The following is a 49,890-nucleotide window of genomic DNA, read 5'->3' on the forward strand; positions in this document are numbered from 1 at the left end:
AAAACCAACCGCAGAGGAATGTCTGATACACCGCATTCGTCTTCATTGGGGGCGCTTCGCACCCCAACGCGGGGCAAGCCCGCTCGCCACAAGAATGCAGTTGTCTGAAATACTTATGCAAGATTCAAGATTTCAGAATGAAATTTTAACCCCTGAAAAATCAATAGGTTATTTTGAGTTTGATAAGAGCTGTCGAGCCCCAGCGAGGCTGCGAAGGGATCGACTCGGTTTCCCGTCGACCCCAAACCCGTATCGCCTTCATACGGGTCGTTAGCGTTTTCAGCGAAAAAGTGGATCCATTAACAAAATTGAGCGTGCGTTAGCATTTTCGCGAACACCCAATTAACGTTTTCGCCTACTATCCCCCAATAATTATCGTTTTTCATCGCTCGTTAGGGGATTCGACAATGCAAGTAGGTTTCAAGGTACTAGCTGACCGCTACCGTATCGCGCTAGCGCAGCCCCTACGCGTCGAATCGGTCATTGGCACCACCCGCATGAGCCAAGAGAGCAATGGACGGGTTGAACGCAAGTATCCTGTCAGCTACCAACCGTCAGACGACTTTGCAGGGCATTTCGAGTTTGGGCTCAAGTACGAAGAGATCCACCTCGAATTCTTTGCACGTCTGTTTGCCGCCGCTGGCCCTGAGCCAGTCGAAGCCTGGTGCCGGAAAACGCCCTTTGGTCAATACGCCCGCCGTACCGGATTCCTGTACGAGTGGTTGACGGGACGGCATCTTGATGTGCCAGATGTGGTTAATGGCGGCTATGTCGATGCTGTTTCGGCCCAGCATTACCTGACGCGCATTGAGCCACTGCGGATACGGCGCTGGCGCATTAACAATAACCTTCCCGGTGTGCCAGCGTTCTGCCCTCTGGTCCGTCGTACTGAAGCCGTGCAAGAAGCGCTGCAGTTCGATCTGAGCGCGGCACTGCGCGAGCTGAACCAAACCTTTGGCCCCGATATTTTGATGCGTACGGCCAGTTGGCTGACGTTCAAAGAGTCGCGTGCCAGCTTTCTGATCGAGAGAGAGGCCGACAAAGCCGACAGGATCCAACGGTTTGCCCACGTGATCGCCAAGTACTGTGGTCATATCGAGGATCCGTTGAGCAACGAAACCCTGCACAGGTTGCAAGCTGGAATCCTGGGTGAGGAAGCACTCGGGTTGGGCTTGCGGCGTTCGCCGGTCTTCGTGGGGCAGGCGACGATGTGCGAAGACATCGTGCACTACATTGCGCCGCCATTTGAGGGGCTGGCGGAACTGCTCGACGGCCTGAAAGCATTCGAGCTGGCCACACGGGGAGCCGAGCCGTTGGCCCGGGCAGCGGTAATCGCTTTCGCGTTTGTGTATATCCACCCCATGCGGGACGGCAATGGCCGGATCCATCGCTTTCTGATCAACGATACCTTGATCAGAGATAAGGCGGTGCCTGATGGCGTGATCCTGCCGGTCTCAGCCACGATCACCAGTTCGATTGATTTCCGGGCGCGTTATGATCGAACGCTCGAGGTGTTTTCGCGGCCATTCATGCAACGCTACGCCGCGTCCTATCGGTTTGGCGAACTTGCGGTCTACGAGGATGGCACTCGCAGCAACCTGGTCTTCGACGACTACGAGGACGCGCAATTCGCGTGGCGCTATCCCGACTTGACCGAGCATGTCCTTTATACGGCAGAGGTTGTAGCGCATACGGTGCGTACAGAAATGGCTGATGAAGCGCGTGTGTTGGTCATTTTTCAGCGCGCCCAGCAGCGGCTCAAGGAAGTGCTGGAAATGCCGGACCAGGACGCAAACCGCGTCATTCGCTCTCTAAAGGACAATGGCTGGCAGGTATCGGGAAAATTGAAGAAAGCCTATCCGCAGTTGGACGCAGCGCCCTTGGCCGAACGGGTTGTGGAAGCAGTGCGATCTGCGTTTGAAGAACGAGAGTCGGATAGCGGCGACGAGTGATCGGGCCCAGGTCCATGTGGCGATTCAACCCAGCCTCACACCGATCAAATGTGGGAGCTGTCGAGCCCCAGCGAGGCAGCGATGGGATCGACTCGGTGTCCCCGCCGATCCCCATGCCCCGCATCACCGCTGCAACCGGGCCCGCTTTTTCTTCTTCGCATGAAAATGCCGAAAGTGCGCATCCTGCGCCGCCGCCAGCAACTCCCGATCCCCGCGCGTATCGCCCCAGGCCCTGAGTCGATACTCCCCCAGGTCCCCATACACCGCCTCAAGCCGCAGCACCTTGTTCTCACAGCGGCAATTATTCCCGGTGAGCTTGCCGGTCAACACCCCGTCGATGACCTCAAGCTCAGTCCCGATCAAGCGGATCCCCAGCCGATCGGCAAACGGCTGCAACACCAACGCCGGCGACGCCGAACACAGCGTCACCACCGCCCCCGAGCCCAACTCCTGCTCCACCGACAACACGCCCGCCGGGCGCATCAACCGCGCCCAATTGCGCTGGCAATACTCCTCGGCCTTCTGCTGCACCCACGCCTTCTCCACCCCGGTCATAAAGGTGCGGATCAACTGCGCCTTCAACTCATCCCGGCTGATCTGCCGCACCAAAAAACGCAGCCCAGGCACCGCCAGCTTCACCATCCGGCCATAAAACGCGCCAGTGCCAAAGGCAAACTTGAGGAAGGGCACGAAACTGTCGTGGTGGGTGAGGGTGCCGTCGAAGTCAAAGACGGAAAGTACTTTGGCGTCAACGGGGCCGGCTTCGAGCATGTCTGGGTTCACGGGTTGGCCTCGGTCCTATCTAGTATTTTTTGAATATGCATCAGGTGTGACAGCGGGAGTCTACTCCCGTGCCAATCTTCCGATCTTGGCGTAAAGCCCCTCGGTGAAAGCCTCCCGATCACTCGACCGGTGACAACGCTGATGGCAATTGGGGCACAAGGCTACAGCATTGCTGATGCGATCCGAACCCTTCTGGGCCAGGTGCTTGACGTGATGTACTTCAAGAAATGGCAAACCGTCGACCTCGAAAGGCGCGTTTGAACCGCAGCCTTCACAGATGCCGTTGGCTTCTTTCAACACCCAGGCGCGTACTTTTGGGTCGCGGACGAAGGCCGTACTGAACGTGGATACTTTCTGCGGTTGGGCAATGCCGTCCGGTAGTTTTGGGAAGGCTTGCTGCTGGAGTTTGGAGGCGCGGCGGATGAGCGTTTGCTCATCGGCGGTTTGGGCGGCGTCTTCGGATTCGAATACGCCTTGTGCGGCGAGGGCGTAGCTGATGCGTTTTTCTACGCCGGAGCCCACGTTCTTGGCGGGCTTATAGCCCTCGATGCGGTCCCAGCCCATACGGACCAGCACGGTGGAAATATTTTGCATGCGGAATTCAATGGAGCCCTTCGCACGGCCCGCCACCGGGCCTTCGCGCAGAAGTCGGTTTTCGAGGGCTTTGTTGAAAGGTTGGCCACTCTTTTCCCAGGCCAGCATCTTTAGGTAAGCCTCGACCGCCGCTGCCAGCTCCGCGTCGCTCCAGTCCGTTTTGTCTTTCGTAATGTCCATGCAGCCGCCGAGGGTGGAAAACCCTCGGACGATACTGAGTGGTCGTTATTGCGTCTACGAAATTTCCTACAAGTTGGTCGGAATTGGCGGTTGCCATCGTCAGTAAGTTCGCTGCTTCATTCGGAACGGTTGTATGAGCTTCCGCCACCATGGCACCTTTGCTGAATCTCCCCGGTAGGTTCTATTCACCAGCAAATACGGCATGTCTCGAAGACGTATCCAGCCCTCATCCTGCCAATGCAGCAGGTTCAATGACATCTCTGGCCAATCCAACATGCTCAATAGTGGTCGTTCCATCGTTCGGGCCTGACGATCGTCCCGCAACGTCGGAACGACTTCGTGAGTTAGCCAGCTACGTAATAGGCGGTTTCCGGGTACGTAGTGATAGATCAGCAACGCATAGGCGCCGGATTCACTGATCATCAACATTTCTTCCGGTTGACCGTGGAACAGCAGTTTTACGGTTCTCTTTTGATCTTCATCGAGCTTGCGAGTCGTTCGTTCATCCAAATGCCATCCCATTAAGCGCCCAAGATCGCGAGCGCAGAACCAGGGTTGGTTTTCCAGAAGAAGGGTATGTAAAGGAAGACTGTGACGGTTGAAGACGACGGCGATCAACGGTTCAGATGCCGCTAATTCTTTAGTCGACGGCGAGTTGAATAAATGTTGGTTGGGCATTCCTATGACCTCTACGTGATTTTCTGAAGGGCCACGACCCAACGTAGAGAATGTGGTTCTAAGAAACTCCAACCGACAAAGCCACATTACAGCGTCAATTCCGCATGACTGAGGTCAAGCAGGATTTTAACTGTGTGATTGCGGCTTGCTTCTACGTTGGGCGTTTCTTAGGCACCGGCGGACGAGCCTAGGTGACATCGATATTCGTATCAACCGTTCCAAGGATGGTCTCCTTGTAGGAAGGGTCCTGTTCATCTAGCGAGCATAAAAAAGCCCTGAGCAGTCAGGGCTTTTTAATGTTACTTGGCTTAAGAGTTAGTCCCAGCTCAGCGCACCGCCGGTCTGGTACTCGATGACACGGGTCTCGAAGAAGTTTTTCTCTTTCTTCAAGTCCATGATCTCGCTCATCCACGGAAACGGGTTAGTGGTGCCTGGATACTCTTCTTTAAGACCAATCTGCGACAACCGACGGTTGGCGATGAACTTGAGGTAATCCTCCATCATCGCCGCATTCATGCCCAGCACCCCTCGCGGCATGGTATCGCGCGCATATTCAATCTCCAGCTGCGTCCCCTGCAAAATCATCTGGGTCGCTTCTTCCTTCATCTCGGCATCCCACAAATGTGGGTTTTCGATTTTGATCTGGTTGATCACATCGATCCCGAAGTTCAGGTGCATCGACTCATCGCGCAGGATGTACTGGAACTGCTCGGCCACGCCGGTCATTTTGTTACGACGGCCCATGGACAATATCTGGGTGAAGCCGCAATAGAAGAAAATGCCTTCCAGCACGCAGTAGTAGGCGACCAGGTTGCGCAGCAGCTCTTTGTCGGTGTCGACGGTGCCGGTTTCGAACTTCGGATCGGAGATCGAGCGGGTGTACTTCAGGCCCCAGGCGGCCTTTTTGGCGACCGATGGAATCTCGTGGTACATGTTGAAGATCTCGCCTTCATCCATGGCCAGGGATTCGATGCAGTACTGGTAGGCGTGGGTGTGGATCGCTTCTTCGAAGGCCTGGCGCAGGATGTACTGGCGGCACTCCGGGTTGGTGATCAGGCGGTACACGGCCAGCACCAGGTTGTTGGCGACCAGGGAGTCGGCGGTGGAGAAGAAGCCGAGGTTGCGCATGACGATGCGGCGTTCGTCGTCGGTCAGGCCTTCGGGGTCTTTCCACAGGGCGATGTCGGCGGTCATGTTGACCTCTTGCGGCATCCAGTGGTTGGCGCAGCCGTCGAGGTATTTCTGCCAGGCCCAGTCGTACTTGAAGGGCACGAGCTGGTTGAGGTCGGCGCGGCAGTTGATCATGCGCTTTTCGTCGACGGCGACGCGGGCGGAGGCGCCTTCGAGTTCGGCGAGGCCTTCGGCGACGTCGAGTTTGTCCAGCTCTGCCTTGGCGCGCGCGATGGCGGCGGAGTCATTGGCGGTGACGGCGCGCGCTTCGATGGCGGCGGCGGCGCCGGCTCCGTCGAGGCGGTCCATGTTGGCTTCGGTGGCATGGCCGGCGTTGGCGCCTTTGGCGGCTACTTCGCCTTCTTCTTCTTTGTCGAATTCGTCCCAGCTCAGCATGACGTGTCGTCTCCTGCGTGAGGGCTCAAGGTGCCCGTGTGAAACCGGATGGTTGTGTTCACACGGCCCCAGGGCCGCGGTGGATCTTAAGGAATCGTTTGTTGCAGCAGCTCGCGCAGGCAAATAAACGTAATGGGGTAACGGGTACTGCATGAGGCTTGAGGGGCGGAGCGGGTAGTGCAGGCTCCGGCGGTGGCCTCAGGTCTGGCTCTTCGTCCCTGTGTAAAGGGATATTGCAGGCCCGATTTACCCGCGCATTATAGGGAAAAAATTGGCTTTGTGTTGGGGCGGATTGTCTCGGTGGGCGGACAAAAAGGTGGGTATTTGGGCCGGGGTGAGGGATTACGGGGGGTTGGTGGGTAGGAAATTTTTGACGGGAGGTGTCGGTATTTTACCGAGGTGGGAAGAGGTGATCAGGTTGTGGGCATTTGCGTTGCTCTGCCACGAGGTGCTCCCTTAAATTGCAAGAGTCAGCTACGTTGGAGAGGCAACTTTTTATGCGCACTGTTTCGATCATTGAGAGTGGAGAGGGTCGGACGATCCATTTGCCAGCGGATATGGCTTACGACGGGGTGGATGAGCTGGAAATTCTCAAGGAGGGGGACACAATTATCCTGCGGCCAGTCAGGCCCAGTTGGCTGTCGCTGGTCGATTTGCCCAAGATGGATGAGGATTTCTTGCAAGAGCGGGAAGATGTCATTGAGTGTGTGAGGCCCGATTCGGGCGCTTAGAGCGGATTGCAGTGGTGCCGCATCTATTGTCTTCGCGAGCAAGCCCGCTCTCACATTTGGATTGGGGTGTGTCAGCGCCAGGTGACGGCTGAAGCCGCCTTCGCAGGCAAGCCAGCTCCCACATTTGATGTGTGGTGCATCCAAATAGGTTCTTGGCCGCAAGAACGATTTCCTGCGGCGACCAAGATCCGGGATTTATCTAAATAACGAAGTTATTACCCGTTAGAACAACCATTCCCCATCACATGATAATTAAGAATATGACGCTGACCTTGCGAGTCTTCATATTCCATCTTCACCGGTACAACTTCGCACACTTGCGGAATATCACTCATGGACACTACTTTGGCGACGTCCAGGTGGGTGCTGTAGGTATAGTCCTCGACAATCGGCGCGTTGCGGCCGGCCAGCTCGGTGGCGGCCTCGTCGGCCATGGCGGCGGCGGCGCACAGGCTGCTGAGGGCCAAAACTGCTAAAGCTTTCATTTCTCTATTTACCTTCTTCAGGGCGAAAGGGGGCACGGGGCCCTTGTGAGGCCACGTGTGTAACTTGAGAGTTGGGAAGTTCGGATTAACGTTGCCTTCGTGGGGGCTGTTACGGTGTTAATCACAGTGCCTTGGTGGGCGGAGTTGATTTTAGGCGCCTGGGTTCTATTCATATACCCGTGGTTTTGATAAACACTTTTGGCGGTTTTTGTAACAATCGGCCGATGAAGGTTTTTTCACCTGGCCGCAATGCGCCACAGGCCGCGGGCCAGAGCGGTGGTCGGGCATGGCAGGGTAATTTGTAGGGTCTTGTTACTACCATCGTCGAATGGTTCTATAGGCCCACCCCGGCTACAACAGGGGCCATACAACAACAACTATTGTCACCGAGGTAAGAAAGATGAGTGCGGCTTCCCTGTACCCCGTCCGCCCCGAAGTAGCAGCCAACACGCTGACCGACGAGGCGACCTACAAGGCGATGTACCAGCAATCGGTGGTCAACCCCGATGGTTTCTGGCGCGAGCAAGCCAAGCGTCTCGACTGGATCAAGCCTTTCACCACGGTGAAGCAGACCTCGTTCGACGATCACCATGTCGACATCAAGTGGTTCGCCGATGGCACCCTGAACGTTTCCTACAACTGCCTGGACCGTCACCTCGCCGAGCGTGGCGACCAGATTGCGATCATCTGGGAGGGCGATGACCCTGCCGAGAGCCGCAACATCACCTATCGCGAGCTGCATGAACAGGTCTGCAAGTTCGCCAACGCCCTGCGTGGCCAGGATGTGCACCGCGGCGACGTGGTGACTATCTATATGCCGATGATCCCCGAAGCCGTGGTCGCCATGCTGGCCTGTACCCGCATCGGTGCGATTCACTCGGTGGTGTTCGGTGGTTTCTCGCCGGAAGCCCTGGCCGGTCGCATCATCGACTGTAAGTCGAAGGTCGTGATCACCGCTGACGAAGGCATTCGCGCCGGTAAGAAGATTCCGCTCAAGGCCAACGTCGACGACGCACTGACCAACCCGGAAACCAGCAGCATCCAGAAGGTCATCGTGTGCAAGCGCACCAATGGCACGATCAAGTGGAACCAGCATCGCGACATCTGGTACGAAGACCTGATGAAAGTGGCGGGCACCGTGTGCGCGCCCAAAGAGATGGGCGCCGAAGAAGCGCTGTTCATCCTCTATACCTCCGGCTCCACTGGCAAGCCTAAAGGCGTGCAGCACACCACCGGCGGTTACCTGCTGTATGCGGCCCTGACCCATGAGCGCGTGTTCGACTACCGCCCGGGCGAAATCTACTGGTGCACCGCCGACGTCGGCTGGGTCACCGGCCACACTTATATCGTCTATGGCCCGCTGGCGAATGGCGCGACCACCTTGCTGTTCGAAGGCGTGCCGAACTACCCGGATATCACGCGGGTGGCGAAGATCGTCGACAAGCACAAGGTCAACGTCCTCTACACCGCGCCGACGGCGATCCGCGCGATGATGGCGTCGGGCACCGCCGCCTGCGAAGGCGCCGATGGCAGCAGCCTGCGCCTGCTGGGTTCGGTGGGCGAGCCGATCAACCCGGAAGCCTGGGACTGGTACTACAAGAACGTCGGCCAATCCCGTTGCCCGATTGTCGACACCTGGTGGCAGACCGAAACCGGCGGCAACATGATGAGCCCGTTGCCGGGCGCCCACGCGCTCAAGCCAGGGTCGGCGGCACGCCCGTTCTTTGGCGTGGTGCCGGCGTTGGTGGACAACCTGGGCAACCTGATCGAAGGCGCGGCCGAAGGCAACCTGGTGATCCTCGATTCGTGGCCGGGCCAGGCGCGTACGCTGTTTGGCGACCATGACCGCTTCGTCGACACCTACTTCAAGACCTTCCGTGGCATGTATTTCACCGGTGACGGTGCGCGCCGCGACGAAGACGGTTACTACTGGATCACCGGGCGCGTGGATGACGTGCTCAACGTGTCCGGCCACCGCATGGGTACCGCCGAGATCGAAAGCGCCATGGTCGCCCACCCGAAAGTCGCGGAAGCGGCGGTGGTGGGTGTGCCGCACGACATCAAGGGGCAGGGCATTTATGTCTACGTCACCTTGATCGGCGGCGAAGAGCCCAGCGAGCAGTTGCGCCTGGAGTTGAAGAACTGGGTGCGTAAAGAGATTGGGCCGATTGCTTCGCCGGACGTGATCCAGTGGGCGCCGGGCTTGCCGAAGACGCGCTCGGGGAAAATCATGCGGCGAATTCTGCGCAAGATTGCCACGGCGGAATATGACGGGTTGGGGGATATCTCCACCTTGGCCGATCCGGGGGTGGTGGCGCATTTGATTGAGACGCACAAGACCATGAACGTCGCGTAAGGCGGGGTAGGTGGGAAAAAGCCCCATTCGGTGTGAGCCGGGTGGGGCTTTTTTGATTGCTTGCAGGCAATGAAGATCCCCTGTGGGAGCGGGCTTGCTCGCGAATGCGGTGAGTCAGTTAGCAGATATGTTGCTGACCCACCGCATTCGCGAGCAAGCCCGCTCCCACATTTGGATTGCATTTCAGGGTGGGCTTTGAGTGTGCCCGTGCAGCCACCAGCCGAATAAATATCGATTTTTCTCGCTGGAAGTTTCTGAATGTTACCGCCTTGGCCAAATGTGTAACCCCGCGCCCAAACATGAGGCAATGTGCTACGCCTGCGCCGCTAAAAGCTACGTTTCAGACATTCCCGGAAATAAGATTAAACGCCCCACTTGCCGTCCCAGAAGGGTTTGCGAATAATAGGCCCGCAATTTGCAGCATCTACAGGTTGAATGTCTTTTGTCTCTGCATAAAATCCAGAGGCTGTCAATGAGCTGGAACCGCTTTCTCGGTGCATCTGTAAATTGTTGTCGCATTGAGGAAATATCGGCTTCCGGCCTGTCGTTAGAATGCCGATCACTCGCTCGTCGTCTCCAGGCTGATCTGGTGTGGGACGCAGCACTGCTATTCGGTTTCACCTTCGCCGCATCGTGGGCCATGGCTCATACTGCTGTTTTGCCCTATACCGATGGAGTCCCAAGATGAAGAAACTTGTGCTGTTGGGCGCCCTGGCGCTGTCCATGCTGTCCATGCAGGCTTTTGCCGAAGGCAAGCCGCTGAAAATTGGTATCGAAGCGGCCTACCCTCCGTTTGCCTCGAAGGCGCCGGATGGCAGCATCGTCGGTTTTGACTACGACATCGGCAATGCACTGTGCGAAGAGATGCAGGTCAAGTGCACCTGGGTCGAGCAGGAATTCGACGGCCTGATCCCGGCGCTCAAAGTGCGCAAGATCGACGCAATCCTTTCGTCGATGTCCATCACCGACGACCGCAAGAAGTCCGTGGACTTCACCAACCGCTACTACCTGACCCCGGCGCGCCTGGTGATGAAGGACGGCACGGCGGTCAGCGACAGCCTGGATGAGTTGAAAGGCAAGAAAATCGGCGTGCAGCGCGGTTCGATCCACGACCGTTTCGCCAAGGAAGTCCTGGCCCCTAAAGGCGCCACCGTCGTGCCTTACAGCTCGCAGAACGAAATCTACCTGGACGTGGAAGCCGGTCGCCTCGACGGCACCGTGGCTGACGCCACCCTGTTGCAGGAAGGTTTCCTCGACACCCCGGCCGGCAAAGGTTACGCGTTCACCGGCCCGGCCTTCACCGACGCCAAATACTTCGGCGACGGCATCGGCATCGCCGTACGCAAAGGCGACAAGGAAAACCTGGAGCGCATCAACGCGGCCATCGCGGCGATCCGTGCCAACGGCAAGTACAAAACGATCCAGGACAAGTACTTCAACTTCGATATTTACGGCGCTGACGCCAAGTAAACCGTCGCAGCTGTCTGTCCGAAATGGCGCAAGCAACAGAACACTCTGAAGTTTGCGCCATTTTTTCATCCCCCCTTTTCGAGGACCTGAATCATGTTGAAAGGCTACGGGGCCGTCATCCTCGATGGCGCATGGTTGACGCTTCAGCTCGCCTTGTCGTCCATGGCCTTGGCCATTGTTCTGGGTCTGATCGGGGTCGCGTTGCGCCTGTCGCCGGTGCGCTGGTTGGCCTGGCTGGGTGACTTGTACTCCACGGTGATCCGCGGGATCCCCGACCTGGTGCTGATCCTGCTGATTTTCTACGGCGGTCAGGACCTGCTCAACCGCGTCGCGCCGATGCTCGGCTACGACGACTATATTGACTTGAATCCCTTGGCCGCCGGTATCGGCACCCTGGGTTTCATCTTTGGCGCCTACCTGTCGGAAACCTTCCGCGGCGCCTTCATGGCCATCCCCAAGGGCCAGGCCGAAGCCGGCCTTGCGTATGGCATGAGCGGTTTCCAGGTGTTTTTCCGGGTGATGGTGCCGCAGATGATCCGGCTGGCGATCCCCGGTTTTACCAACAACTGGCTGGTGCTGACCAAGGCCACCGCGCTGATTTCGGTGGTGGGCCTGCAAGACATGATGTTCAAGGCCAAGCAGGCGGCCGACGCCACCCGCGAGCCTTTTACCTTCTTCCTCGCAGTGGCGGCGATGTACCTGGTGATCACCAGCGTGTCGTTGCTGGCGCTGCGCTACCTCGAGAAGCGCTACTCGGTAGGCGTAAGGGCGGCTGATCTATGATCTTCGACTACAACGTCATCTGGGAGGCCATGCCGCTGTACCTCGGCGGTTTGCTGACCACCCTGAAACTGCTCGCCATCTCGTTGTTCTTCGGCCTGCTCGCCGCCTTGCCCCTGGGCTTGATGCGCGTGTCCAAGCAGCCGATCGTCAATGGTGTGGCCTGGCTCTATACCTACGTGATCCGCGGCACGCCGATGCTGGTGCAGCTGTTCCTGATCTACTACGGCTTGGCGCAGTTCGAAACCGTGCGCGAAAGCTTCATGTGGCCGCTGCTGTCCAGCGCCACCTTCTGCGCATGCCTGGCGTTTGCGATCAACACCAGCGCCTACACCGCCGAGATCATCGCCGGCAGCCTCAAGGCCACGCCCAATGGCGAGATCGAAGCGGCCAAGGCCATGGGCATGTCGCGCTACAAGCTGTACCGCCGTATTCTGCTGCCGTCGGCCCTGCGCCGCGCGCTGCCGCAGTACAGCAACGAAGTGATCATGATGCTGCAGACCACCAGCCTGGCCTCCATCGTCACTTTGATCGACATCACCGGTGCCGCGCGCACGGTGAACGCGCAGTTCTACCTGCCCTTCGAAGCCTATATCACCGCCGGCGCGTTCTACCTGTGCCTGACCTTTATCCTGGTGCGCCTGTTCAAGTTGGCCGAGCGCCGCTGGCTGAGCTACCTGGCGCCAAGGAAGCACTGATATGCAACGTATCGATCACCTGTTGCCCTGGGGCCACCTGGGCTGCGAGCGCCAACTGAGCGTGTTCCGTTTCGGCAAGGGCGAGCGCAAGGCGTATATCCAGGCCAGCCTGCATGCCGATGAATTGCCCGGCATGCGCGCGGCGTGGGAGCTGAAAAAGCGTCTCGCCGAGCTGGAGCAGCAAGGCGCCCTTAACGGCGTGATCGAGTTGGTGCCGGTAGCCAACCCTATGGGCCTGGGCCAGTTGCTGCAAGGCAGCCACCAGGGACGTTTCGAGGTCGGTAGCGGCAAGAACTTCAACCGCGATTTCGTGGAGTTGAGCGAGCCGGTCGCCGAGTTGCTCAAAGGCAAGCTGGGCGATGATCCCCATGCCAACGTGCGCATGATCCGCCAGGCGATGAGCGATGTGCTCAGCGCATTGCCCGCGCCGAGCAGCCAGCTGCAAGGCATGCAGCGCATCTTGCTGAGCCACGCCTGCACGGCCGATATCGTCTTGGACCTGCACTGCGACGCCGAAGCCGCGCTGCACATGTATGCGCTGCCCCAGCACTGGCCGCAGTGGCGTTCGCTGTCGGCGCACTTGAATGTGAAGGTCGGCCTGCTGGCGGAAGACTCCGGCGGCAGCTCGTTCGATGAAGCCTGCTCCTTGCCGTGGCTGCGTTTGTCGCGCACGTTCCCAGAGGCGCAGGTACCGCTGGCCTGCCTGGCGACGACGCTGGAGTTGGGTGGCCAGGCCGACACCGGCCGTGACGAGGCGATCTTCCACGCCGAAGGCATCCTGGCGTTTCTTGCCGAGCAAGGCCTGATCAAGGGCGAATGGCCTGCGCCCCAGCACGAGCCGTGTGAAGGCCTGCCCTTTGAAGGCACCGAATTGTTGTTCGCGCCCCATGCCGGGGTGATCAGTTACCTGCGTAAAGCCGGTGACCGGGTCGAGAAGGGCGAGCCGATTTTTGAAGTGATTGACCCCCTGGAAGACCGCGTAAGCACGATTTGCACGGGCACCTCGGGGGTGTTGTTTGCCGTTGAACGGCTACGTTATGCCCAAGCGGGTTTCTGGCTGGCCAAGGTGGCGGGGCGCGAAGCGCTGCGTCACGGGCGCTTGCTCAACGACTGACCACCTGTTTTTGTGAGAACCGACCGCATGTACAAGCTTGAAGTCCAAGACCTGCATAAACGCTATGGCAGTCATGAAGTGCTCAAAGGCGTGTCCCTGGCCGCCGCGGCCGGTGATGTGATCAGCATCATCGGTTCCAGCGGTTCGGGCAAAAGTACCTTTTTGCGCTGCATCAACCTGCTGGAGCAGCCCCACGCCGGCAAGATCCTGCTCAACAACGAAGAGCTGAAGCTGGTGGCCAACAAGGACGGCGCCATGAAGGCCGCCGACCCCAAGCAGCTGCAGCGCATGCGTTCGCGCCTGTCCATGGTGTTCCAGCATTTCAACCTGTGGTCGCACATGACCGCGTTGGAAAACGTGATGGAAGCCCCGGTGCACGTGCTGGGCATGCCGAAAAAAGAAGCCCGTGACAAGGCCGAGCACTACCTGGCCAAGGTTGGCGTGGGCCATCGTAAGGATGCGTTCCCCGGCCACATGTCCGGCGGTGAGCAGCAGCGCGTGGCGATTGCCCGTGCCCTGGCGATGGAACCTGAGGTGATGCTGTTCGACGAGCCAACCTCGGCACTCGACCCGGAATTGGTCGGCGAAGTGCTCAAGGTGATGCAGGACCTGGCCCAGGAAGGCCGCACCATGGTGGTGGTGACCCACGAAATGGGTTTTGCCCGTGAAGTGTCGAACCAGTTGGTGTTCTTGCACAAAGGCATCGTCGAAGAGCGCGGCAACCCGCGTGAAGTGCTGGTGAACCCGCAGTCCGAGCGTTTGCAGCAGTTCTTGTCGGGCAGCTTGAAATAATCAGGGCTGCTGTTGTGCACTGATATAGGGCATGCTGCGTGGTCTTAAGGCTGACCCCAATCCCCTGTGGGAGCGGGCTTGCTCGCGAAGGCGGCGTGTCAGTCCGCACATTTGTTACTGATAAACCGCATTCGCGAGCAAGCCCGCTCCCACAGTTGATCTCCATCTGTTTTGAGATTTGTGTGGGTTTACCGGCTAGCATTGGCCTTTGTCTTCATTACCGTTCCTCGCTTCGGATAGCACTCCATGACCGCCCACAAAATTGGTTTCCTGATCTGGCCCAGCACAAAGGCACTGACGCTTGCGCTGGCTGAGGAGGCCTTGCGCGTTGCCCAGCGGGTGCATCCGGACGTGATCTACGAGTTGTCGTTCCTGCAAGCCGAGCCTGTGATTGAAGGCGCCTGGCGACTGCCGGGTGAGCCGTGGGCCGGCAAACTCGAAGGTTTCCAGAAGCTGTTCCTGCTGGCGGACGAACCGCCGACCGTCATCGCTTCCCAATTAAGCTCCGCCCTCAAGCAGCTGGTGCGCGCAGGCTGTGTGATCGGCGGCTTGTCGGCCGGTGTCTACCCGCTGGCCCAGCTCGGCCTGCTCGACGGCTACCGCGCCGCCGTGCACTGGCGCTGGCAGGACGATTTCGCCGAGCGCTTCCCCAAGGTCATCGCCACCAGCCACCTGTTCGACTGGGACCGCGACCGTCTCACCGCGTGTGGCGGCATGTCGGTGCTCGATTTGCTGCTGGCGGTGCTGGCCCGTGATCACGGCGCCGAACTGGCCGGGGCTGTCTCCGAAGAGCTGGTGGTGGAGCGCATCCGCGAAGGCGGCGAACGCCAACGCATACCGCTGCAAAACCGCCTGGGCTCCAGCCATCCCAAGCTGACCCAGGCGGTGTTGCTGATGGAAGCCAATATCGAAGAACCGCTGACCACCGACGAAATCGCCCAGCACGTCTGCGTGTCTCGACGACAACTCGAGCGCATCTTCAAGCAATACCTCAACCGGGTTCCCAGCCAGTACTACCTGGAGCTGCGCCTGAACAAGGCGCGCCAGATGCTCATGCAAACCAGCAAGTCGATCATCCAGATCGGCCTGTCGTGCGGCTTCTCCTCGGGGCCGCACTTCTCCAGCGCCTACCGCAACTTCTTCGGCGCCACGCCCCGTGAAGACCGCAACCAGCGCCGCAGCAGCAGCCCGTTCGAATTGTCTTCGGTGCCGTCCGAGCGCGGCTGAGCTTACTCCTCCATCGGCTCCGGCAACGGCGGCTGCAACGCTTCGCCCTCGGCATCCACCGTCGCTTCGGGCACCTGGAAATCCACGCCGGTGCGCAGGTAGTACTGGCGCAGATAACCCAGGCTGCGCGCGGACCACGGGTTGCCGCTCAGGTCTGAATCGTCCTGGTAGGTCGTGGGTCGGTCCAGCAGGTCGGCGGGTATCTCGCGGATCTGGTTGTTGCTCAGGTCCAGTGTGTACAGCTCCGGCAGCCGGAATACCGCGTTCGGCGGGTCGCGCAGCTCACAGTTGTGCAGGTGCAGCGACGCCAGCAGGTTCAGGCCACTGACGTCGGGCGCGTTGCCCAGCGGGTTATGGCTCAATTCCAGGAACTCCAGCGCCGACAAGTCGCTGAAGCTGCGCGCGCTGGCGGCTGTGAGGCGGATGTCGCACTGCGACAAATCCAGGTTCGCCAGTTTCGGCATGCTGAAGATCGCTTGGGGCAGGTCGCGTAGCGCGCACTGATTGACGATCAGGGTTTGCAGCTTGGGAAAACATTGCAGGGTGCCGTCGACCGCCGTCACCGTGCCGCCGCCGCGCAGTTCGAACGAGGTCACGTGGTCCAGCCTTGCGCTCAGTTCGGGCAGTGCGCCCAGGATCGGCACGTCAAGGGTCAGCGCATGGGTAAATTGGTCGTCGAGGCTTTCCTCGTCCTCGGGGCTTTCGCGGCGCCAGGCTTGTTCCAGCAGGCTTTTGAACTGATCGCGCGCCAGTTGTTCGCGGGCCCGCATGGGTTCGTCCAATGGCACGTCGAGTACCGGATGGCGCTCGGGAACATTGAGTGCCCACTGCTGCAGGTCGGTGCTCAGTTGCCGATACTCCGCCTCCAGGCGTGCCAGGGTCGGGGCAACATCATCCAGGCCGCCGGGCAGACTGAACACAAAACGGTCGGCTTCGTGGTCCAGCAGGTTGGGGTACAAAGCCTGTGCGCGGAGGCGGTCGGGCTGCGGGGCCTGGACGTTGAAGTGCTGGAGCGTCTGGCCGTAGTGGCTTTTGATCTGTTCCAGGCTGGCCCGCGACAAGGGGTTGCCGGCCAGATTCAGCGCATGGGTATTCGCTGCCGGCAGGCTGAAGAGCGCCGGGGGCAGGGTTTGCAGCGCGTTGTCGCTCAGGTCTACTTCGCGCCGTGGGAAGTCGCCGAGCAGGCCTGCGGGCAGTTCGTTCAGGCTGGTGTTCTTGAGCAGCACGCTGGCCAGGCCCGGCACCTGGCTGAAGTCAGGCAGTTGGCCGAGCGGGTTGTGGTTGAGGTCCAGGTATTGCAGGTGGCCCATGCGCTCCAGGCCACGGCTGCTGGCGGCGCTCAGGGTGATCGAACAGCGCGGCAGGACCAGGACGGTCAACCTCGGCATGTTCAGCACGCTCGGCGGGATGTCGCCGAGCGCGGTGTGGCTCATTTCCAGAGTCTCCAGCGCCGGGAAACTGCGCAGGAACCCGTCCAGGTCCACGGCTGTTCCGTCACCCTCCACGAGCAACGAGGTGATGTGATTGAACCGTGCACTCAGTGTCGGCAGTTCACCGATCAGCGAGCGGGGGACGGTGAGCGCGTGGAAGTAATGGGTGTTCGGCTGTGGGTAGCGCCGCCAGCTGGTCTCCAGCAAGCGCCGCAGGGCGAGCCTGCGCCCGCGCTCGTTGCCGGTCAGGGATTCGCCCTGCGCCCATTGGTCCAGTTCTTGTTGCAGGGTGTCCAGTTCCATCGCCAGGCGCGCCAGTTCGCGACGGCCCGCCTCCAGGTCACCGGGCAGGGCGTAGACCTGACGATTCAGTTCATCGCGGTCCAGGGCCGGGAACAGCAGGTTGGCGTCGCGCACGTCAGCGGTCGGGGCGTCGATTTCCCAGTAGGTATCATGCCGCTGGAAGTAGCGTTTGACTTGCTCAAGGGTCGCCGGCGACAGCGGGTTGCCACTGAGGTCGAACTGTTTACTGGTCTCGGCGGGCTGTTCGAACAGTGCTTCGGGCAGCTCGGTAATCTGGTTGTCCCCCAACAATGCCGCCAGCAGTTCCGGTCGGTCGAGGATGCCGGCGGGCAATTGGCTGATGCCGGTTTCCGACAGGTCCAGGGCGTTCAAATGCGGCATGCCTCGCACACTGGGCGCACGGCCCAACGGGTTGCGATGCAGCACCAGCGTCTGCAGTCGGCTCATGGCGGCCAGCCGGGCGTGGCTCGCCTCGGTGAGGCGGATCTGGCAGTTGCTCAAGATCAGATGGGTCAAGGCGCTCTGGCTGTTGATAGACGGGGGGATGTCGTCCAGGGGAACACCTTTGACTTCCAGATGGCGCAACCGCGTGAACTGCGCGAGGAACGCCTGTGCGCCGTGGGTATCGACGCTGCCGGTAAGGGACAGGAAGGTCACATGGTCGAAATTCGCCGCCAAGGGAGGCAGCGCACCGGTGATCGGATAATCCAGCCGCAGCCTGTGGCCGTCGCGATTGGGGTCCTCGTAATAGTCGTCGATGTCGGTTTCGCGACGCCAGCAGCGCTTGAGCTGATCGCTGACCAGGCGACGGTTCTGCTGCTCGTAACGGCGCTGGCGAATGGTCAGCAGCGCGCCGGTGTGCGGGTGGTGGGTCTGCACTTCGTTCTGCCAGGTGCTGAGCTGGCTCTCCAGTTGTTGGTATTCCCCGGCCAGTGCGGCCAGTTGGTTTGCGGCGCCGCCTGGCTGGGCGTGCAGGTGTGACAGCAGGTCGTTGAGTTGCGGTTCGCCGAGGCCGGGAAACAGCTGCTGCGCCCGTTCCAATAGGACATGGCCGGGCGACTGAGCGTGAAACCCCGCATCCATGCCCAGCAGGCGCAAGGTTTTGCGCGCAGGTTCGGAAGGCGTACCGGCATCGAGCAGTTGGCGCAGTTCGGCGCGCGGCAGCGCCTGTTGGCGCAAACGCCGCCGCAGCTCGAGGCCCTGGTGAATCTGGATGTTCAGCGCTTCGCGCTGGGCATCGGGCAGCGCGCCGAGAATGGCGCTGTACAAGTCGGTCTCGCCGGACAGCGCGCCCTTGGCGTCGTAGGGCACATAGCGGCCGGTTTCGGTGCGCACCAGGCTACGCTGCAGCGGCGCGTCCTCGGGGCCGATGCGGTGCCAGGTCGGGCCGTCGGGCGAGTGATGGTTGAGTTCCAGCCGGATCTGGTCCGACCAGCCCGGCTGGACGCTCAGGCTGTTGAGCGCCAGGCGGTCGCTGTCCAGGCTCTGTACCGCGTCCATATGCAGGCCTTCATAGGCGCGATTGAGGCGCAGCGCATCCAGCGCGGCTTCGGCTTGTTCGGCCAGACGTTGGGGGGTGCGACGTTCTTCCAGGGCTTGCAGTTCTTCGCCGCTGGCGTGGTCGATCAGGCGCTCGGCGCAGCGCGCCGGCAAGGTGGGAACGCTGGCCAGCAGTTGCCGCACGGCCGGCGCTTCGCTCTGTTGCAGCAGGCCATAGCGGGAATCGAACAGCGGGGCGCGATTGCGCTCGGCGATCCGTGCCAGGCGCTTGCGCAGGTGTTTGACGCGGGTGGTCAGGCTGAGCTGCGGGTCGCTGGCGCGTTCGCCGAAGTGGCTGCGAATTTCCTCTTCACTGAGGCTTTCAAGCACGGTCTTGAGCAGCTCGCCGCTGGTCAATTGGGCTTCATGAATCTGCACGACCGGGGCGTCCTGGTCGCCAAAGGCCCAGGTGGTGTCACCGGCGGCATTCAAAAACCGCAGGCCACGGGCGTGGGGCCAGTCGCCAAAGGCGGTGAGCAATTGCAGTTGGTCCTGAGGGTCGACCTGACCGTAGTGCGCCGGGTCATCGCTGTTAAGGCGATCGACCAGGGTCTGGATCGAGCGATCGATGCGCAGGCGCCCCAGGCTGTCGTCCAGCAGCGGCGGCAGCGGCTCGCTGTTGAAGTGCATCTTGCGCAGCGCGCCTTCGGGCACGTCGCTGAGGCTCAGGGCCAGTTCGCGGTCGGCCGCGCCGAGGCCCTCGGCACGATGGCCGATGCGCTGCAACAGTGTGCGGCGATCCCACTGCAGCGGATGCTCCAGTTCTGTGTGCCAATTGCCCGCGCCGTTATGCCGCAACCTGGGCCTGTAGGCGTCGCTACGGGTGGGGTGCTTGATCGCGTAGCCAGCGCCGTCAACTTGACGTTGCACTGCGTAGAAATGCCCGTCCAGTGGCAGGATCGATTCGCCGCGAACCTGGTGCAGGCCCAGGTGATCGATGCCCAGGTTCGCCGGCAGGTCGAGGTTCTGCCGGTAAGGCGCAAGGTCCGGTTTCCAGTAGCGCGTGGCGCCATCAGCGAGCGCTACGGGTTTATGGCGGTCGATGAAATCCAGCACTGGCTGTGGCAAAACCTTGCGCAGTTCGGCCGCGCCAATCGTGCCGCCCGCCGCGAATGCGCCCACCTGCACCAGCGCCTGCAGCACACTCATCAAGTGGCCGAATGCTTCCTGGGGCAAGCCTTCAGCCCAGTCGACAATGCCCTCGAACACGTCGTCCAGCAGTTGGTAGGCCATGTAGCCCAGCATCAGCTCGCCCAGGCCGGGGATGAACGGCGCCACCACAAACAGCGCCGCATTGAGAATGGATGACGCCACATTGACGAAGGAATCCCACAGCGCCCAGCGGGCTTTAAGGTCCACGTCGGCGGTGGGCACGGCGGTGGTGCGGGCGTCGTTGAGGATCTTGTTCATTTGCTGTTGATAGAGCGCCTGCCACACATCGCCCGACAGCGGCGTGGCCGCAAATTGCAGCTTGGGATCGTCGGTCGGCGTTTTGCGCCAAGGCGCCAGGCCGCTGCCGCGCTGTGGTGGGTGCCATTTGATGCGCGCCAGGCGCTGGCTCAGACCGGAAAAAAATAAACCACGGTGTTCATGGGCGACAAAGCGGCTGAAGAACGCCTGATAGTCAGCGTCTCGCAACCGTTGCGTCAGGGCCTGCTTGAAGGCCAGGGGCGAGGAATATTCCTTGAGCGGTGCGTGCGGGTCGTCGGGGATATAGGCGACCAGGCGCGGGATGGCGCGCGCCTGTTCCAGGTCGGCGGCGAATAACAGGATGCCGGTCAATGGGGCTTGCATCACGCTCAGGGTCTGCAGGCGTATTGTTTGGTCGCCGAGCCGCGGCTTGGAGCGGCCGTCCATCAGCGCGGTGACGACCTGGGCGAAGTCGGGCTGGATGTCGCCACGCAACTGCGCCAGCTGCAAGGCGCTGCGCAAGGCGGCCTTTTGGCTGGCCTCGACTTTCAACTGCAAGGCCGCGCCGGCCACCGGCTCGTTCAAGCCCAGCGCGTCCTTCAGGTAGCGTTGGTAGCGCGCGCCGATATCCAGTTCGCGGCACAGCCTGGCGAAGCGCGCGACACTGATTTTGTCGCGGACCGCCGGCAGGGTGACGAACTGGTCGTTGGCATCCGGCTCGGTGATAAAGGTCGAGGCGGGCTCGAACGCATCGTCCAGGGTCTGTTCATGGTCGAAGTTGACCAGTGCCGCGTCCAGCAGCGAAAGGGTCAAGGTGCGCGCCGCACCGGAGGCAATCGGCAGCCAGGGCAGGTTTTGCGGGATGTACAGGCGCAGGCAGGTACGCTGGGCGTCGAGGTCCACGCCAAACTGATTGATTAACGCGTCTTCCAGAATCGTTCGGGCGAAGGTCCTGGCGTCCCGCACCTGCTTGAGCGCGTTGTCCACGGCGTTCTGCGCGGTCCAGTGCATGCTGCTCAAGCGCTTGAATTCGGCGCGTTGGGCGGCCGACGCGGGGGGCAGCGGCGTAGGCGTGGCGGCGGCCAAGGCCTGGCGTTTGGCGGCGGTGGCCTTGCCCAGCCAGGCCGGAATGGCGTTTGTAAGAGGCAGGTAATGGCTGTCGGGTTGGTGGGTGCTCATGCTGAAACTCTTCAATGGCATAAAGCACAGAAGTAGATCAGCGCGTTTCACGTGTGCGGCTCTAGATAGTTAGGGCGTGTGCCGGGCGTATTGGCCCTGCCGTAAAAACCTCGGGCAGTTTAAACTGCGCCATTGCGACGCTATTTGTCGCATTGGCGTAAACCCGCGTAAAACGGGGGTTGGCGCTATAAGAAGTTGTCGCTTGGCGGCAAGGCCGCGCTGAAAACTGTCCTTACAATCCCTGCATCGTCCGCCAGTTCCAGGCGGGCGTTCCTCTTCAGGAGACTCCGATGTCCGTTGAGCAAGCCCCGGTGCAACGTGCCGATTTCGACCAGGTCATGGTGCCTAACTACGCCCCTGCCGCGTTCATCCCTGTGCGTGGCGCAGGTTCCCGCGTATGGGACCAGGCCGGTCGCGAGCTGATCGACTTTGCCGGCGGCATCGCGGTCAACGTATTGGGCCACGCTCACCCGGCGCTGGTCGGTGCATTGACCGAGCAGGCCAACAAGCTGTGGCACGTCTCCAACGTCTTCACCAATGAGCCGGCCCTGCGCCTGGCCCATAAGCTGATCGACGCTACCTTTGCCGAGCGCGTGTTCTTCTGCAACTCCGGCGCCGAGGCCAACGAGGCCGCGTTCAAGCTGGCCCGTCGCGTGGCGTTCGACCGTTTCGGCACCGAGAAGTACGAGATCATCGCCGCGCTGAACAGCTTCCACGGCCGTACCCTGTTCACCGTCAACGTCGGTGGCCAGTCCAAGTACTCCGACGGTTTCGGCCCTAAAATCACCGGCATTACCCACGTTCCTTATAACGACCTGGCGGCGCTGAAAGCCGCCGTGTCGGACAAGACCTGCGCCGTGGTGCTCGAGCCGATCCAGGGGGAGGGCGGCGTGCTGCCCGCCGAGCTGGCTTACCTGCAAGGTGCCCGCGAACTGTGTGACGCGAACGACGCGCTGCTGGTGTTCGACGAAGTGCAGACCGGCATGGGCCGCAGCGGCCATCTGTTTGCCTATCAGCATTACGGCGTGACGCCGGACATCCTCACCAGCGCCAAGAGCCTGGGCGGCGGTTTCCCGATCGCGGCGATGCTCACCACCGAAGCGTTGGCCAAGCACCTGGTGGTCGGCACCCACGGCACCACTTATGGAGGCAACCCGCTGGCATGCGCGGTGGCCGAGGCGGTGATCGACGTGGTCAACACCCCTGAAGTCCTGGCCGGCGTGAACGCCAAGCACGACCTGTTCAAGGCGCGCCTGGAGCAGATCGGCAAGCAATACGGCATTTTCACCGAAGTGCGTGGCCTGGGCCTGTTGATCGGCTGCGTGCTGAGCGATGCATTCAAAGGCAAGGCCAAGGATGTATTCAACGCGGCCGAGAAAGAAAACCTGATGATCCTGCAAGCCGGCCCGGACGTGGTGCGTTTCGCCCCGAGCCTGGTGGTGGAAGAGGCGGACATCAACGAAGGCCTGGATCGTTTTGAACGGGCTGTGAAGACGTTGACGCAGGCCTGATAGCAACACCTTTTATTTGCCGGACCGGATCCAATGTGGGAGCGGGCTTGCTCGCGAAAGCGGTGGTTCAGTCGCCAGATGCATTGACTGACAGATTGCATTCGCGAGCAAGCCCGCTCCCACATTGGGGCCTGTGTTGATTCAGGAGCAGTCCGGTATTTTCCCTCTGTGAGTTTTTCGAGTTAAGGAGTGACACCATGCTGGTGATGCGCCCCGCGCAAATGGCTGATCTGGGCGAGGTACAGCGTCTGGCTGCGGACAGCCCGATTGGTGTCACCTCCTTGCCGGACGACGTGGAACGCCTGAGCGACAAGATCGCCGCCAGCGAAGCGTCGTTTGCGGCCGAGGTCAGTTTCAACGGCGAAGAAAGCTATTTCTTCGTGCTCGAAGACACCGACACCGGCAAACTCGCCGGCTGCTCGGCCATCGTCGCGTCGGCCGGTTACTCGGAGCCGTTCTACAGTTTTCGTAACGAGACCTTCGTGCACGCCTCCCGCGAGCTGAAGATCCACAACAAGATCCACGTGCTTTCCCAGTGCCACGACCTCACCGGCAACAGCCTGCTCACCAGTTTCTACGTGAAGCCGGCGCTGGTCGGTTCGCCGTGGTCGGAACTCAATTCCCGTGGCCGCCTGCTCTTCGTCGCCAGCCACCCCGAGCGCTTTGCCGATTCGGTGGTGACCGAGATCGTCGGCTACAGCGACGAGAACGGTGATTCGCCGTTCTGGGACGCCATTGGCCGCAACTTCTTCGATCTCAACTATGCCGCCGCCGAGCGCCTGTGCGGGTTGAAAAGCCGTACCTTCCTCGCCGAGCTGATGCCGCATTATCCGATCTACGTGCCGCTGCTGCCGGACGCCGCCCAAGAGGCGATGGGCCAGGTGCACCCGCGTGCGCAGATCACCTTCGACATCCTGATGCGCGAGGGCTTCGAGACCGACCATTACATCGACATCTTCGACGGTGGCCCGACGCTGCACGCACGGGTCTCGGGCATTCGCTCGATTGCCCAGAGCCGCGTGGTGCCGGTGAAGATCGGCGAGATGGTCAAGGGTGTCGGCCGCCAGTACCTGGTGAGCAACGGCCAGTTGCAGGATTACCGGGCGGTGATGCTGGAGTTGGATTATGCGCCCGGCAAACCGGTGACCCTGGACCTGGACGCGGCCGAAGCGCTGGGCGTCGGCGAAGGTGCCAGCGTGCGCCTGGTTGCGGTTTAAGCAGAGTTTTGCGGGTGGCCTGGAGCAGGCGGCCCGTTTGAGGAGATAGCATGATTGTTCGTCCCGTACGCAGCAGCGATTTACCGGCCCTGATCGACCTGGCGCGCAGCACCGGCACCGGCCTCACCACCTTGCCGGCCAACGAGGAACGCCTGACCCACCGCGTGGGCTGGGCCGAAAAAACCTTTCGCGGCGACGCCGGGCGGGGCGATGCCGACTACCTGTTCGTGCTGGAAAACGACGAAGGCCGGGTGGTGGGCATTTCCGCGATTGCCGGCGCGGTCGGCCTGCGTGAGCCGTGGTACAACTTCCGGGTCGGCCTGACCGTCAGCGCCTCCCAGGAGCTGAACATCTACCGCGAGATCCCGACGCTGTTCCTGGCCAACGACCTCACCGGCAACTCCGAACTGTGCTCGTTGTTCCTGCACGCCGATTACCGCACCGGCCTCAATGGCCGCATGCTGGCCAAGGCGCGGATGCTGTTCATCGCCGAATTCCCGCAACTGTTCGGCAACAAGATCATCGCCGAGATGCGCGGTGTGTCCAACGACGCCGGGCGTTCGCCGTTCTGGGAAAGCCTGGGCCGGCACTTCTTCAAGATGGAATTCAGCCAGGCCGACTACCTCACCGGCGTGGGCAACAAGGCGTTTATCGCTGAGCTGATGCCGAAGTTTCCGCTGTACAGCTGCTTTCTTTCCGAAGACGCGCGCAACGTGATCGGCAAGGTGCATCCGGATACCGAACCGGCGCTGAGCATGCTCAAGAGCGAAGGCTTCAGCTACCAGGGCTATGTCGATATTTTCGATGCGGGCCCTGCGGTGGAATGCGAAACCAGCAAGATCCGTGCGGTGCGCGACAGCCAGTCGCTGGTGCTCGCCATCGGCACGCCGGGGGACGATGCCACGCCGTTCCTGATCCATAACCGCAAGCGCGAAGACTGCCGCATCACGGCCGCACCGGCCCGCCTGGCCGCAGGTACGCTGGTGGTCGATCCTCAGACGGCCAAGCGTCTTCAGTTGGTCGTCGGTGATCAAGTGCGCGCCGTACCGTTGTCTGCAGCCCGGGAGTCGAAATAATGAATTCGTTGTATATCGCAGGTAGCTGGCTGGCCGGCCAGGGTGAACTGTTTGAATCACGTAACCCGGTGACCCAGCAAGTGCTGTGGGCCGGCAACAGCGCCACGGCCGAGCAGGTCGAATCCGCCGTGCAGGCCGCGCGCCAAGCGTTCCCCGCCTGGGCGCGACGGTCGTTGGAAGATCGCATCGGCGTGCTGGAAACCTTCGCCGCTGTTCTGAAAAAACGCGCCGATGAAATCGCCCGTTGCATCGGTGAGGAAACCGGCAAGCCGCTGTGGGAATCGGCCACCGAAGTCACCAGCATGGCCAACAAGATCGCCATCTCGGTGCAAAGCTACCGTGAGCGCACCGGCGAGAAGAGCGGCCCCTTGGGCGATGCCACCGCTGTATTGCGCCACAAACCCCACGGTGTGGTGGCGGTGTTCGGCCCTTACAACTTTCCTGGCCATTTGCCAAACGGGCATATCGTCCCGGCGCTGCTCGCGGGTAATACCGTGCTGTTCAAGCCGAGCGAGCTCACGCCGAAAGTCGCCGAGCTGACCGTGCAGTGCTGGATCGAAGCCGGTTTACCGGCAGGCGTGCTGAACCTGCTGCAAGGCGCGCGGGAAACCGGCATCGCCCTGGCGGCCAACCCAGGCATCGACGGTTTGTTTTTCACCGGTTCCAGCCGCACCGGCAATCATCTGCACCAGCAGTTTTCCGGGCGTCCGGACAAGATCCTGGCCCTGGAAATGGGCGGCAACAACCCGCTGGTAATCGACGAAGTCGCCGATGTGGATGCGGCGGTGTACACCATTATCCAGTCGGCGTTTATCTCCGCCGGTCAGCGCTGCACCTGCGCACGCCGCCTGCTAGTGCCCGAAGGCGCCTGGGGCGATGCCTTGCTGGCACGCCTGGTGGCGGTGAGCGCGACGATTGAAGTGGGCGCGTTCGACCAGCAACCGCCGCCGTTCATGGGCTCGGTGATTTCCCTCGGCGCCGCCAAAGCCTTGATGGATGCCCAGGAACTGATGTTGGCCAATGGCGCCGTCGCGCTGCTGGAAATGACTCAACCCCAGCACCAGGCCGCGTTGCTGACCCCAGGCATCATCGACGTGACCGCCGTGACCGAGCGCGAAGACGAAGAGTTGTTCGGCCCGCTGTTGCAGGTGATCCGCTACGCGGATTTTGCAGCGGCGATTGCCGAGGCCAACAACACTCAATACGGCTTGGCGGCGGGGTTGCTGTCGGATTCCGAAGCGCGCTACCAGCAGTTCTGGCTGGAAAGCCGCGCTGGTATCGTCAACTGGAACAAACAGCTGACCGGCGCCGCCAGCACCGCGCCGTTTGGTGGAGTAGGGGCCTCGGGCAACCACCGCGCCAGTGCTTATTACGCGGCGGATTATTGTGCGTATCCGGTGGCGTCGCTGGAAACCCCGAGTTTGGTGGTGCCAGCCACACTGACCCCGGGTATTACGCTGATCTAAGGCAGGAGGGGATCTAAATGTGGGAGCGGGCTTGCTCGCGAAGGCGGTGTGTCAGTCAATACATCTGGCGACTGAACCACCGCCTTCGCGAGCAAGCCCGCTCCCACATTAGATCCCATCCACATTCGATCTATGGTGTGTTGAAGATTGCTTATAAAAACAGATGTTCGTGGAGCCTCGCCGATGAAATCCTATGAAGTCAATTTTGACGGTCTAGTGGGGCCGACCCATAACTACGGCGGGTTGTCCTTTGGCAACGTCGCCTCCCAGAGCAACAGCCAGCAGCATTCCAACCCCAGGGAAGCGGCGTTGCAGGGCCTGCAGAAAATGAAGGCCCTGATGGACATGGGCTATGTGCAAGGAGTTCTGGCGCCCCAGGAACGTCCGGATGTGGCTGCCTTGCGCACCCTTGGTTTCAGCGGCACCGACGCCCAGGTGATCGAGCAAGCGGCCAGGCACGCCATGCCGTTGCTGGTTGCCAGCTGCTCCGCCTCAAGCATGTGGGTCGCCAATGCCGCCACCGTCAGCCCCAGCGCCGACACGGCAGATGGCCGCGTGCATTTCACCGCCGCCAACCTCAACTGCAAATACCACCGCAGCATCGAACACCCGACCACCAGCCGCGTGCTCGGGGCGATGTTTGCCGACGCCAAGCACTTCGCCCATCACGCCGCCTTGCCGGCGGTGGCGCAGTTCGGCGACGAAGGCGCGGCCAACCACACGCGTTTTTGCCGTGAGTACGGCGAGGCGGGCGTTGAATTTTTCGTGTTCGGCCGCAGCGCATTCGACCCCCGTTACCCTGCGCCGCAGAAGTACCCGGCGCGCCAGACCCTCGAAGCGTCCCAGGCCGTTGCGCGCCTGCACGGCTTGAAGGACGACGGCGTGGTCTATGCCCAGCAAAACCCGGCAGTGATCGATGCCGGTGTGTTCCACAACGACGTGATCGCGGTGGGCAACGGTGAAGTTCTGTTCTATCACGAGGACGCGTTCCTCAATACCGAACAGATGCTCGCCGAGTTGCAGGGCAAACTGGGCACGCTGGGCGGCAACTTCCAGGCGGTCTGCGTGCCGCGCGCCTTGGTCAGCGTCGAGGACGCGGTGCGTTCCTACCTGTTCAACAGCCAGTTGCTGACGCGCCCCGATGGCACGATGCTGCTGATCGTGCCGCAAGAGTGCCGCGCCAACCAGCGCGTGTGGGATTACCTGCAAGGCTTGACCGCTGCCGGTGGGCTGATCCGCGACGTCAAGGTGTTCGATCTCAAGCAAAGCATGCAGAACGGCGGTGGCCCGGCGTGCCTGCGCTTGCGCGTGGCGCTGAACGAAACGGAGCTGGCGGCGGTGAACCCAGGCGTTATCATGACCGCGCCGCTGTACGACACCCTGACCCAGTGGGTCGACAAGCATTACCGCGACAGCCTGCGCGAAACCGACCTGGCTGACCCGCAATTGCTGCTTGAGTGCCGCACGGCATTGGATGAACTGACGCAAATCCTTAAACTGGGCTCGGTTTATCCTTTCCAGATCAATTAACGCCACGTGGCTGAGATATTTTATTTATGACCGACACCCTGAAACTGATCCTTGAAGACACCGACGGCACCCAGCTGGAAACCTCCTGCACCCGCGTCGCCGTGGTCTGGCAGGGCAAGGAGATCTGGATCCAGCACGACGGCCGTGGCCAACTGCTGATCGGTGTGGACGTGGAAGAAGGCGACGCCGAGTACGCCAACCTGCTGATGCGCCCGCTGGCCACCAACCTGATGAGCCTGCAACTGGAAATGGAACCGGCCGAGGTTGAAGGTGATGACGACGATCACGTCCACGGCCCAGGCTGCAACCACTAAGGAAGCTGCGTATGCTCGCCCTCGGCAAATTGCTTGAACTGACCCTCGCCGGTCGCGAACCGGCGCAAAAAATTCAACTGACTGTCGACGGCGTGCAGATGCGCTGGCTCAGCGAGGGCGCGCTTGAAGTGCGTCCGCCGCAGGCCCGGGACAATGGCAGCGACCTGCTGCTGTCGTGCGGCATCCATGGCAACGAAACGGCGCCGATCGAACTGCTCGACCGCCTGTTGCATAGCATCGCCCGTGGGGAGATCAAGCCTCGCGCCCGTATTCTGTTCCTGTTCGGCAACCCCGAGGCCATGCGCCGCGGCGAGCGTTACCTCGAACTGGACGTCAATCGGTTGTTCAACGGCCGTCACGAAAAAAACATCGGCCCCGAAGCCATGCGCGCCGCCGAGCTTGAGCAATTGGCCCGCAGTTTCTTCAGTCTGCCTGATCGTTCGCGCCTGCATTACGACCTGCACACGGCCATTCGCGGCTCGAAGATCGAGCAGTTTGCGCTGTACCCGTGGAAGGAAGGCCGCCAGCACTCACGTCGTGAACTGGCGCGCCTGCACGCCGCCGGCATGCAAGCGGTGCTGTTGCAGAACAAAGCGTCGATCACGTTCACCGCGTTTACCTACGAACAGCTGGAGGCTGAGGCCTTCACCCTGGAACTGGGCAAGGCGCGGCCGTTCGGGCACAACGAGGGGGTGGATGTTTCACGCCTGGAGCTGCGCCTCAAGCAGATCATCGAAGGCACCGAGCCCGAGACCGACAGCCTTGACGGTATGCAGCTGTTCGCCGTGGCGCGCGAAGTGATCAAGCACAGTGACGCCTTCCTGCTGCACCTGCCGGCGGACGTCGAGAACTTTTCGGAATTGGAAAAGGGTTATCTGTTGGCCGAAGACGTGGCCAAGACCCGCTGGGTCATCGAAGAAGAGGGCGCACGTATCATCTTCCCCAACCCGAAGGTGAAGAACGGTTTGCGCGCGGGGATATTGATCGTGCCGACCACGGATGCGGGCTTGGCCTAGATCTTAAGGCTTGTCGGGATTCAAATGTGGGAGCGGGCTTGCTCGCGAAGGCAGTGTATCAGTCACTTATGTATTGACTGACACTCCGCTTTCGCGAGCAAGCCCGCTCCCACACAAGCTCGCTCCTACAGTGTTTTGCAGTGTTGCTTAAACCGCTACAGCACGCGGCTCGCTGCGACGGATCGCACGGACCTTGTGCAGCGTATCGGCGCAGGTGCGCGCCGCTTCCTGGCCCTTGTGCACGAAGTGCTCGTAGAAAAAGGTGTGATGCTCGGTGCCGGCATGGAAGTGATGCGGCGTCAGCGATACCGAGAACACCGGCACTTCAGTCTCCAGCTGCACCTGCATCAGGCCGCTGACCACCGACTGGGCGACGAACTCGTGACGGTAGATCCCGCCATCCACCACCAGCGCGGCGGCGACGATACCGGCGTAACGGCCGGTCTTGGCCAGCAGTTTGGCGTGCAGGGGCATTTCAAAGGCACCGCCGACTTCGAAGAAATCGATGTCCGATTCCTGGTAGCCCTGGGCGATCATTTCGGCGAGGAAGCCTTTACGGGATTGGTCGACAATATCCTTGTGCCAGCAGGCCTGGATAAACGCGACGCGCTCGCCGTGGTGGTTTTTGCTTTTGCTGTCGATTGCGGTGGGTTGCATGTTCTGACTCCTGTTTAAGAAAAAAACAGGGCGTTATGAATCGAATGGGATTTAAGGGTACGCAAGCACACGAGGTGCGCGGCCCTTAGGTGCCAATCCCGTTCTCTCTTCATCCGGACTATGACCGTCGGCCCCGGGATCACACCGGGTCTGCTGACCTTGTCGCCGTCCTGCGTGAGCAGTTCGAGGCGCCAAGCGCTCGCGGGCTATACACATTGCGTGTAATTACCGCCGGTGGGGAATTGCACCCCGCCCTGAGAACGTTGCCGCCAGAACCCTGGTGGCGAAGCGTTTTTAACACGGTTTTTCGAAAACTGCACGGCCGCTCTATCGATAAGCTATATCGGTTTGTTTGGTTGGTATTCGATTGAATGCATCCGGGGCTTGATATTCCGTGGTTTTGCCCGCAGTAATCATCTCCATGAGGCACTTACCCAAATCGTCAGAGGCTTGATTCATGTCCGTGATTGACCTGCGCAGCGACACCGTGACCCAACCCACGCCCGGCATGCGCGACGCGATGGCCACGGCCGCCACCGGCGATGACGTGTATGGCGAGGACCCCAGCGTCAATCGCCTGGAAGCCGAACTGGCCAGGCGCCTGGGCTTTGCCGCCGCGCTGTTCGTGCCCACCGGTACCATGAGCAACCTGCTGGCGTTGATGGCTCATTGTGAGCGCGGCGAGGAATACATCGTCGGCCAGCAGGCCCACACCTACAAATACGAAGGCGGTGGTGCAGCGGTGCTGGGTTCGATCCAGCCGCAGCCGCTGGAGGTGCAGGCGGACGGGTCCCTGGACCTGGACCAGGTACTGGCGGCGATCAAACCGGACGATTTCCATTTTGCCCGCAGCCGTTTGCTGGCGCTGGAAAACACCATGCAAGGCAAGGTATTGCCGCTGGATTACCTGGCCCAGGTGCGGGCGTTTACCCGTGAACATGGCCTGGCCCTGCATCTGGATGGCGCGCGGCTCTACAACGCAGCGGTCAAGCTGGGCGTGGATGCACATGAGATTGCCCGGCACTTTGATTCGGTGTCGGTGTGCCTGTCCAAAGGCCTCGGCGCGCCGATTGGCTCGGTGTTGTGCGGTTCCACGGCGTTGATCGCCAAGGCCCGGCGCCTGCGCAAGATGGTCGGTGGTGGCATGCGCCAGGCCGGTTCGCTCGCGGCGGCGGGGCTGTACGCCTTGGATCACCAGGTCCGGCGCCTGGCCGACGACCATGCCAATGCGCAATGGCTGGGCGATGAGCTGCGCCAGGCCGGCTATAAAGTCGAGCCGGTGCAGACCAACATGGTCTATGTGCAGATCGGTGATCGGGCCGACGCCTTGAAGGCCTTCGCCGCCGAGCGCGCGATCAAGTTGAGCGTTGCGCCACGCCTGCGCATGGTTACGCACATGGATGTGAGCCGGGCGCAGATCGAGCAAGTGGTGCAGGCATTCGTCGAGTTTTCGCGTAAATGACCGTGCAGACCGTCCAATTGAACGTTTCAATCGTATAAACACGCTGTACCACCGGCAAAGGGCCGATATAATGCGGCCCTTTGCCGTCGCTCCGTCTGATGATGTTGCGCACTGGCCTTTGGCCGCAGCCTCCGTGGAAGAACCTAATGAAAAGCGCAGAAATCCGTGAAGCCTTCCTTCGCTTCTTCGAAGAGCAAGGTCACACCCGTGTCGCCTCCAGCTCCTTGATCCCAGGCAATGACCCTACCCTGCTGTTCACTAACGCGGGGATGAACCAGTTCAAGGACTGCTTCCTGGGCCAGGAAAAGCGCGCCTACACCCGCGCCACCAGCAGCCAGAAGTGCGTACGCGCCGGCGGCAAGAACAGTGACCTGGAAAACGTCGGCTACACCGCCCGCCACCACACATTTTTCGAAATGCTGGGCAACTTCAGCTTCGGTGACTATTTCAAGAAAGACGCGATCACGTTCGCCTGGACCTTCCTCACCGGCGTGCTGAAGCTGCCCAAGGAAAAACTCTGGGTCACCGTGTACGCCACGGACGACGAAGCGTATGACATCTGGACCCAGCAAATCGGTGTACCTGCCGAGCGCATGATCCGTATCGGCGACAACAAAGGTGCGCCCTACGCGTCGGATAACTTCTGGACCATGGGCGATACCGGCCCGTGCGGCCCGTGCACCGAGATTTTCTATGATCACGGCGACGATATCTGGGGTGGCCCGCCAGGCTCGCCGGAAGAAGACGGCGATCGTTACATCGAGATCTGGAACAACGTGTTCATGCAGTTCAACCGCACCGCCGACGGTGTGTTGCATCCGCTGCCGGCGCCGTCGGTCGACACCGGCATGGGCCTGGAGCGGATCAGTGCGGTGATGCAGCACGTTCACTCCAACTACGAAATCGACCTGTTCACCAACCTGTTGAGCGCCTCGGCGGCGGCCATTGGCTGCGCCAACGAAAGCCAGTCTTCGCTCAAGGTGGTGTCGGACCACATCCGCTCCTGCGGCTTCCTGATCGCCGACGGCGTGCTGCCGTCCAATGAAGGCCGTGGTTATGTGCTGCGCCGCATCATCCGTCGCGCCTGCCGTCACGGTAACAAGCTGGGCGCCACCGGCAGCTTCTTTTACAAAATCGTGGCCGCGCTGGTGGCCGAGATGGGCGACGCCTTCCCGGAGCTCAAGCAGCAGCAGGGCAACATCGAGCGCGTGCTCAAGGCCGAGGAGGAGCAGTTCTCCAAGACTCTGGAACACGGCCTGAAAATTCTGGAGCAGGACCTGGCCGAGCTCAAAGGCACCGTGGTGCCGGGTGACGTCGTGTTCAAGCTCTACGACACCTACGGTTTCCCGATGGACCTGACCGCCGACATCGCCCGTGAGCGCGAACTGACCATCGATGAGGCCGGTTTCGAGCGCGAGATGGAAGCCCAGCGCGTGCGCGCACGTTCCGCCAGCGCTTTTGGCCTGGACTACAACACGCTGGTCAAGGTCGACGTGGCCACCGAATTCACCGGCTACAAGGCCACCGGCGGTTCGGCCAAAGTGGTTGCCCTTTATAAGGAAGGCCAGTCGGTCGACGTCTTGAATGAAGGCGATGACGGTGTGGTGGTCCTGGACCAGACCCCGTTCTATGCCGAATCCGGTGGCCAGATCGGCGACTGCGGTTTCCTCAATGCGGCTTCCGGTCGCTTTGATGTGCGTGACACCACCAAGACCGGCGGCGCGTTCCTGCACCACGGCGTGTTGGCGTCGGGCAGCCTCACCGTCGGTGCGCCGGTGGAGACCCAGGTGGACGCCGAGGTGCGCCACGCCACCGCGCTGAACCACTCGGCCACCCACTTGCTGCACGCTGCACTGCGCCAGGTACTGGGCGAGCACGTCCAGCAGAAGGGGTCGTTGGTCGACAGCCAGCGCCTGCGTTTCGACTTCAGCCACTTCGAAGCGATCAAGCCCGAGCAGATCAAGGCCCTGGAAGACATCGTCAACGCCGAGATTCGCAAGAACACCCCGGTGGAAACCGAAGAAACCGATATCGAGACTGCCAAGGCCAAGGGCGCCATGGCGCTGTTCGGCGAGAAATACGGCGACAACGTGCGCGTACTGAGCATGGGTGGCAGTTTCTCGGTGGAACTGTGCGGCGGTATCCACGCCAACCGTACCGGCGACATCGCCCTGCTGAAAATCATCAGCGAAGGCGGCGTGGCGTCCGGTGTGCGGCGTATCGAGGCAGTAACCGGCGCTGCGGCCCTGGCCTACCTCAATGCGGCCGAAGAACAACTCAAGGAGGCGGCCAGCCTGGTCAAGGGCAGCCGCGACAACCTGATCGACAAGCTGTCCGCCGTGCTGGAGCGCAACCGTGCCCTGGAGAAACAGCTGGAGCAGTTGCAAGCCAAGGCGGCCAGCGCCGCGGGCGACGATCTGTCGTCTGCCGCGGTGGACGTCAAGGATGTGAAGGTCTTGGCCGCACGCCTGGACGGTCAGGACGGCAAGGCGCTGTTGGCCTTGGTCGATCAGTTGAAGAACAAGCTCGGCCGCGCAGTGATCCTGCTCGGCAGTGTCCATGAGGATAAGGTCGTTCTGGTTGCCGGTGTAACCAAGGACCTGACTGGCCAACTCAAGGCTGGTGATTTGATGAAGCAAGCCGCCGCGGCAGTGGGCGGGAAGGGCGGTGGTCGTCCGGACATGGCGCAAGGCGGTGGTGTAGACGCCGGCGCCCTGGACGCAGCCCTGGCCCTGACCGTGCCGTTTGTCGAGGCAGGTATTTAAGGCACTGTTAACCGGCCCGTGGTTCAGTCGCGGGCAGGTTCGGTGCTGGTTGATTGGTTATCAGGCGCCCCTTTACGGGCTGAGGCGGCTTAGAAATGGCTTTGATCGTACAGAAATTTGGAGGTACCTCGGTCGGCTCTGTTGAAAGAATCGAGCAGGTGGCCGACAAGGTTAAGAAATTCCGCGATGCAGGCGACGACCTGGTGGTGGTGCTGTCGGCCATGAGCGGCGAGACCAATCGCCTGATCGACCTGGCCAAGGCGATCAGTGGTGATCAACAGCCGCTGCCGCGTGAGCTGGATGTGATCGTGTCCACCGGCGAACAGGTGACCATCGCCTTGCTGGCCATGGCGCTGAACAAGCGCGGTGTGCCGGCGGTGTCCTACACGGGCAGCCAGGTGCGCATCCTCACCGACAGCGCGCATACCAAGGCGCGTATCCTGCAGATCGATGATCAGAAAATCCGTACGGATCTCAAAGCAGGCCGCGTGGTAGTTGTAGCGGGCTTCCAGGGCGTGGACGAGCAAGGCAACATCACCACCCTCGGGCGTGGCGGTTCGGACACCACCGGCGTGGCGCTGGCAGCGGCGCTGAAAGCGGATGAATGCCAGATCTACACCGATGTGGATGGCGTCTACACTACCGATCCGCGTGTGGTGTCCGTGGCCCAGCGCCTGGACAAGATCACCTTTGAAGAGATGCTGGAAATGGCCAGCCTCGGTTCCAAGGTGTTGCAGATTCGCGCGGTGGAGTTCGCCGGCAAGTACAACGTTCCGCTGCGCGTATTGCACAGCTTCAAAGAGGGTCCGGGCACCCTCATTACTATTGATGAAGAGGAATCCATGGAACAGCCGATCATTTCCGGTATCGCTTTCAACCGTGATGAAGCCAAGCTGACTATCCGTGGCGTGCCAGACACCCCGGGCGTGGCATTCAAGATCCTGGGCCCTATCAGCGGCGCGAACATCGAAGTCGACATGATCGTGCAGAACGTGTCGCACGATAACACCACCGATTTTACCTTCACCGTGCACCGCAACGAGTACGATGCGGCAGAACGGATCCTGCAGAACACTGCCAAGGAAATCGGTGCGCGTGAAGTGGTGGGCGACACCAAGATTGCCAAGGTGTCGATCGTGGGCGTGGGCATGCGTTCCCATGCAGGCGTTGCCAGCCGCATGTTCGAGGCCCTGGCCAAGGAAAGCATCAATATCCAGATGATCTCCACGTCGGAAATCAAAGTATCGGTGGTGATTGAAGAGAAGTATCTGGAGCTGGCAGTGCGCGCGTTGCATACCGCTTTTGAGCTGGACGCTCCGGCCCGACAGGGCGAGTAAGGCAGTGCCAGGAAGGCGCGGTTTACCGCGCCTTTCCTTTTTTTGTAGGGCGCATGTTCTTTTACGCGCGCTCGACAATACTTGGGCGGGTAGGGCTATGGCCCTTTGGCTGTAGGTCGAAAGCCGTTTTTTTGCAGACTGTTGTTCCTGAACTGAAATGCGTGAGGAGAAAGGTATGCTGATTCTGACTCGTCGGTGCGCAGAAAGCCTGATTATCGGTGATGGCGAAATCACCGTGACCGTGCTCGGCGTCAAAGGCAATCAAGTACGTATCGGGGTTAACGCTCCGAAAGAGGTGGCGGTGCACCGCGAGGAAATTTACCTGCGGATCAAGAAAGAGAAGGACGAAGAACCAAGCCTTTAATTTTTATCGTTTTTTATGTTTGCAAACGGGGATGAACGTGGTTAATATACGCCCCGTGTTGCGGAGAGCTGGCCGAGTGGCCGAAGGCGCTCCCCTGCTAAGGGAGTACACCTCAAAAGGGTGTCGGGGGTTCGAATCCCCCGTTCTCCGCCATTATTTGCTTAGTACGTTGCAATCTGGTTTTTTCGGTAAGTTGTTGAAATTGCTCGAAAAAATAGCTTTACATAGAGATTGAACGGCCTATAATGCGCGGCAACAAATGCACTCGTAGCTCAGCTGGATAGAGTACTCGGCTACGAACCGAGCGGTCACAGGTTCGAATCCTGTCGAGTGCACCATTTAAGAGTCAGTTGCAGTGATGCGGTGATTCGGTTACAACCAGTTGTGATCTGGTCTAAAAACACAATCTGCACTCGTAGCTCAGCTGGATAGAGTACTCGGCTACGAACCGAGCGGTCACAGGTTCGAATCCTGTCGAGTGCACCATACAAACAAAAAGCCCGCCAAGTGCGGGCTTTTTGCCGTCTGGGGTTTGTGTAGGATTTTCTCTTTTACGCGCGCTCCCATGTGTTTTCCCTTCCCGCTGCGTCGTCGCAGTTCATGGATGCAGCCATTACTCAGCATTGGCTCGCAAGCGCTTGTTCTTTCCAGTTTTTTGACGTTTAAAGTGGCCGGGCGGTGTATCATTGCGCCCGTCAGCCCCGCCGGGGCTTGTGGAATACCTCCATGGACTTACCCAGTAGCTGCTCAGTACCCCGTTTTACCAATCATGAATTGACTGATTGATCCTTCCGGCGTGCCCCGCTGCTGGGAGTGGAGTTCGCCTATGACCGAAGTAGAAGTAAAGAAAACACAAGAAAGCCTGCAGGATCGCCTGGCTCAAGTTATCGAGTTGCTGCAGCGCCAGCGCGTGGTCGAAGACCTCACGCACCGCCAGGAAGGCCCGAATAACAACCTGGTCGAAAACCTGGTTCACCGGCAAAACCTCGTTGAGCTGCAACGCAAGCTCGATGACCTGCACTCCGCCGACGTCGCCTATATTCTCGAAGCCTTGCCGCTGGATGATCGACTGACCCTCTGGCAGTTGGTCAAGGCCGACCGCGACGGCGATATCCTGCTTGAAGTATCCGACTCGGTCCGAGAAACCCTGATCGCCGACATGGATGATCACGAGCTCCTGGCCGCCGCCAAGGAGATGGACGCCGACGAACTGGCTGACCTGGCGCCTGAACTGCCCCGTGATGTTGTCCATGAGCTGATGGAAGCGCTGGACACTCAGCAGCGTGAGCGCGTGCGCTCGGCGTTGTCGTACGACGACGATCAGGTCGGCGCGCTGATGGACTTCGAGATGGTCACCATCCGCGAAGATGTCAGCCTGGAAGTGGTCCTGCGTTACCTGCGTCGTCTCAAGGAGCTGCCCGGCCATACCGACAAGCTGTTCGTGGTCGATTACGAAGGCATCCTGAAGGGCGTCCTGCCGATCAAGCGCCTGCTGGTCAACGACCCGGACAAGAAAGTTGCGGACCTGATGGCCAGCGACACCGTGAGTTTCCATCCGGATGAAGACGCCTACGATGCCGCGCAGGCATTCGAGCGTTATGACTTGATCTCGGCGCCGGTGGTGGACAAGAACGGCAAATTGATTGGCCGTTTGACCATCGATGAAATCGTCGACCTGATTCGTGAAGAGAGTGAAACCGAAGTCCTCAACATGGCGGGTCTGCGTGAAGAGGAAGACATCTTTGCATCGGTCTGGCGTTCGCTGCGTAACCGCTGGGCCTGGCTCGCTGTCAACCTGATTACCGCGTTTATCGCTTCCCGGGTGATCGGCTTGTTTGAAGGCTCGATCGAGAAACTGGTCGCCCTGGCGGCGTTGATGCCGATCGTGGCCGGTATTGGCGGTAACTCCGGTAACCAGACCATCACCATGATTGTGCGCGCCATGGCGCTGGATCAGGTGAGTACCGCCAACTCCTCGCGGTTGCTGCGCAAAGAGCTGGCCGTGGGCCTTATCAATGGCCTGGTCTGGGGTGGGGTGATCGGCGTGGTGGCCTATTTGCTGTATGGCAGCTGGTCACTCGGCGTGGTCATGACGGCCGCCATGACCCTCAACCTGCTGCTGGCGGCGCTGATGGGCGTGTTGATCCCGATGACCCTGGCCCGCATTGGGCGCGACCCTGCCATGGGTGCCAGCGTGATGATCACCGCCATGACCGACAGTGGTGGCTTTTTCATCTTCCTGGGCCTGGCTACCATCTTCCTGCTCTAAACCCTGCACGCTGGCCGGCTCCCCTGTAGGAGCTGGCTTGCCAGCGAAGATCGTCAACGATAACGCGTAAACCCTGACTGCCTGCGGCGCGCTCAAGTTTTTCGCGAGCAAGCTCGCTCCTACGGCTGCCCCCTCAAATTCCACGCAAAAAAAAGCCAGCATTTAGCTGGCTTCGGCTTTCAGTCGCGAATCAATTGGCTTCTGCGGCCGCCTCGACGTCATGCGCGATAAGCGAGACGAGAGCATTTTGCTGACGGTGGGAGAGCTGACGAAAACGCTGCAGCAGTTCGCGTTCGTGCAGCGACAGCTCGGGACTGTCCAGGCGCATGCTCAACTCTTCGCCCAAGGCACCTTCCTGAATGAGGCTTTGTTCCAGGCGCGCGATGATTTCGGAGTTCATGCTGCGGTGATGATTGCGAGCCACCTCGGCAATGCGTTCCCGCATTCCGTCTGGCAGACGTACGACGAACTTGTCAGCCGTACGGCTGGAATAAATTGCCTGTTTCAATGGGCGCATATATTTAACCGGTTAGTTCAGGGGAGCGGTTTCTGGAATTGGCCGCAAGATGAGTGTTAAGACAAGACTCACGACCAAAGTTCAACCCGAATTGCAAAGAGGCCGCATCATGCCTCACATTTGCCAGTTCCTTGGCGTCAATTCTGTGACAAATATTGAACTGACTAAAGGCTTTATGCCAGCACTCATTTGCATTTTTGCGGACTGGTTGGAAAACCGGGCTACGCGCGCTTCCCCGAGGGAACTTCTCGCAAGTCCAGGCCACCACAGGGTTTGAGGCCGCACATCCTATCGCAAAGTGGCCTTTTGCCCCTAGCTTTAAGACTAGTGGCAATTTGCCGATTAGCGAGGGCGAGGCGACATAAGGTAGCGAAGGGGGTTCAGCGCAAGATGGGGTCGAACTTGAAGCGACGACCCATGATCAGGGTCAGCAGGAACAGGCTGGCGAAAACGCCGCTGGCGATAAATGCGGTGGTCTGGCCGTCTTGCGACCCAGCGCTCAAACCCAGAAGACCGGTGAATGCGGTCAGGCACATAAACAGCCAGGCAAATTTACTCATCGCCAACTTCCTCAGAAAACCCAGCGTTCGGATGCAGGCGCTTGCTGAGTGCCTTGGGCCACACGTACCGGCAGCTGTGCATTTGGCGCCATCACCGCCAGTTGCGGACGCTGCTGCAAGTGGTGTGGCACCGCCTGGCTGAGCTGCGCAGGATCGTTATTGCCGGACGATTGAAAGTGAAAGGTTACCAATGCAGCCAGGGCTACGGTGTTGAGGGCTAACAGAAAGGCACTGTTCATGGTCATGTTCTCCGCTTAACGTCGTGGCTGGTTGCATTTGTAGGAGAAGTATTGCAGTTGTCGTGCCAAGGCAATAAACCAATAAAATCAATGGCTTAATGGTGGTATGAATGACCGGAAGGTTGCAATTTGCAATGCGGGTGTCGTGCAGCAGTGCATTTTGCACGACGGGCTCAAGCGCCCGTATTTGCGGGGCCAAACCATGCTTGCTCGTGCAGGGAGCGGCCTACACTCAAAAAGCCTAAGGACGACATGACAAAACCCACCTTGGCCGTTAACATGCACGCCGTCCGTCGCCGCGCATTTGGCGCCGCGGCTATCACATGTCCCAGTAGCTCAATTGGATAGAGCATCCCCCTCCTAAGGGGAAGGTTGGCCGTTCGAACCGGCCCTGGGACACCAGATCCAAAAGCCCTGCCCAGACCTTCTGGCAGGGCTTTTTTGTGCGCGCTTTTCACACTCGGGTCGAACCTTGCCGATGTTCAGGGTTCACAGCACGTGCGCGGTGTATTTATCGCAATCCATGTACCTTGCAAGCAGCCGGGCAGCGTCTGAGCTGTAGGCAAAATAATCCCCGGAACGGCGCAAACCGCCTGTCCGGAACTGACTACCCCGGACTATCATGCCGATAGCCCTGATTCTTACCGCAAGGAGCCGCTCGGAACGCCGATGCGCCAGATCTGGAAATCTTTTCGAGCCCTTTATTTCGCCTCTTTGATGATGTTGATCGGCTCCGGCCTGCTCAGCACTTACCTGGCTTTGCGCCTGGCGGCCGACAATGTCGACAGCCTGTGGGTGGGTGCGCTGATGGCCGCCAACTACTTTGGTTTGGTGCTGGGTGGCAAGATCGGGCACCGCCTGATTGCTCGGGTCGGGCACATCCGGGCCTACGCCACTTGTGCCGGCATCGTCGGCGCTGCGGTGCTGGGCCACGGCCTGGTCGACTGGTTGCCGGCCTGGATCGTGTTGCGGGTGATCGTGGGCCTGGGGATGATGTGCCAGTACATGGTCATCGAAAGCTGGCTCAATGAGCAGGCGGACGCCAAGCAGCGTGGCGTGGTGTTCAGCCTGTACATGATCGCGTCCTACCTCGGCCTGGTGCTGGGGCAATTGATCCTGGTGTTGCATCCCCAGCTTGGCCTCGAGCTGTTGATGCTGGTAGCGCTGTGCTTTGCCCTGTGCCTTGTGCCGGTGGCAATGACCCGGCGCATTCACCCGGCGGCGCTGCATCCTGCGCCGATGGAACCGCGCTTCTTTATCAAGCGCGTGCCGCAGTCGCTGAGTACGGTGCTGGGGGCCGGGTTGATCGTCGGCTCATTCTACGGCCTGGCGCCGCTGTATGCGTCCCAGCAAGGGCTGACGACCGAGCAGGTCGGTTTGTTCATGGGTAGCTGCATTTTTGCCGGCCTGTTGGTGCAGTGGCCGTTGGGCTGGTTATCGGACCGGTATGACCGAGCGCTGTTGATCCGCTGCTTTGCCTTGTGCCTGGCCGTGGCGGCACTGCCCCTGGCGATCATGACCCATGTGCCGCTGGAAGTGCTGTTCGTGGCGGGCTTCCTGTGTTCGCTGGTGCAATTCTGCCTGTACCCGCTGGCCGTGGCGTTCTCCAACGACCATGTGGAAGGTGATCGCCGGGTATCGCTGACGGCCATGCTGTTGGTGACCTATGGCATCGGCGCCAGCATCGGGCCGCTGCTGGCCGGGGTAATCATGAAGCTCTTCGGCAACCAGATGCTGTATGCGTTTTTCAGCCTGTGCGCGCTGATCCTGGTGTGGCGAATCCGCCCCAAAGCCGTGACCAACCTGCATCAGGTGGAAGACGCGCCGCTGCATCATGTGGCAATGCCCGACAGCATGTCCAGTTCGCCATTGGTGGCTGCGCTCGATCCACGGGTAGACGAGCAGGTGGTGCAGGAGCAGATGCAGGTGAGCGTGCCCGACCCGGAGCCGCAAGACGATGCGCAGCCATCGACCGATGAGCCGCCCTTCGAAGGGCCGCCGGAGCCGCTGGGTCCCGAAGAGCATCCGCATGACTTGAGCAGGGCGCGCCCCTGAACGCAAAAACGGGCGGTTCCCATCAGGAACCGCCCGTTTTTTTATCGCGATTTCAGGTTAAAAATCGTCGTCTTTGTCGAAGCGCCGCGCTTCGCGTTGCAGCTGGTAGACAAAACGTTCGACTTGACGCTGCACCAGGCCGCTCATGTTGTGAAAGCGCACGCCGGCGAAGGTAATGTTGATCCGTTCTTCGAAGTGCAGGTGCCGCAGTTCGACCGAGGTGGTCATGCTGCCAAAGGGCAGGGCGGCCATGAAGCGCTCGTAGACCTGGCCCAGCTGCAGGCGCTCGGAAATGTCCCCTTCAAAGCGCAGTTTGCAACCGGTGGCGGAAATATCCAGGAGTTTGCCGCGCACAGGTGCCTGGAGCTTCTCGCCATCGAGTTCGATGTTGACCAGCTGCGCCAGCTTCAGGGCGGCGCGGAAGGCATTGCGACGCTGATGGTAGACCACCTCGTCAGGCATGCTGCCGGTGTAGACACGGTGGCCGTCTTTTTCGCTGACGGTGAGGGTGCCTTTGCTTTCCCAGGCGACACGCACGCCGTCGTGGAAACCTTCGATGCGAAAGGGTTCGCCGCTTTCGAGGTGGCGTTCACCGTCGCGGGGAATCATTTCATCCAGAATCATCTTGTGGCCGTCACGGTCCACGTCCACCAGGTAACTCTGGAAGCGCTGGCTGCGTTCGTGGAAGGAGATGATCAGCGGGTCGTGACTTTCTTGCAGCATCCGCAAGGTGCTGGCGATTTCCAGAGGCGTGGTGAGGACCTTGGGGGGCTGCGGGGCATCTTCCGCATTAAGGGCGTTGAACACGGTTCTTCCATCTCCAGACAAAATACGACTACACGCAAGAGCGGGCATTCTGCCAGTATGTGGCGCGCCTTGGATAGGCCACGCTGTAAAACCCGCGTCAGGCTTGGCTGCGGGTGCTTGGCTTGACCAGGCGCGAGGTGGAACCCTGCGCGTTGTAGAGCGCTGGAGGCTCGCCGCCGTGAAGTATGCGCAACTGGTTGGCGGTCGTAGCTTGTTGAAGCTGGATCGACTGGCCGTTGAGCAGGTTGGCTTCCTGGCACTGGCTGAGCAGTTGATTGAGTTCTTTACTCTGGGCGAGCAATTGATCGCCGACCGAGGAGTGGCTGGCCAGTTGCGCCAGGCCGTCATGGTCAGCCGGCAGGCCCAGGCTGATTAGGATCTGGCTGCGCTTTTTGCCGTGCTGTTCCAGCAGGACAATCAGCGACTGCTTGCGCGCCAGAATTTCTTCCAGCAGCGGCATGTCCCGGCCGTAGAGGGCCAGGGATTCTTCCTTGAGCAGCTCGAGCAGTTGTTGCGTCGGCTCAAGATCATCAAGGATCAGTTGAAGCAGATTTTCGTCGTGATGCATGGCTGGCCTTGGGGTTTAAGCGTCCAAAAGCCCGGCGCAGGCCTTTGCCTAGCGCTCGGCTTCGAAATTGAGCAGCTTGCTGGCTACACGGTTGCTGTCGACTTTATAGCTGCCATCGGCGATTGCCTGTTTCAATTCGGCCACACGGGCTTTATTGACCACCGGTTGATCGCGCAGCGAGTCAGTGACCTTCTGCAACTGTTGAGCCTCATTGCTCAGGTGTACGGACTCCCCGCTCTGGCTGGCGCTCGCCTGTTCTGCCTTAGCGGGCAGTGGCGGGGCCTTGGCTTCTACGTTTTCCTTGCCGGTAGTACGCGCAGTGCCTGACGTCGTCGGGGTGTTATTTAAACGGCTGAAATCGATGACCATGATCAAAAAACCTCTGGGTATTTGGACGCTTGCCATGTTTTCGGCCATACCCAAACAAACTTTAGGCGCGAATGACAATAAATCTCCACACGGGACTTCTCGTGCACAGTGTAGGAAATGCCGGCGTCCTGTACCAGTGATCTATAAAGCGACCTCCACTTGCCCTGGGGCTGTGACCCGCGCCTTGATCACGCGGTTGGAGTTGAGGTTCTTGACCCGGATCTGCTCGCTCATGCCACCGTTGGCCAGCGCTTCACCCGGCATTTTTACGTTCAACCCGCCACTGCTGGCGGAAATCACCACCTGGTCACCCTTGCGAATCACTTCGGCCTGCTCAAGATGTACCAGGGTGATCACTTGGTCGGTGACCACTGGTCGGGTCAATTTCTGCCCGACGGCCTGATCAACGGAAGTCAGGTAGCCCTGGCTGATCATGCTGATGTCCCGTTCGCGCAACACGACGTCCTCAAAACCGATGATGCCGGTGCGCTTGAGCGGGCGGGCAACCACCACCACATCGCGGAACAGCTTGACCTGGGCCGGCACGAACACGGTCCAGGGCGAGGCGCCTTCGCAGCGCACTTTGACCGTCACGCGGCCGATGGGCTGGGCCGGGCTTTCCAGAGTGGCTGTCAATTCCTTGTCGCACATTGGCATGCGCAGGCGCGGGTCCAACTGGCTGACCTGGATTTCATAACGCCCCGGCGTCTGTGTGGTCGCCAGATAATCTTCTACAGTGAACTCAAGAAAGCCCTGAGTGACGCCGATAAGTACATCAGGCAGTGTGACGTTATCAGCGCGGGCCTTGGTGCCCAGGCCCAAGGCAAGCAGCGCCAGCGGTACGCAGAGGCATCTGCAAAACCGTATCAGGGTGGGGCGTCGGGAAACCGTCGTTTTAATATCCATGATCTAGTAAATAGCAAAGCTCGTGCCGTTTCGTGTTGGGTGCGCGTCGCACCCCCAAAGGTTTTAGCGTAGGAGTCTGGGCATGGCAGGAGTAATGGATTCAGTAAACCAGCGCACACAGCTGGTAGGGCAGAATCGCCTGGAGTTGTTGCTTTTTCGCCTCGATGGCAAGCAGCTATATGGCATCAACGTGTTCAAGGTGCGGGAAGTGTTGCAATGCCCCAAGCTGACGATCATGCCCAAGTCCAGTCCGGTGGTATGTGGCGTTGCCAGTATCCGTGGCGCGACGATCCCGATTCTTGACCTGGCCCTGGCCACCGGTTCGGCGGGTTTGCAGGACCGCGAGAACCCGTTCGTGATCATTACCGAGTACAACACCAAGACCCAGGGTTTCCTGGTGCGCTCGGTGGAACGCATCGTCAACATGAACTGGGAAGAGATCCATCCGCCACCCAAGGGCACTGGCCGCGATCACTACCTCACGGCCGTGACGCGGGTTGATAACCAGTTGGTGGAAATCATCGACGTCGAGAAAATTCTGGCCGAAGTGGCGCCGACGTCGGAAACGATCTCGGTCGGTGTGGTCGATGCCGACACGGCGCACAAGGCAATCTCCCTGCGCGTACTGACGGTGGACGACTCCTCGGTGGCGCGTAAGCAGGTGACGCGTTGCCTGCAAACGGTCGGCGTGGAGGTGGTGGCCCTCAATGATGGCCGTCAGGCGCTGGATTACCTGCGCAAATTGGTCGATGAAGGCAAGAAGCCCGAAGAAGAATTCTTGATGATGATTTCCGACATCGAGATGCCGGAAATGGACGGCTACACCCTCACGGCCGAGATACGCAGCGACCCGCGCATGCAAAAATTGCATATCATCCTGCATACTTCATTGTCGGGTGTATTCAACCAGGCGATGGTCAAGAAGGTCGGTGCCGATGACTTCCTGGCCAAATTCCGTCCTGATGACCTGGCATCCCGGGTCGTCGATCGGATCAAGGCAGCAGATCACAGCTAGGGTTTTTTCCCCTGGCGGTCACACGTTTTTTTAGAGGCGGTATCAGTGTCTACAGGTAATTTGGATTTTGAACAGTTCCGGGTATTCCTGGAAAAAGCCTGTGGCATATTGCTCGGTGAAAACAAGCAATACCTGGTTTCCAGCCGTCTCAATAAACTGATGGAGCAGCAGGGCATCAAGTCCCTCAGCGAATTGGTTCAGCGGATCCAGGGCCAGCCACGCAGCGGTCTCAAGGAGATGGTGGTCGATGCCATGACCACCAACGAAACCTTGTGGTTTCGCGACACCTACCCCTTCGAGGTACTCAAGAGCAAAGTGCTGCCGGAAGCCATCAAGGCCAGCCCGGGCCAGCGCCTGCGCATCTGGTCGGCCGCGTGTTCCTCGGGGCAGGAGCCGTACTCGATTTCTATGTCGATCGACGAGTTCGAGCGGACCAACATGGGCCAGTTGAAGGCCGGGGCGCAAATCGTCGCCACCGACTTGTCCGGGACCATGCTCACCAATTGCAAGACCGGTGAGTACGACAGCCTGGCCTTGGGCCGCGGTTTGTCCCAGGAGCGCCTGCAGCGTTACTTCGATCCGAAAGGGGCGGGGCGCTGGGCGATCAAGGCGCCGATCAAGAGCCGTGTGGAGTTTCGTTCCTTCAACCTGCTCGACAGCTACGCCAGCCTGGGCAAGTTCGACATGGTGTTTTGCCGCAACGTGCTGATCTACTTTTCGGCCGAGGTGAAGAAAGACATCCTGCTGCGCATCCACGGCACGCTCAAGCGCGGCGGTTACCTGTTCCTCGGTGCTTCCGAAGCGCTGAACGGTTTGCCGGACCATTACCAGATGGTGCAGTGCAGCCCTGGGATCATTTACCAGGCCAAGTAATTCGCAGGTCAAAAAGTGTGGGAGCCAGGCTTTGTGTGGGAGCTGGCTCCCATTTTTTTTGCGGCAATCCTTCCAATAGCGGCAACACCCATTGCCGCTTTACTGGCGCCACGCGGAAACCCCTTGCCGCTTTTCTGGCATCGCCGCCGGCAACCTCCCCGCAAAGCCCCGGAATACGGGCTCTCTCAGAATTGGCATGCGCCTTGCTATAGCCCTGTTAACGAACAGCAGGTCAGCCTAAAGGTTTCCGCCATGAGCATCAGCTTCGATAAAGCGCTCGGTATCCACGAACAAGCCCTGGGCTTCCGCGCCCAGCGCGCCGAAGTCCTGGCCAACAACATTGCCAACGCCGACACCCCGAACTACAAGGCTCGGGACCTGGACTTCTCCGCCGTGCTCGCCGCACAGCAGGACAAGACCAAGAATGGCACCTTCGCCTTGAACATGACCAACAACCGTCATATCGAAGCGCAAGGCCTGAGCAATGGTGACGAGTCGCTGCTGTATCGCACGCCGATGCAGCCGTCGATCGACCAGAACACCGTCGACGCCCAACTGGAGCAATCGGCCTACGCCGAGAACTCGGTGAACTTCCAAGCCAGCTTTACCCTGCTCAACAGCAAATTCAAAGGGCTGATGTCAGCCCTGCGTGGAGAGTAAGCCATGTCCCTGTCCAGTGTTTTCAATATTGCCGGCAGTGGCATGAGCGCGCAGACCACGCGCTTGAACACCGTCGCCAGTAACATCGCCAACGCCGAGACCGTGTCTTCGAGCATTGACCAGACCTACCGCGCCCGTCACCCGGTGTTCGCCACCATGTTCCAGGGCGGCCAGAACGGCGGCAGCGATTCGCTGTTCCAGGACCAGGGCGCCGCAGGCTCCGGCGTGCAGGTACTCGGCGTGGTTGAAGACCAGAGCAACCTGGAAGCCCGCTACGAACCCAACCATCCCGCCGCGAACGAAAAGGGCTATGTCTACTACCCCAACGTCAACGTGGTCGAGGAAATGGCCGACATGATTTCCGCCAGCCGCTCGTTCCAGACCAACGCGGAAATGATGAATACCGCCAAAACCATGATGCAGAAGGTCCTGACCCTGGGTCAGTGATAAGGGGCGCCAAATAATGGCCATCGTTGATACTTCAAACAACACGGCAGTCCAGGACCTTTTCAACAACAAGGTCAAGACTGCCACGAATAACAGCGGCGTCGGCGACGCCACCAAGACGGCGACGGGTAGCCAGTCGCTGGGCAAGGACGCGTTCCTGCAATTGCTCGTGACTCAGCTGAAAAACCAGAACCCGCTGTCGCCGCAAGACAACGGCGCGTTCGTGGCCCAACTGGCGCAATTCAGCAGCCTGGAAGGCATCAATACCCTGAACGACTCGGTGAATAACATCTCGAGCAACTTCAGTTCTTCGCAAGCGCTGCAGGCGTCGTCGCTGGTCGGACGTTCGATCATCACCCAGACCGACAAGGCGCTGGTGGATACCAGCAAGAGCATGACCGGCTCGGTGGCCGTCACGGCGGCCACGGGCAACGTGTCCATCAAGATCACCGACAAAGACGGCAATGTGGTGCGCACCATCGACACGGGCGCCCAGAGTGCAGGCACCTCCGACTTTATCTGGGACGGCAAAAACGACAAGGGCGAGGTCGCCCCTGCGGGCACCTACACCTTCAATGCCACCACCAAGAACGATAAGGGCGACGCCGTTGCCCTGGCCACTTCGCTGCCGGCGACGGTAACGAGCGTGACCCTGAGCAAGACCGGCGGCGAAATGCTGTTGAACCTTGCAGGCGGCATGGGCAGCGTCAAGCTGTCGCAAATCCAGACTATCGGTACATAGAGCCGGCTAACGACGGCAGAGGGAGAGAAACATGTCTTTTAACATCGGCCTTAGCGGCCTCTATGCGGCCAACAAACAACTGGACGTGACCGGCAACAATATCGCCAACGTCGCGACCACTGGCTTCAAGTCGTCCCGTGCGGAATTCGCGGACATTTACGCCGCCTCCAAATTGGGCACCGGCCAGAACAGCATCGGCAACGGTGTGAACCTGGCGGCCGTGTCCCAGCAGTTCACCCAGGGTGACGTCAATGGCAGCGGCGGCGTGCTGGACATGGCGATCCAGGGCGGTGGTTTCTTCGTGCAGAAGGGCAGCGACGGTTCGCTGGAATACACCCGCAGCGGCGCTTTCCGTGCCGACAAGGACGGCTACATCACCAACAACACCGGGACCTCGCGCCTGCAAGGCTACGCGGCGGATGAGAACGGCAAGGTCACCAAGGGCGGCCTCGTCGACCTGCAACTGAATCTGTCGAACCTGCCGCCGAAGGCGTCCAGCAAGGTGGACTCCACCAGCAACCTGAACTCTTCGGAACCAGCGATCAACCAGACCACCAAGCCGTTCGATCCGTCCGACACCAGTACCTTTACCACGCAATACAGCACCACCTTGTACGATACCCAGGGCAACGCCCACTCGATGGTCCAGTACATGGTGAAGACCGACTCCAACAAGTGGATGTCCTACACCACGATCGACGGGCGCAACCCGGATGGTTCGACGCTGGCTGCCACGCCGCCTGTAGGAAAGCTGCTGACATTTGATACCGCAGGCACGCTTTCGACGATCACAACGCCGCCGGCTACCGTCTCCAACACTACGCTGACCATCGCGGACTGGAAGCCGGGTGCCATGGTCAATGGGGTTTGGGCAGACAACGGCGCTGCTGCCAACCCAGGTGGCATTGCCGTCAACATGGCCAATATCACCCAGTACAATTCGGCCAGCTACCGCAACCCACCGGTCACCGATGGCTACGCCACCGGCCAGATCACCGGCCTGAAAATCGACGGCAGCGGCGTACTGTTCGCAACGTTCAGCAATCAGCAGAGCAAGGCCATCGGCCAGATCTCCCTGGCCAGCTTCAACAACGAGCAAGGCCTGCAGCCATCGGGCGGCACCGCCTGGAGAGAGACCTTCGCCTCGGGCCAGCCGGGTTATGACACCCCGCAAGCCGGTACCCTGGGCTCGATCGTGGCCAACTCCCTGGAGAACTCCAACGTCAACCTGACCAACGAGTTGGTGGACCTGATCAAGGCCCAGAGCAACTACCAGGCGAACGCCAAGACCATCTCCACCCAGAGCACCATCATGCAGACCATCATTCAGATGACCTGATGCATCGGCGCTCCACAAGAAACCCCTCGTAAGAGGGGTTTTTTGTGCGCGTCAGAAAATATCCGGCGCCCCATAAGGTTACGCGTTGAATTGTTTGGCGAGGAACGCCCCGCACCTGTCTTGCCACTGATCGGACCAGAGCCCAGGAGGTTTACCCATCAAAGGAGGCAGGTATGCGGAGTTCAGCTGTTTACACAGCCGATACTGTTCGTGGGGGATTTGCGCCTCGCTTGGCGCGGGTTGAATCAACACCGATAGCGCCTGACGCGCAGAAGGCTGCAGTCAAAACCCTGCTCAACGAGCTTCTCGATGCGCAGCAAACGGGCAAGACCCAGACAGTTCAAGATACGCGTGACAAGCTCAATGCACTGCGTGAGAAGCTGGGGGACGAGAAATTCAAGGAGATCCTTGAGCAGCTCAAGAAAGACGCGGACCAGGCTTGGCTGGCATTGTTGAAGGCTCTGTTTCCGGAGTTGTTTCCAGATGAGGACCCACCTTCACCGCCTTTTTCGCCAGCGCCACCAGGGGGCGGGGGGGGAGGC

At 60.2% G+C, this 49,890-nt stretch carries 42 protein-coding genes, 4 tRNA genes, 1 pseudogene and 1 riboswitch; of the genes and pseudogenes, 33 read left to right on the forward strand and 14 right to left on the reverse strand.

Annotated features, from left to right (window positions below; all coding sequences use genetic code 11):
* Nucleotides 1–407: 407 nt before the first annotated feature.
* A complete protein-coding gene (locus H0Z09_RS24915) occupies nucleotides 408–1,952 on the forward strand; it encodes a Fic family protein (protein ID WP_186694266.1) in 1,545 nt (514 codons plus the stop codon).
* Between the two features lie 123 nt (nucleotides 1,953–2,075).
* Here H0Z09_RS24915 and H0Z09_RS24920 read toward each other — a convergent pair whose 3' ends face one another.
* The 4 genes from H0Z09_RS24920 to H0Z09_RS24935 form a co-directional block, all read right to left on the reverse strand.
* Nucleotides 2,076–2,723, reverse strand: a complete 648-nt coding sequence (locus tag H0Z09_RS24920; RefSeq protein WP_186694313.1) for an HAD-IB family hydrolase — start codon at nucleotides 2,721–2,723, stop codon at nucleotides 2,076–2,078.
* Nucleotides 2,724–2,795: 72 nt separating this feature from the next.
* Nucleotides 2,796–3,509, reverse strand: coding sequence for an HNH endonuclease (locus H0Z09_RS24925; RefSeq protein ID WP_186694268.1), 714 nt, complete (start codon nucleotides 3,507–3,509; stop codon nucleotides 2,796–2,798).
* Between the two features lie 99 nt (nucleotides 3,510–3,608).
* Entirely contained in the window at nucleotides 3,609–4,187 is a 579-nt protein-coding gene (locus H0Z09_RS24930) for a Bro-N domain-containing protein (protein ID WP_186694270.1), read from the reverse strand.
* A 315-nt stretch (nucleotides 4,188–4,502) separates the two neighbouring features.
* Entirely contained in the window at nucleotides 4,503–5,753 is a 1,251-nt protein-coding gene (locus tag H0Z09_RS24935) for a ribonucleotide-diphosphate reductase subunit beta (protein ID WP_186694273.1), read from the reverse strand.
* A 497-nt stretch (nucleotides 5,754–6,250) separates the two neighbouring features.
* On the opposite strand from H0Z09_RS24935, the gene vapB reads away from it, so the two are divergent.
* Complete coding sequence (vapB, locus tag H0Z09_RS27425) at nucleotides 6,251–6,484, forward strand: type II toxin-antitoxin system VapB family antitoxin (RefSeq protein WP_238340301.1); 234 nt, start codon at nucleotides 6,251–6,253, stop codon at nucleotides 6,482–6,484.
* A gap of 215 nt (nucleotides 6,485–6,699) precedes the next feature.
* On the opposite strand, the gene H0Z09_RS24940 is transcribed toward vapB, so the two are convergent.
* Nucleotides 6,700–6,969: a DUF2790 domain-containing protein gene (locus H0Z09_RS24940; protein ID WP_186694275.1), complete on the reverse strand. Its 270-nt coding sequence runs from the start codon at nucleotides 6,967–6,969 to the stop codon at nucleotides 6,700–6,702.
* Nucleotides 6,970–7,369: 400 nt separating this feature from the next.
* On the opposite strand from H0Z09_RS24940, the gene acs reads away from it, so the two are divergent.
* The 7 genes from acs to H0Z09_RS24975 all read left to right on the forward strand — a co-directional run bounded on the left by acs (nucleotide 7,370) and on the right by H0Z09_RS24975 (nucleotide 15,406).
* Nucleotides 7,370–9,325, forward strand: coding sequence for an acetate--CoA ligase (gene acs, locus H0Z09_RS24945; RefSeq protein ID WP_186694277.1), 1,956 nt, complete (start codon nucleotides 7,370–7,372; stop codon nucleotides 9,323–9,325).
* A 684-nt stretch (nucleotides 9,326–10,009) separates the two neighbouring features.
* Complete coding sequence (locus H0Z09_RS24950; protein WP_186694279.1) at nucleotides 10,010–10,795, forward strand: ABC transporter substrate-binding protein; 786 nt, start codon at nucleotides 10,010–10,012, stop codon at nucleotides 10,793–10,795.
* 93 nt (nucleotides 10,796–10,888) lie between these two features.
* Complete coding sequence (locus H0Z09_RS24955; protein WP_057723729.1) at nucleotides 10,889–11,578, forward strand: ABC transporter permease; 690 nt, start codon at nucleotides 10,889–10,891, stop codon at nucleotides 11,576–11,578.
* Complete coding sequence (locus H0Z09_RS24960; protein WP_186694281.1) at nucleotides 11,575–12,273, forward strand: ABC transporter permease; 699 nt, start codon at nucleotides 11,575–11,577, stop codon at nucleotides 12,271–12,273. Before H0Z09_RS24955 ends, H0Z09_RS24960 begins: the two co-directional genes overlap by 4 nt.
* A 1-nt stretch (nucleotide 12,274) precedes the next feature.
* Nucleotides 12,275–13,387, forward strand: coding sequence for a succinylglutamate desuccinylase/aspartoacylase family protein (locus H0Z09_RS24965; protein WP_186694283.1), 1,113 nt, complete (start codon nucleotides 12,275–12,277; stop codon nucleotides 13,385–13,387).
* Nucleotides 13,388–13,414: 27 nt separating this feature from the next.
* Entirely contained in the window at nucleotides 13,415–14,179 is a 765-nt protein-coding gene (locus tag H0Z09_RS24970; RefSeq protein WP_186694285.1) for an ATP-binding cassette domain-containing protein, read from the forward strand.
* A 246-nt stretch (nucleotides 14,180–14,425) separates the two neighbouring features.
* Nucleotides 14,426–15,406, forward strand: a complete 981-nt coding sequence (locus H0Z09_RS24975; protein ID WP_186694287.1) for a GlxA family transcriptional regulator — start codon at nucleotides 14,426–14,428, stop codon at nucleotides 15,404–15,406.
* Between the two features lie 2 nt (nucleotides 15,407–15,408).
* Here the strand turns inward: H0Z09_RS24975 and H0Z09_RS24980 are convergent, their stop codons facing one another.
* On the reverse strand, nucleotides 15,409–21,267 hold the full coding sequence (locus H0Z09_RS24980) for a DUF6543 domain-containing protein (RefSeq protein ID WP_186694289.1): 5,859 nt from the start codon (nucleotides 21,265–21,267) through the stop codon (nucleotides 15,409–15,411).
* A 290-nt stretch (nucleotides 21,268–21,557) separates the two neighbouring features.
* On the opposite strand from H0Z09_RS24980, the gene H0Z09_RS24985 reads away from it, so the two are divergent.
* From H0Z09_RS24985 to astE, 7 genes are all read left to right on the forward strand, one after another.
* On the forward strand, nucleotides 21,558–22,778 hold the full coding sequence (locus H0Z09_RS24985; RefSeq protein WP_076949622.1) for an aspartate aminotransferase family protein: 1,221 nt from the start codon (nucleotides 21,558–21,560) through the stop codon (nucleotides 22,776–22,778).
* Nucleotides 22,779–22,975: 197 nt separating this feature from the next.
* Complete coding sequence (aruF, locus tag H0Z09_RS24990; protein ID WP_186694291.1) at nucleotides 22,976–23,995, forward strand: arginine/ornithine succinyltransferase subunit alpha; 1,020 nt, start codon at nucleotides 22,976–22,978, stop codon at nucleotides 23,993–23,995.
* A 50-nt stretch (nucleotides 23,996–24,045) separates the two neighbouring features.
* On the forward strand, nucleotides 24,046–25,071 hold the full coding sequence (gene astA / locus H0Z09_RS24995) for an arginine N-succinyltransferase (RefSeq protein ID WP_076949620.1): 1,026 nt from the start codon (nucleotides 24,046–24,048) through the stop codon (nucleotides 25,069–25,071).
* Nucleotides 25,068–26,537: a succinylglutamate-semialdehyde dehydrogenase gene (gene astD / locus H0Z09_RS25000; protein WP_186694315.1), complete on the forward strand. Its 1,470-nt coding sequence runs from the start codon at nucleotides 25,068–25,070 to the stop codon at nucleotides 26,535–26,537. Before astA ends, astD begins: the two co-directional genes overlap by 4 nt.
* 183 nt (nucleotides 26,538–26,720) lie before the next feature.
* Complete coding sequence (gene astB, locus H0Z09_RS25005) at nucleotides 26,721–28,067, forward strand: N-succinylarginine dihydrolase (protein ID WP_186694293.1); 1,347 nt, start codon at nucleotides 26,721–26,723, stop codon at nucleotides 28,065–28,067.
* A gap of 26 nt (nucleotides 28,068–28,093) precedes the next feature.
* Nucleotides 28,094–28,381, forward strand: coding sequence for a topoisomerase II (locus tag H0Z09_RS25010; protein ID WP_076949617.1), 288 nt, complete (start codon nucleotides 28,094–28,096; stop codon nucleotides 28,379–28,381).
* A gap of 11 nt (nucleotides 28,382–28,392) precedes the next feature.
* The gene (gene astE / locus H0Z09_RS25015; RefSeq protein ID WP_186694295.1) at nucleotides 28,393–29,397 is read left to right on the forward strand and encodes a succinylglutamate desuccinylase; all 1,005 of its coding nucleotides are present in this window, start codon (nucleotides 28,393–28,395) and stop codon (nucleotides 29,395–29,397) included.
* Nucleotides 29,398–29,544: 147 nt separating this feature from the next.
* Here the strand turns inward: astE and H0Z09_RS25020 are convergent, their stop codons facing one another.
* Nucleotides 29,545–30,054, reverse strand: a complete 510-nt coding sequence (locus H0Z09_RS25020; RefSeq protein ID WP_065874001.1) for a 6,7-dimethyl-8-ribityllumazine synthase — start codon at nucleotides 30,052–30,054, stop codon at nucleotides 29,545–29,547.
* 96 nt (nucleotides 30,055–30,150) lie between these two features.
* Nucleotides 30,151–30,320, reverse strand: a riboswitch (FMN riboswitch).
* Nucleotides 30,321–30,511: 191 nt separating this feature from the next.
* Here H0Z09_RS25020 and ltaE point away from each other — a divergent pair.
* The 8 genes from ltaE (at nucleotide 30,512) to mgtE (ending at nucleotide 38,251) form a co-directional block, all read left to right on the forward strand.
* Nucleotides 30,512–31,516, forward strand: coding sequence for a low-specificity L-threonine aldolase (gene ltaE / locus H0Z09_RS25025; RefSeq protein WP_186694297.1), 1,005 nt, complete (start codon nucleotides 30,512–30,514; stop codon nucleotides 31,514–31,516).
* A 146-nt stretch (nucleotides 31,517–31,662) separates the two neighbouring features.
* On the forward strand, nucleotides 31,663–34,281 hold the full coding sequence (gene alaS, locus H0Z09_RS25030) for an alanine--tRNA ligase (protein ID WP_186694299.1): 2,619 nt from the start codon (nucleotides 31,663–31,665) through the stop codon (nucleotides 34,279–34,281).
* Nucleotides 34,282–34,376: 95 nt separating this feature from the next.
* On the forward strand, nucleotides 34,377–35,618 hold the full coding sequence (locus H0Z09_RS25035; protein WP_010208327.1) for an aspartate kinase: 1,242 nt from the start codon (nucleotides 34,377–34,379) through the stop codon (nucleotides 35,616–35,618).
* A gap of 175 nt (nucleotides 35,619–35,793) precedes the next feature.
* Nucleotides 35,794–35,982: a carbon storage regulator CsrA gene (gene csrA / locus H0Z09_RS25040; RefSeq protein ID WP_003175645.1), complete on the forward strand. Its 189-nt coding sequence runs from the start codon at nucleotides 35,794–35,796 to the stop codon at nucleotides 35,980–35,982.
* Nucleotides 35,983–36,044: 62 nt separating this feature from the next.
* A tRNA-Ser gene (locus tag H0Z09_RS25045) sits at nucleotides 36,045–36,135 on the forward strand.
* Nucleotides 36,136–36,243: 108 nt separating this feature from the next.
* Nucleotides 36,244–36,320, forward strand: a tRNA-Arg gene (locus tag H0Z09_RS25050).
* A gap of 71 nt (nucleotides 36,321–36,391) precedes the next feature.
* A tRNA-Arg gene (locus tag H0Z09_RS25055) sits at nucleotides 36,392–36,468 on the forward strand.
* 340 nt (nucleotides 36,469–36,808) lie between these two features.
* Nucleotides 36,809–38,251 (forward strand): magnesium transporter, encoded by a 1,443-nt coding sequence (gene mgtE / locus H0Z09_RS25060; RefSeq protein WP_169378104.1) that lies wholly within the window; start codon nucleotides 36,809–36,811, stop codon nucleotides 38,249–38,251.
* A gap of 190 nt (nucleotides 38,252–38,441) precedes the next feature.
* Here the strand turns inward: mgtE and H0Z09_RS25065 are convergent, their stop codons facing one another.
* The 3 genes from H0Z09_RS25065 to H0Z09_RS25075 form a co-directional block, all read right to left on the reverse strand.
* On the reverse strand, nucleotides 38,442–38,768 hold the full coding sequence (locus H0Z09_RS25065; protein ID WP_003193592.1) for an Arc family DNA-binding protein: 327 nt from the start codon (nucleotides 38,766–38,768) through the stop codon (nucleotides 38,442–38,444).
* 380 nt (nucleotides 38,769–39,148) lie between these two features.
* Nucleotides 39,149–39,328, reverse strand: coding sequence for a PA3371 family protein (locus H0Z09_RS25070; protein ID WP_186694301.1), 180 nt, complete (start codon nucleotides 39,326–39,328; stop codon nucleotides 39,149–39,151).
* A gap of 11 nt (nucleotides 39,329–39,339) precedes the next feature.
* Nucleotides 39,340–39,567, reverse strand: a complete 228-nt coding sequence (locus tag H0Z09_RS25075) for a hypothetical protein (RefSeq protein ID WP_186694303.1) — start codon at nucleotides 39,565–39,567, stop codon at nucleotides 39,340–39,342.
* A 325-nt stretch (nucleotides 39,568–39,892) separates the two neighbouring features.
* Between H0Z09_RS25075 and H0Z09_RS25080 the strand changes: the two genes are divergently transcribed.
* Nucleotides 39,893–39,969 (forward strand) — tRNA-Arg (locus H0Z09_RS25080).
* A gap of 267 nt (nucleotides 39,970–40,236) precedes the next feature.
* A complete protein-coding gene (locus H0Z09_RS25085; protein ID WP_076949610.1) occupies nucleotides 40,237–41,622 on the forward strand; it encodes an MFS transporter in 1,386 nt (461 codons plus the stop codon).
* A gap of 57 nt (nucleotides 41,623–41,679) precedes the next feature.
* Here the strand turns inward: H0Z09_RS25085 and H0Z09_RS25090 are convergent, their stop codons facing one another.
* The 4 genes from H0Z09_RS25090 to flgA all read right to left on the reverse strand — a co-directional run bounded on the left by H0Z09_RS25090 (nucleotide 41,680) and on the right by flgA (nucleotide 44,272).
* Complete coding sequence (locus H0Z09_RS25090; RefSeq protein ID WP_186694305.1) at nucleotides 41,680–42,429, reverse strand: flagellar brake protein; 750 nt, start codon at nucleotides 42,427–42,429, stop codon at nucleotides 41,680–41,682.
* Nucleotides 42,430–42,526: 97 nt separating this feature from the next.
* Nucleotides 42,527–42,997, reverse strand: coding sequence for a flagellar protein FlgN (locus H0Z09_RS25095; RefSeq protein WP_076949608.1), 471 nt, complete (start codon nucleotides 42,995–42,997; stop codon nucleotides 42,527–42,529).
* Between the two features lie 48 nt (nucleotides 42,998–43,045).
* The gene (gene flgM / locus H0Z09_RS25100; RefSeq protein WP_076949987.1) at nucleotides 43,046–43,366 is read right to left on the reverse strand and encodes a flagellar biosynthesis anti-sigma factor FlgM; all 321 of its coding nucleotides are present in this window, start codon (nucleotides 43,364–43,366) and stop codon (nucleotides 43,046–43,048) included.
* Between the two features lie 141 nt (nucleotides 43,367–43,507).
* Complete coding sequence (gene flgA / locus H0Z09_RS25105; protein ID WP_186694307.1) at nucleotides 43,508–44,272, reverse strand: flagellar basal body P-ring formation chaperone FlgA; 765 nt, start codon at nucleotides 44,270–44,272, stop codon at nucleotides 43,508–43,510.
* An 82-nt stretch (nucleotides 44,273–44,354) separates the two neighbouring features.
* Here flgA and H0Z09_RS25110 point away from each other — a divergent pair, with 82 nt between their 5' ends.
* From H0Z09_RS25110 to H0Z09_RS25140, 7 genes and pseudogenes are all read left to right on the forward strand, one after another.
* On the forward strand, nucleotides 44,355–45,287 hold the full coding sequence (locus tag H0Z09_RS25110) for a chemotaxis protein CheV (RefSeq protein WP_076949606.1): 933 nt from the start codon (nucleotides 44,355–44,357) through the stop codon (nucleotides 45,285–45,287).
* 45 nt (nucleotides 45,288–45,332) lie between these two features.
* Nucleotides 45,333–46,160: a protein-glutamate O-methyltransferase CheR gene (cheR, locus tag H0Z09_RS25115; protein ID WP_076949605.1), complete on the forward strand. Its 828-nt coding sequence runs from the start codon at nucleotides 45,333–45,335 to the stop codon at nucleotides 46,158–46,160.
* Nucleotides 46,161–46,412: 252 nt separating this feature from the next.
* Nucleotides 46,413–46,820, forward strand: a complete 408-nt coding sequence (gene flgB / locus H0Z09_RS25120) for a flagellar basal body rod protein FlgB (protein WP_049711905.1) — start codon at nucleotides 46,413–46,415, stop codon at nucleotides 46,818–46,820.
* A 3-nt stretch (nucleotides 46,821–46,823) separates the two neighbouring features.
* Entirely contained in the window at nucleotides 46,824–47,267 is a 444-nt protein-coding gene (gene flgC, locus H0Z09_RS25125) for a flagellar basal body rod protein FlgC (protein ID WP_076949604.1), read from the forward strand.
* A gap of 16 nt (nucleotides 47,268–47,283) precedes the next feature.
* Nucleotides 47,284–48,009 carry a flagellar hook assembly protein FlgD gene (flgD, locus tag H0Z09_RS25130; RefSeq protein WP_186694309.1) on the forward strand — a complete coding sequence of 242 codons (726 nt, stop codon included), beginning with the start codon at nucleotides 47,284–47,286 and terminating at the stop codon, nucleotides 48,007–48,009.
* Nucleotides 48,010–48,040: 31 nt separating this feature from the next.
* Nucleotides 48,041–49,348 (forward strand): flagellar hook protein FlgE, encoded by a 1,308-nt coding sequence (gene flgE / locus H0Z09_RS25135; protein ID WP_186694311.1) that lies wholly within the window; start codon nucleotides 48,041–48,043, stop codon nucleotides 49,346–49,348.
* A gap of 173 nt (nucleotides 49,349–49,521) precedes the next feature.
* A pseudogene (locus H0Z09_RS25140) lies at nucleotides 49,522–49,890 on the forward strand (hypothetical protein); the annotation flags it as partial.

Source organism: Pseudomonas sp. SWRI18 (assembly GCF_014268345.1).
In the GTDB taxonomy this organism is placed as follows: domain Bacteria; phylum Pseudomonadota; class Gammaproteobacteria; order Pseudomonadales; family Pseudomonadaceae; genus Aquipseudomonas; species Aquipseudomonas cedrina.

Coding starts and splice junctions, on each gene's coding strand:
- H0Z09_RS24915 (WP_186694266.1), top strand. CDS start 408: ATGCAAGTAGGTTTCAAGGTACTAGCTGACCGCTACCGTATCGCGCTA.
- H0Z09_RS24920 (WP_186694313.1), bottom strand. CDS start 2,723: ATGCTCGAAGCCGGCCCCGTTGACGCCAAAGTACTTTCCGTCTTTGAC.
- H0Z09_RS24925 (WP_186694268.1), bottom strand. CDS start 3,509: ATGGACATTACGAAAGACAAAACGGACTGGAGCGACGCGGAGCTGGCA.
- H0Z09_RS24930 (WP_186694270.1), bottom strand. CDS start 4,187: ATGCCCAACCAACATTTATTCAACTCGCCGTCGACTAAAGAATTAGCG.
- H0Z09_RS24935 (WP_186694273.1), bottom strand. CDS start 5,753: ATGCTGAGCTGGGACGAATTCGACAAAGAAGAAGAAGGCGAAGTAGCC.
- vapB (WP_238340301.1), top strand. CDS start 6,251: ATGCGCACTGTTTCGATCATTGAGAGTGGAGAGGGTCGGACGATCCAT.
- H0Z09_RS24940 (WP_186694275.1), bottom strand. CDS start 6,969: ATGAAAGCTTTAGCAGTTTTGGCCCTCAGCAGCCTGTGCGCCGCCGCC.
- acs (WP_186694277.1), top strand. CDS start 7,370: ATGAGTGCGGCTTCCCTGTACCCCGTCCGCCCCGAAGTAGCAGCCAAC.
- H0Z09_RS24950 (WP_186694279.1), top strand. CDS start 10,010: ATGAAGAAACTTGTGCTGTTGGGCGCCCTGGCGCTGTCCATGCTGTCC.
- H0Z09_RS24955 (WP_057723729.1), top strand. CDS start 10,889: ATGTTGAAAGGCTACGGGGCCGTCATCCTCGATGGCGCATGGTTGACG.
- H0Z09_RS24960 (WP_186694281.1), top strand. CDS start 11,575: ATGATCTTCGACTACAACGTCATCTGGGAGGCCATGCCGCTGTACCTC.
- H0Z09_RS24965 (WP_186694283.1), top strand. CDS start 12,275: ATGCAACGTATCGATCACCTGTTGCCCTGGGGCCACCTGGGCTGCGAG.
- H0Z09_RS24970 (WP_186694285.1), top strand. CDS start 13,415: ATGTACAAGCTTGAAGTCCAAGACCTGCATAAACGCTATGGCAGTCAT.
- H0Z09_RS24975 (WP_186694287.1), top strand. CDS start 14,426: ATGACCGCCCACAAAATTGGTTTCCTGATCTGGCCCAGCACAAAGGCA.
- H0Z09_RS24980 (WP_186694289.1), bottom strand. CDS start 21,267: ATGAGCACCCACCAACCCGACAGCCATTACCTGCCTCTTACAAACGCC.
- H0Z09_RS24985 (WP_076949622.1), top strand. CDS start 21,558: ATGTCCGTTGAGCAAGCCCCGGTGCAACGTGCCGATTTCGACCAGGTC.
- aruF (WP_186694291.1), top strand. CDS start 22,976: ATGCTGGTGATGCGCCCCGCGCAAATGGCTGATCTGGGCGAGGTACAG.
- astA (WP_076949620.1), top strand. CDS start 24,046: ATGATTGTTCGTCCCGTACGCAGCAGCGATTTACCGGCCCTGATCGAC.
- astB (WP_186694293.1), top strand. CDS start 26,721: ATGAAATCCTATGAAGTCAATTTTGACGGTCTAGTGGGGCCGACCCAT.
- H0Z09_RS25010 (WP_076949617.1), top strand. CDS start 28,094: ATGACCGACACCCTGAAACTGATCCTTGAAGACACCGACGGCACCCAG.
- astE (WP_186694295.1), top strand. CDS start 28,393: ATGCTCGCCCTCGGCAAATTGCTTGAACTGACCCTCGCCGGTCGCGAA.
- H0Z09_RS25020 (WP_065874001.1), bottom strand. CDS start 30,054: ATGCAACCCACCGCAATCGACAGCAAAAGCAAAAACCACCACGGCGAG.
- ltaE (WP_186694297.1), top strand. CDS start 30,512: ATGTCCGTGATTGACCTGCGCAGCGACACCGTGACCCAACCCACGCCC.
- alaS (WP_186694299.1), top strand. CDS start 31,663: ATGAAAAGCGCAGAAATCCGTGAAGCCTTCCTTCGCTTCTTCGAAGAG.
- H0Z09_RS25035 (WP_010208327.1), top strand. CDS start 34,377: ATGGCTTTGATCGTACAGAAATTTGGAGGTACCTCGGTCGGCTCTGTT.
- csrA (WP_003175645.1), top strand. CDS start 35,794: ATGCTGATTCTGACTCGTCGGTGCGCAGAAAGCCTGATTATCGGTGAT.
- mgtE (WP_169378104.1), top strand. CDS start 36,809: ATGACCGAAGTAGAAGTAAAGAAAACACAAGAAAGCCTGCAGGATCGC.
- H0Z09_RS25065 (WP_003193592.1), bottom strand. CDS start 38,768: ATGCGCCCATTGAAACAGGCAATTTATTCCAGCCGTACGGCTGACAAG.
- H0Z09_RS25070 (WP_186694301.1), bottom strand. CDS start 39,328: ATGAGTAAATTTGCCTGGCTGTTTATGTGCCTGACCGCATTCACCGGT.
- H0Z09_RS25075 (WP_186694303.1), bottom strand. CDS start 39,567: ATGAACAGTGCCTTTCTGTTAGCCCTCAACACCGTAGCCCTGGCTGCA.
- H0Z09_RS25085 (WP_076949610.1), top strand. CDS start 40,237: ATGCGCCAGATCTGGAAATCTTTTCGAGCCCTTTATTTCGCCTCTTTG.
- H0Z09_RS25095 (WP_076949608.1), bottom strand. CDS start 42,997: ATGCATCACGACGAAAATCTGCTTCAACTGATCCTTGATGATCTTGAG.
- flgM (WP_076949987.1), bottom strand. CDS start 43,366: ATGGTCATCGATTTCAGCCGTTTAAATAACACCCCGACGACGTCAGGC.
- flgA (WP_186694307.1), bottom strand. CDS start 44,272: ATGGATATTAAAACGACGGTTTCCCGACGCCCCACCCTGATACGGTTT.
- H0Z09_RS25110 (WP_076949606.1), top strand. CDS start 44,355: ATGGCAGGAGTAATGGATTCAGTAAACCAGCGCACACAGCTGGTAGGG.
- flgB (WP_049711905.1), top strand. CDS start 46,413: ATGAGCATCAGCTTCGATAAAGCGCTCGGTATCCACGAACAAGCCCTG.
- flgC (WP_076949604.1), top strand. CDS start 46,824: ATGTCCCTGTCCAGTGTTTTCAATATTGCCGGCAGTGGCATGAGCGCG.
- flgD (WP_186694309.1), top strand. CDS start 47,284: ATGGCCATCGTTGATACTTCAAACAACACGGCAGTCCAGGACCTTTTC.
- flgE (WP_186694311.1), top strand. CDS start 48,041: ATGTCTTTTAACATCGGCCTTAGCGGCCTCTATGCGGCCAACAAACAA.